Genomic DNA, 57671 nt, shown 5'->3' with positions numbered 1-57671 from the left:
AATTTTGGGGGGATGTGTAGTATGGAAGAAATAACTGAAAAGGAATTGTGGGAAACAGAGCTTACAAAACCGGAAAGCAAATACTGTCCCAAACTGGGGAATTTATCTTCTGCCTTTATTTTTCAGTACGTTCTGGTACCAAATGCAGTCAAAAAGCCTGAGTATGTCTATATCAATGAGGAATATTACGACAAAGAAAAAACAATTGAACTTGATAGTTTTATATCTCAGTGGAATTTGACATGGGAAATGGGACAAATACGAAACTTATTTTTTGAAAAGGATATTCCTGAAAATCTACAGTGGTTAAGGCGTTTTCAAAAGGAGAATGTTTACTTAATTCCGGAGCTCAAAAGGAACAGATACTATGCGTACTCATCGTTATATCATCTACTGCCAGCTCGAATCTTACTTGCTTTTGGTTTACCGCTCTTAAAATCCGGTATATGGCCTCATTCGCTACGGAATTGGATAATCGAGAGAAACCTTCCAATAGATTTTGATCTACGGTTATCTAAAGCTTTCGCTTATTATATATGGCCAATACTTAATGCTCGTACTAAAATGGAGTACTTTAGTGAAGACGAGCCAATTAAAGTGTTGGCTCATAATCTGGATTTCTGGCTTCCTTATGTAAATATGGTTATTGAGGATCGTCTGAAGCAATATCCTCGAGTGGAAGTCGAGAATCAGAAACAAGCATTAGTTTTGGAAAAAGCTAGAAACAACATTCCTGAGAACATTTCAGTTTACCGACCACTCATGGGAGGATCTATCTGGGAAGGTGAGGATGAAGCCTGGGAAGTATTAAATGAGGTAGTTGAACGTGCCGATTCGCGAGGAGTACTTAGATCCTTGATTGATGATGTGAAGTCAAATCGTGTACAAGAGGATTTCTCAAATAAGTGGTCGTACGAACGTGAAGATTTTGAGCGAAAGCTCTATAAAAAAAGATCCAAATATAAAGTGAAATTTGTTGAGCTTTCGGATACAATTCCTGTCATAGGCCCATACAGTGAGGTCGAAGATAAGATGTTTTGGCAGGATCTCATGACTATCTTAGATCATAAAGAAAAGCAGGTTGTGGTCTTGCTTCGCAATGGGACCACGAATTTATCAGAGATTGGAAGAGAACTTGGCTATGCAAATCACAGTCCAATTTCAAAGGCATTACGTAAAATCCAAAAAAAAATGCAAGATCTTGAACAGATATAGGACCGATTTGACTTGGAATATCTTAGGACAAGACATATATTAGATGCTATAATCATAAACAAGGACAAAGTGCGGTGGAGCGATCACGGCGTAACCTCTCGTAAAGGGGGTGATCCCATGATCGCCCTTGTGGAGCTGCTCGATATTCTTAAAGGTATTGCAGCCACTCTGAGTATTGTGCTCAGTGTTCGGAAGCTGTATCGCTGGATGCGTCGAAAGCTAAGCAAGCAAAAACCCACCATATAATAGGTTGACGGCCTTCGGTGGGTTTTCTGCTTAAATAATTATTTTGTTGTCCTGCACGCCGTGAGGTTTCACAGCCTTTGATCCTGTTAGAGTCTTCACCGCGCCAACGGTGGAGGCTCTATTTTTTTATTATAGTTAGTAATTCCTGAAATATACCTTTGTTTCCCTTAGTGACACTTATTTTCCTTGTTTAAATATAAAATACCACATAAGATACTACCTTGTTTAAATATACAATACCACATAAGATACTACCTTGTTTAAATATACAATACCACATATGATACTACTTCGAAAGGTTAACTATCTGGAAAAAGCGGAAGAAAATTTGTATTACATCGATTTGCTTACACCAAAGTGCCCTTTTAAGGCGGTATTCAGCAATTGAGAGGAAACATACACTTATATAGCATAATTCCGCCCTACTCGTTACCTTTTACTCCGAACCGTTCACTTTGTATACCGGACGCTTCCTGGTGTTGAGGATCTGGATGCGGTCGTGGAGTAGGAATATTTAAACATGGGAAGTTGAATTCGTTGAAATATTCGTTTTTCTGTGTGAAGTGCAATGATTATTTTTCAGATGTTATTTAAAAAGCTAGAGAGAATAAAATAATGAATACATAGATGTTTGGATGATGATCAATGTCTTAGGTATTGATAATTTTACGAAGTGTTCATTTTTCTTTGAAGTACATTTGCGCAAAAGTCGTGTTTTGTACGTATGTCGAAGAACTTGTGCTGATAAAACAAAAAGCCGCTATTTTATTTAGCGACTTTCTATGGGACCATGTTCTTGTCCCTAGACAGGCGGTCATAGGCAGCCCATTGATGACGGCTTTCATCTCTCATAACCATGCGATGTCTTTATTAGTGAATGATTGTAATTATATTAAAACCTTAATTAAGTTAATCACGGCTAGTAAAAAAGGTCGCATGGATATCTTGTCTATAAGTCCGTATTCCTCTTCTGTGCATCAAAATACACTCCATCAATTTCTCCCGTTTCTAAGTTGAAAGAAAGATCGTCAATTTTGAATACCTCTGGGATATCGGAGGTGTCTCTAATTTTTTCAATGTTTTCATCGGGTATCCTTTTTATTTCTTCGTTTGAGCAAGCAGTTGCAATGGTCAGGAGTAAGAGTAACGCAGTTAATTCAAAGTCTTATACTTCCAAAATAATCTGATGATTGAGACGAAAAATAAGCACATCAGATGAATTCTTGCTGTGCAGTTCAGTTTGATCCGCTGGATCCCCAGTCCACTGATATGTCCCAGATATCCACTTTTTCTTTTGGGATCGGATTTGTATGGTGCAGCCTGACGTTAGTCGCTGTTCCTGCACATAGTGCGCCCATGAGCCGGTATCTGTCTCCTTCTGCAAGGTTATTGGTCCCTTTACTTGAATAGGTGCTGTTTCTATAGTGAAATGCACCTGTTCCGGCATATCTTTCCAGAAATCAATTAAGGCGTCACGGTACCGATCTATAGTAGTATCAGGAATTGATAAAGCAATCTCATTGAGCGTGCTACTATACAGGTCCATAATCAATGTGCCGCTAACATCCCGAAAATAATCAGGTTGAATTTTTTTTAACTGTTCAGCTGCCGTTCCATCCCCATGTTTAATCACATTTTGAACCAATCGGAGCTCATTAATCATATCCCAGGATAATGCAGATTCTGGTGGCCAATCGCTTTCTGAAAAAAGTCTCTTTATATGTCCAAAATCGGTGCAAAAATCTTTAAATTGCACTTCCTTGCCTTTACTATACAGTTTATGATAACGAGTAATTTCCCGGAAAGACAACTCACGAATCTGCTGTTTCCATACCTGATATAGCGTGGCTAATGTCATCATATAGGTGTTACACTTCATCAGATTTAAAGTTTGCCAGTAACCAATACCGAAGTCGCGTGCCTTTTCCACGAAATCAGCTTGATCATGCCGATCTGGATCGAAATAAGCACCTATTTCATTAAAATTCTCCCAAGGCTTTCGGTTTTTTAGTTTCAAAAAAGAAGGGCCTAGGGGTCCTTCTTTTTTTGCTTTCTTTTTTCTGACATTTGTCATAACCGGCTTGTGACAACCCACACTAATTGATTCTCGCGCTTTTTCAATATAATGAGGACATCAAGTAACGAAAGAAGAAATTAGCGGAGGTTAGGACAAAATGACAAAGGCGATTGAATGTATAAATCTAGTAAAGAAATTCGGCGATTACTGCGCCGTTGATCATATGAATCTATCATTTGAGAAAGGTCAAATAACAGCATTGCTCGGACCGAATGGTGCAGGCAAGACAACAACCATTTCCATGATACTCGGAATGATCAAGCCAACATCAGGAGAAGTCAGGGTCTTGGGGATGCCATCCGGCACAAAAGAATTACGGCAGCGCGTCGGAGCGCTTTTGCAGGATGTTAAAGCAGCAGATGGACTTACGGTGAAAGAAGTGCTTCAATTGTTCCGCAGTTATTATCGTAATCCGATGTCGCTAGAGCGATTGTTAGACATTTCGGGTCTCCACGCGGATCAGAAACGACGCGCATCCTCGCTGTCTGGAGGACAACGCCGTAGATTAGCCTTCGCCCAAAGCTTGGCGGGAAATCCAGAGCTTCTCCTGCTTGATGAACCAACTGTCGGAATGGATATCGAGGCTCGTGGCCGCTTTTGGGACACCATCCAAGCGCTGGCAAGTGACGGACGTACGGTGCTCTTAACTACACATCATTTAGATGAAGCTGATGCTGTCGCAGATCATATCGCAGTCATCGCCAGTGGACAGGTTGTTGCGGAAGGGACTCCAGAACGTTTAAAGGCTCAAACAGCACTTAGAACCGTTTCATTTCGAGCGGCGAACGCGCCAGCGGAGCAGGAATGGCTCACATTACCTGGTGTAGAAAAGGCAGAATGCAACGGCGAACGAATTCGTCTGTATGCTCAAGAGACCGATGTATTGTTATTTACACTGATGCAGTCTGAATGGGGAATTTCAGATATTGATATACAATCTGCGAGCTTAGAAGATACATTCCTAAGTCTTACAGGTACACATAAACCAACGATTATACGATAATAAAACATTTTTAGGAGGAAAATAGCCATGTTACATATGTTTGTTGCCCAGACCAAAGCAGAAAGTATACGAATTGTCCGCAGTCCATTTTTCTTACTTTTCTCCATTGCGATGCCGCTTGCTTTTTACTTCTTATTTGCGAGTATGAATGGAGTAGATCAATCGATTCAATCGACAACTTGGGGTGTCTTTTCATTGATGTCGATGACGGCATTCAGTTTGATTGGTACGGCCGTATCCCAATTCGGTATCCGTCTATCGTTCGAGCATCAAGACGGGTGGGTACGCTTGTTGAAGCTGACTCCACTATCCCCTGCAGTCTGGATTGGCAGCAAAATTGTATCGCAAATGGCTGTTCACTTGATCGTCATTGTTGTTATATTTTTATCGGCTGGCCTTGTTCATGATATACAATTGACAGCCGGGCAATGGATTTTATGCGGATTATGGTTATGGATCGGGAGCATATCTTTTCTGGCGCTTGGTGCCTTGTTAGGAACGCTTAAAAATGCGAATACCTCCGTTGCCATCGGAAATGTATTACAGATGGGGCTTGCCATTGTGGGGGGGCTTTGGATGCCGCTTAGTACTTTGCCAAGTTGGATGGGCTCGGTCGGGGAATGGCTTCCATCTCACCGTTACGCCAATGGGGCATGGAATATGATCGCCGGAAAAAATCCAGCAAGTATCGATTTCATAATTTTGACAGGATGCGGTCTCCTCTTTATGCTACTATCAATCTATATATATAATCGACGGGATGCGGTCTAATTGAATAGAGAAAAGTGGCGTCTCTTTCCAAAATCGGAAGGAGTCGCTCCTTATATTTTGTTAACAAATTTAATGATACCCATGTACTTTTTACTCTATGAGCCATCAAGTATACAGTGGCTTGGCTTTGTTCTGTTAGGCATATTCGTTCTATTGTTTCGACAATCCTACTTTTATGTAAAGTGGGCCACGCCGATATTGATCGTTCAGGTGGGTATACTTTTAATTTTAGCAGCTGTATTTCACCCTATGTATACGTTTATGGGTTTTATGATAGCTGCTCCGCTGAGCAAACAAAAGCTGCCGATATTACTCTCTATAACGATCGTTTTTACGGTAGCTATGGGATTTATCGCTGTTCCTTACTTGGATCGGATGGGCAGCCTAGTATGGATAGGGCTGGTGCCTATGTTTGGCATCTGTATTCTGCCGTATATTATTCGAACTTCGACCAGGTTTCAACAGAAGTCCGCGCGGCTGCGGGCAGAAACAGCTGAACGAATGGCACAGCAGGAGGAGCGCGAGCGGATCGCACGTGAATTGCATGATACGTTGGGACATACGCTGTCATTAATCGCACTAAAAGGGGAGGTCGTTGAGAAATTGGTCAATCGTCATCCCGAAAGAGCGATAGCAGAGGCTCGTGAAATACGAGAAACGGCACGCGCAGCTTTGAAACAAATGCGTGAATTGGTTACGGAGATGAAAGTTACATATCTCGCTGACGAATATAAGCATGCTGTATCGTTATGTTCAGCTGCGGGCATACCGCTTTTTTTTCAATATCAATCGATTTCAGATCCCAGACCTTCTAATGTAGGGACGGAAGACGCTTTAGTGAACAATCAGCTTCCGTTAACACCCTTGCAGGAAACGATTTTGGCGATGTGTTTTCGCGAGACGATTACGAATGTGGTTCGACATAGTCGAGCAACAAAATGCAACGTTCTTCTAGACATTCAGGAAGGGGAAGTTCGTGTATCGGTAAGTGATGACGGTATTGGGGCAGATACGGAACAATTCTATACTAGCAGTAATGGCCTCGCCGGATTGCGGCAACGGTTGGTTATGATCGATGGTCGTATGTCGCTGTCTTCGTCCCCAGGCAAGGGGACGGAAGTCACCTTACATATACCTAGGGTAATACGAAATGAAAAGGTGGGTAGCGCTTAGATGATTCGTATTGTTTTGGCAGAAGATCAAAAGTTATTAAGGGGAGCACTGGCAACGTTACTCTCGTTAGAAGATGATATTGAAGTCGTCGGTCAAGCTGAAAATGGGGAAGAAGTGATGTCCATGATTCAGCAATATGAACCCGATGTAGCTGTTCTGGATATTGAGATGCCGCTGAAAACGGGGTTAGATATTGCGGAATGGGTTCAAAAAAATAAGTTGGCTTGTCGTGTCATCATCTTGACGACATTCGCGCGTCCTGGATATTTCCAGCGGGCGATGCAGGCAGGAGTTTATGGATATCTTCTTAAAGATACGGGCAGCGAGGAACTGGCTGATGCGATTCGTCGGGTCTATGATGGGAAACGTGTCATCAATTCAGAATTATCGCTCGCAGTATGGGATGATCCATGTCCATTATCACCCAGGGAGCGTGAAGTCATGAAGTTGGCCGCTCAAGGTTTAGTTCTTCAAGATATTGGAGCACAGCTGTTTCTATCCTACGGAACGGTACGGAACTATATGTCGGAGGCGATTGGGAAGCTCGGGGCGAATACACGGATCGAGGCGATCGATATCGCACGTAGCAAGGGATGGTTGGATTAAGTAGAACTCCGAGGTATGGAGGTAAGCGGATCACCCCACTCAAGGGATGATGCAGCCAGCCCATAGAGAGCTTTAGAAGCTCTCATTTTTTATGATCCGCTACTTAGCGTACCGTAACCTAATCAATACACCCGGCGAATTGTGAATTTGCCAAGCCACGGTTCGCCTCCATACATAAACCCCGCTCATTGAGCGGGGTTTTTACTTTTATAGCTGAAACAAAGTATTGAGTTTTAGATCTCCGAACTAGATTGATGCATCAGCTCTTTGATTTCAAGAAATTGTGAATTCGTTATTTGTTGGGATTGATGAAGGGCGTTCAGCTTATCTTCTATTCTTTCCATTCGAAGTTGTGTTTCTTTTTGGAGTTTCTCGGTCTCCTTTTGTGTTTTAGAGTTATCCATGACGACTAAGATGGTCAGACCTGCACTAAAGATCGTTAACCCTCTAGCGATTTGATTTAAATCGATTGAATTCATGGCAATCAGGCAATCGGCAAATCCTGCTCCTATAAGTAGGCCGCCGATCGTGACAATCCCAGTTCTTTTCCATTGGTCTGGGATGATACTTAATGACTGTTTCATGTAGAGATCTCCTTCAGTTAGGTAGTAAACGTGAATAGGATAGCTTAATTCTATATTTAATAAAACACAGATTCTAGAATAATAAAAGGGAATACATGGGGCTTATTGCGCGAACTTTACTTCAATAAGTTCATCAGAGCCAGGTCAGTCCCTAGTCTAAAGTCTAGGTTCAGATACCCCCTAAGACGGTTATGTCAGCCTAATAAGGCGGATATAATGGATTTATAACTCGGAGCGTGACGTATGAAGCTATAAGGGGTGTTTGAATATGAAGGCAACAGAAGCGACTGGAATGGCGCGGGCAGGCAAGGTGAATTGGGTGCTTTTTAATCCGAAAACCTATGCAACGATCCTCTATTTCTTGCTATCTCTCCCGTTAGGGATTATTTATTTTACAGTAGCGATAACGGGACTTGTACTATCCATCGGTTTGACTCCAATATTTATCGGAATACCGCTGTTTTTTGGAGTAGCCAAGCTGTTGAATGGGATTGTCAATTTTGAACAAAGCATGATTAGACAAATTTTAGGTTTACCTACTCCTTCTGTATCGTATCCCTACAATCAACAATCTGAAGCTGGGGAGAACTGGTTGAAGCGAATGGTGAGAGGTTTTGACGGAGCGCTATTTATTCGAAACCTGCTGCTCGTATTACTAAGATTTGTTACTGGCATCGTATTCTTTGTTATTATGGTAACGGTGATTTCACTGGGACTCGGGTTGATTGCTCTTCCGGTCGTGCATATCATTTTGATGAATGAACTGCAGCTTGATATTTTGGAGAATAGCTTGTTTAGTTATTTTCATATAGATTGGACCTATAATCAGCAATACCTGCTGTACGTAGGCGTTGGCCTTATCCTGTACTGGGTTGCGCTGCGCGTTGTGAATGGGCTTATGCAAATTCTGCGTAGAATCATGTATGTGGATGAGGCCTATCAGCAGCCGTCAGTGCCACCGATGGAAGCACAAATCCATGCGCCCGTTCAGCCGCAATATTACGAGTACTCAGAGGATCACCCTAGTCAAGGGATGATGCAGCCAGCCCATAGAGAGCTTTAGAAGCTATCTATTTTTGAAAATCTACTACTTGGTCCGTATCGTCTACATTGCTTCAACAATCGAATTGGATAGACAAGTATGAAAGGTAACGAATGGAATACTCGGCGGTGTATAGTGGTTTTACACAGCCGTGGTTCGCCACCATACACAGAACCCGCTCACTACAGCGGGTTTTCTTCATTTTTGAAAAGGCGAATGAACCCGTCGGTTGAAGGTTCATTTGCCTATTTATGTTGAATGGAATAAATGTTTCTTTACCCATCGTTTGTGCTCAGGTGATCACGGTGTTCGGTTTAAGCAAAAAGGGGTGCTCCATAGGTCCATAGATCGGAGTGGTACCTTTCTATATTTCGGACTCGACGCTTTGGCTTGGCGGCCTTCCGTAATTTTCTTGAATACCTTGGGAAAATATTTGCTGTCCGAGAAGCCCAGTTGATAGGACAAACGCCCTGCTATATGCTAAAATTCGCCCATTAAGAAGATCATGAGGACAGAGGATCCGTTATTTTACGGGAATCGGCCATTATGGAGTTTACGCGGACAGAGGATCCGCTATTGTATCATAATCACGGATTAATCCACGATAAATCCCGCAATAGCGGATCTCTTGTCCGCTTATTGCTGCGAAATCGGTGAAAATAAGGAAATAGCGGAACCAGTGTCCTCAAATAACGCAAATCGATGGACTTCAACAATGCTGGATGGCGGTATCATAATGAGAGAATCTGTACGCTATTAATCGCTGCCGAACTGAATAACAGAGTAATACAAAAAGCTTACGCCGTTACATAATGGGTAAGCTTTAATGCGGCATGCCGTACATCCTGCCAAGCTACACGGTTCGCCTCCATAAAATCTATGCGATGCAGCCAGCCCATAGAGAGCTTTAGAAACTCTCTCCAAAGCGACCTTAACCGGTCGCTTTTTTGTTTGCGTCCGGACGACAAGCCTGAAAGCCCAATCTACGTCTTGTATCTGCAGCTTTCAGCCGTTCAAGACCATCCCGGATGGATGTTGTCCAAGAGGAAGTGTCATTTCCCTGACTTATAATCATTAACTCAGAATATCGCGGAATGCGCAGGTTATAACAAAATGATTGTTTCGGAACTGCTTTCACAGCTGATATGCTGTGGGTGGAATTCCAAAATTTGTTGATTTAAACAAGGACATTTTTTGACAGACAGGGTCCATAAAGCGAGGAGGCTGATAAGAAAGCTCTAATTTATTGCAAGCGATTACAATAGCACAAGTGAATAAAAAAAGGAGGAGATGAAATGAAGAACAGCGTTGCAAAGGTAACCGGCATGGTGTTGTTGTTTTCTCTGGCGCTAGCTCTCATAGCGGGGGGATGGGTGAATAAGACAACGGTCCATGCTGCCGGTCTTTCGATCATCGGCGGTGGGGGCTGGAATGAAACGGCGTATATAGAATGGTCCCCCGTGAGTAATGCGGAGGGATACAATGTATATGTTAAACACGCAGGCGCCCCGGATTCCAGTTATCAACAAATGGATAATGAGCTGATCCGACAATACCCTTCCTATTGGAGAGCGGATGCCGTTGGACTTTCGGCCGGAAATTATATAATGAAGGTTGAAGCCAGGCTGACGGACGGTTCAACGGTAAGTGTCGTTTCGAATAACCTATCCGTAGCGCCGCATGATCGATCTGGATTTGCTTTTTCCTCAGACTCGCCATACGAGACAGGCTCGGGTGCCTACAATGATGACGGAACACTTAAGGATGGTGCACAAGTTATTTATGTGACCTCCGAAACGGCACGAACCGTCACCCTTGATGTGAAAATCAATAGCTCAGGCGGAATTCAAACGGGCGTGGGGATCGGCGAGATTTTGACGCTAAGACAAAAAGGATATGATACAACCCCTCTTGCGATTCGATTTATTGGAAAAGTTACAGATGACGACATGAGCGGACAACTGAATAGCAGCGGCTACCTTCAAGTAAAAGGCAAAAATGAATATTCGGAAATGAATATGACGATCGAAGGGATCGGAGACGACGCTTACGCTTATGGGTGGGGAGTGCTCCTTAGATATGTCGGGAATGTGGAAGTGAGAAACCTGGGGCTCATGTTGTTCCCTGATGACGGGATTTCCATGGATACAGGAAACGTCAACGTGTGGGTGCATAATAACGATCTGTTTTATGGAACTGCAGGAGGAGATGCCGACCAGGCCAAGGGCGATGGTTCAACGGACCTGAAAAAAGGATCAACCTATATTACCATCTCTTACAATCACTACTGGGATTCGGGAAAAGCGGCTTTGGTCGGTTTGAGTGAATCGGAGGAATTCTTTGTCACCTTCCACCATAACTGGTTTGATCACTCGGACTCCCGCCATCCACGAATCCGATTGGCATCGGTTCACATCTATAATAACTTCTATGACGGAGTCTCAAAATATGGGGTCGGTGTGACAACGGGAGCTTCGGCCTTTGTGGAATCCAATTACTTTAGACATGCCAAATACCCGATGTTGAGCTCCTTGCAAGGTACGGATGCTCTAGGTGAAGGGACATTCTCGGGCGAAGACGGAGGCGTGATTAAGGCCTTTAACAATAGGATCGTAGATGCGGATAGTCTGATTTATGCCAATTCCAATACCGGAACAGCTCCGGCAAATGCAACCTCATTCGATGCATACTTGGCTTCGTCAAGAAATGAAATCGTACCAAGCTCATACAAAGCATTCGTGGGAGGAACGGCTTATAATAACTTCGATACAACCGTCGATACGGGTGTAAATAGCGCCGACATTGATAACGTAAGCGATGTGGAACAGATCGTTACCGCACAAGCCGGACGCCTGAATAACGGGGACTTCACCTGGGAATTCAATGATGCCGTTGACGACACATCCTATGCCCTCAATACAGCTCTTATGGCTAAAATAAGCAGCTACACCACTCAACTTGTATCCGTAGGCGGGAATTCAACCGGGGCGGAGCCGGAACCAGAACCAGAGCCGTCCACCGGAGAACAAGTTCACAACTTCACAACGTCCGGAGTGGAAAGCGATTTCTTTAATGTTGTAGGGAATCTCTCCACAACCAAGGGAACTGTGGTGTATAACGGCTTAACGCTAACCCAATGTTTGAAAATCGAGAGTTCAACCCGTATTACCTTTACCTCTACGGAAACCGCTACATTAACATTAGTGTTTAATTCGGCAGACGGAACCAAGATCAAGATTGATGGAACGAGTTATCCCATGACGAATGGTATTGTTAGTGTGTCACTTGCTCCAGGAGCGCATACGATTACAAAAGATCATACGACGAATCTCTTTTATATGGAGTTGGACTAGAGAGACTTCGGTTAAAAAGTGGAGCGACCGTGATTCGGTCGCTTTTATATTTGGCCACTTTTCTTTCCGTTACAACCATCCTCTTTCATATTTGGTAACTTATCGTTCCATTAACTGCGGGATTCGATATAGTATCCCATAGTCACCCCCACCATGTTCCTGTACAATAAAGTGAAAATAAACGGGACTGGCGGAAGGGGTGTGGCCAGCATGTCTTTCAGGTTCAAACCACTTAAATCCTGGAGTCTTCGTGCTAAAATTTTGCTGATCTTCCTGCTGCTCATTTCGATTCCGCTCAGCATGCAGGGCGTGGCTACCTACGTGGATTTTTCCAACTCCGTTGAACGAAGAACCTCCGATTATACCGCTCAATTGGTGGACCAGATCAACCGGAATTTGGACAGGACCCTGATGGAGATGCAGAGATTGACGTTGATGCCTTTATACGATTCGGGGGTATTGTCCATCTTGCGCAAGTACAGGGAGGAGGATAGTCTGCATCAGCAGCCTACGGTGGAAGAACGCTCCAAAATGCAGCTTTATATCGCCAGCATGACTTTCGACAGGCCAGAGATTGACAGTATCCAGATTTTCGCCGGAAGCGGTTACACCTTCTCGAGCCTGGCTCCTAGCGCGATCGCTGCATATACGGACGTGGAGCAGCAGCCTTGGTACCCTGGCGTGGTAGAAGCGAGAGGGGCTTGGGTGCTGCTTCCGCCGCATCGGCCTTCTTACTATCTGGACGGCAATCAAAGTTATTTTTCCGTAGCCAGGCTGATCCGTGAGCCCAATACCAACCGGACGCTCGGGTTAGTCAAAATCGATTTGAAGCAGACCTTGTTCAAACAGCTTGTCGAAAATGTCAGGCTGGAAGAGAACGGCGGCATCGTCGTGCAAAATAGCCGGGAAGAACTTTTCTACATGGCGACCGCAGATGGGGATACGGAGGCGTCCAAGCTGCTTCCGGACCGGATCCTCGAGCTTTCAGGGCGTTCGGAAACGGCAAGCCAGATTCTGCATATGGAGGGCAGCAAGTATTTGGTTGTCTCCAACTATTCCCGATATTCCGATATCCATATCGTCAGCTATATTCCGGTGGCGTCCCTGCTTGTGGAGACCAAGGAACTTCGCAACTTTACGCTGCTAGCTGGCCTGGTATGTCTCGTTATGGCAGGGGCTTTAGCCATCTACTTCTCTTATCGGCTGACCCAACCCCTCGGGACGCTGGTACGAAAAATGCGACTTGTGGAGCTCGGCGATTTCAAGCAGAGCGTGCCGGTAACTGAGGATGAAATCGGCCGGCTCGGTTCCGGCTTCAACCGGATGGTAGAGGAAATCGACCGGCTCGTCCATGAAGTATACGTGCTTGGCATGAGGGAAAGAGAGGCGGAGCTAGCCGCACTGCAAAGCCAGATCCAACCCCATTTTATATATAATACACTGGAGTCGATCAGCATGCTTGCCCGGCAGCGCAATAATGAGGACGTCTCGGAAATGGCCACGGCTTTGGGACGATTGATACGCAGTGCAGTGGAGCAGGACCGAAGCCTCATCCGGCTTGGCGAGGAGCTTGAGACGGCGGAGTCCTATTTTCGTATCCAAAAAATGCGCCATGGTTCCAGGCTGCAGGCTATGTTCGATATCGAAGAAGGGTTGGAAGATTGCCTGGTCCCGAAGCTGCTGCTTCAGCCGCTCATTGAGAATGCGATTATGCACGGGATTGGAGACCGCGAGCAAGGGGGAACGGTATACGTTACGGTGGCGCGATTTGAGGAAGAAGTGCTGTTGACCATTCGGGATGACGGGCGGGGTTTGTCGGAGGATGAATTGGCGGCTTTGCAAGCTTCTTTGGAAGAGGCCGGGGATGATGTGGCAGCAAAAACTCCGGCGATGCCATTACGCGGTCATGGCGTGGCGCTAAAAAATATTAAACAGCGTTTGCGGTTGATTTACGGCGGGGACTGTGACTTCGAAATCGATGGAAGCTTGGGACAAGGTGCGGCTTTTACCGTGACGCTGCCGTTCGCGAAACAAGAAAAGTAGGAGGTCATCAATGATCAAGCTCATGTTGGTGGAGGATGAGGATATTATCCGTAAAGGCATCCGCGATCTGATCGGCCGTGTGGCTCCTGATTTTGAGGTCGTATACGAAGCCGCTCACGGTAAGGAAGCGCTGACTTATCTGGAACGCAATGTGGTGGATGTGCTCATTACGGATATTCGTATGCGGGAGATGGACGGGCTTCAGATGGTCGAAAAGCTGCGGACCGCGGGCCATGGGATGCCGATTGTCATTATCAGCGGCTATGGAGATTTTGTATATGCTAAAAAAGCGCTGCAATTCGGAATCGCCGATTACCTGCTGAAGCCCATAGACCGTAAGGATTTTACGGTTGCTTTGGACAAGATTCGGCTGACCTTGAATTCTTTAAATCGATATGCGGGTGGGGCTGAGCCGCAAAGCGAGGCGGACGGGGGGCCGCCATCCAGCGAGGGGCACAGGATAATCCGGAAGCTGAAGGCGTATATCGCTGAAAACCCCGACGGTGATTTGCGTCTGCAGACGTTAGCGGAGATGGTGCATTTAAATCCTTCCTATCTAAGCCAGCTTTTTAAGCAGGAAGGGGGCGGCAATTTGTCCGATTATATCGCCGAAACGCGGGTCCGGCGAGCCTGCAAGCTGCTGGAGACGACGAACCTGAAGGTTTACGATATCGCCCGTCTATCAGGGTATCAAAGTCCGAAGCATTTTATGCTGGTATTTAAACAGCATACCGGAATGACGCCGGGAACCTATCGAGAGCAATACGGTGTGTAACACTACATAACAAATTATGTTATGTAGTTTTTTTTTATGGGCGAAAACGGAAATGTTCTAAAAAAATCGTACCTTTTCTGAACGTTTAGTGATTTTTTATATGACCATATGTAAATATAATTAACCTCATCACAACCTTAACTTGAACAATATAGAGGGGGAAGCGGTATATGAAAAAATGGTTGACCGGTTTGTTGGCATTAACACTTGGTGTGGGGCTCATTGGCTGCGCCGGAAAAGAACAGCCGAAGAATACGCCAGGCGAAGCCAGTGGCGAGAAGGTACTGCTCAAATTTGCGACCTGGGGAAATCCGGCGCAGCTTGAGCTGTACAAAGGGCTGACCGACGCTTTCACGCAGGAGCATCCGAATATTGAGGTGCAAATTGACACGATCCCGTTTGCGGACTATCAGCAAAAAATGTCCGTACTGGCGGCAGGCCAGGAGCTGCCCGACATTGCCTGGGTATCAGAGCGGATGGTACCGCAATTTATGGCCAACGACATTCTGGCCGATGTCACGGATATTGTTCAGGATGAAGCTTTTGACATCGATGACATTATACCTTCGACGCTAGAACTGTTTCGCCAGGACGACAAGCTATACGGACTGCCGTTTTCCACTCCGCCCAGCGTGGTGTTCTACAACGAAGATTTGTTCAAGCAAGCGGGCTTAAGTACGCCAAATGAGCTTGCGGAAAAAGGAGAATGGACGTGGGAAAAGTTCGAAGAAGCCGCAAAAACGATCAAGACGAGCGCTGCTTCACCGAACGTTTACGGGGCTAACTTTTTCCGTGACTGGAAGACATGGATTATTCTCGCTTCGTATTCTTGGTCAAACGGGAGCGGACCCTTTAATCCAGAGATGACGGAATACACTTGGAATGATCAATACGGGGTTGAAACTTTGGACATGCTGAAGCGCATGATGTTTACAGAAGGCTCACACCCGAAGGCGGGAGAGCAGGTTAATTTTGAATCCGGGCAAATCGGCATGATTTTCGACAACTATAGCTTTGTATCCAAAGCCAGGGAGATCCAAAATTTCAAATGGAGCATTGCGCCAATGCCATCAGGCTCGAAAGGCAGCGTTCCAATGATGGGTCAGGCGGGTTACGTGCTATTTAAAGAGGGAAAACATCCGGAGGAAGCCAAGGAACTGTTGAAATTCCTTGCCGGCAAAGAGGGTGTCCAAAAAACTTCGGCCTTCTTTGTGCCGCCGCGCCAATCGGTGTTGAACTCGGATGAGTTCCTGAGCGTGGAGGGCAATCCGGATGCCGGGCACATCAAACAGGCGGTCATCGATGAAATGCCTAAAGCAGTTGTGCAGCCGGGACATATCCGCTGGCAAAACATTGACACGGAGATTTTGACAGGCTTTGACGAGTTATTTGCCGGGCGGGGTGAACCGCAGCAAATTCAGGACGAGGTAAAAAGCAAGGTGGATGCTCTGCTGAGCAAATAGTGGAAGCTACATTAGGAGGAACGGGCATGAATCGTTTGGATAAAGCATTAAACGAAGCGCCGGGGCTGCAACTGTTCGTCAGCCTCCCGGCCAATGACATCAAGCTTGCAGAGGCAGCCTTGGCTTCGGGCGCCGACGGTTTGAAAGTTCATATCAATGTAGGGCACCGGGCCAGCGGCAATCGCTTCGGCACGCTGGGCAGCTATGCCGACATTTTCAAGGACATTCGCTCCCGCTTTAGCGGCCCCCTTGGAATTGTGCCCGGAGGCTCGGTGGAAGAGGTAAACGCGGAGGAAATTACCCGGCTCCCTGAACTTGGCGTCGATTTCTACTCGATTTATGCCTTTCATCATCCTGCTTTTCTGCTGCAGGCCCCGGGATTGGCAAGAACGTTTGCGATCGATAGCGAGTTCGACCGGGACATCGTGGAAGGAGGCCGGACCTTCGGCATCAGCGCGCTTGAGGCTTCCGTCGTTCCCGGCCATGAATATGGTACCAGGCTTACCCTTGCCGATCTGCTTCATTACCGCTGGCTTGCGGCACACGGCGGTTTGCCGGTCATTGTGCCAACCCAGCGTAAAATCGGGCCGGAGGATATCCCGGCCTTGGCCGACAGCGGCGTCAAGGTGCTGTTGGTCGGAGCGGTGGTCACGGGCAATGAAGCGGAAGGCATCCGCAAGAAGGTTGCCGCTTTACGGAATGCGATCGATCGTCTGTAGAGGTGCCCCACAAGGAGGAAAGCGACATGACCACACTTGAAACGATAAAATCTGAAGGGCCCGGTCGTCCATTTCGAAGGAAGGCAAGGAAGAACAGGCCTTTAAACCGCGGAGACCATTTGGCGGGCTGGCTGTTTGTGCTGCCGATGGTGCTGGGGTTCGTTCTGCTGCTGCTTGTCCCGCTCATTATGGCGCTTTATATGAGTTTTACGGATTGGCCGCTGCTGGGTGAGGCCAAGCTCATCGGATTTGAGAATTACCGCACGATTGCGGGGGACGCGGAATTTTGGCGCGTGCTGGGCAATACGCTTTATTTTGCCGTCGGACTTGTTCCGCTGAACATTATTTTGGCATTGCTGCTTGCAATCCCGTTATCAAAAAATATTCGCGGAGCCGGCTTTTTCCGGACATTGATCTTTATTCCGGTCATGACCTCGCTGGTGGTCTGGTCGATTGTCTGGAAGTATATGTTTGCTACGGATTCCGGGTTCATTAACCAGCTGCTGCGTATGATCGGCATTACCGGACCGGCCTGGCTGTACGATACCCGGCTTGCCATGCCCGTTGTTATCGTGACCAGTCTTCTGAAAAATGTCGGTTTGAATATGGTTTTGTTCATTGCGGCGCTGCAGCAGGTTCCGGCGCAGCTCTACGAGGCGGCCAGAATCGATGGCGCAGGGAGAATGCGGATTTTTTTCCGAATTACCGTACCCATGATCACGCCGACGATTTTTTTGACCCTGATGATGACCATTATCGGTTCGCTGAAGGTGTTCGGACAAATTTACGTGATGACACAAGGGGGGCCTTCTGGAAGCACGAAGGTGCTCGTCTACAACATTTGGGAACGAGCCTTTAAGCTGTTCGAGTTCGGATATGCTTCTGCGCTGGCGTATGTGCTGTTTGTCATCACCCTGCTGCTTACGCTGGCACAATGGCAGATGAGAAAAAGGTGGGTTCTGAATGAAAGCTAGTCTATTTGCTAAAAGGGGCAACCCGGCAGGCGGGAACCTGTTCCATTATCTGCTGCTGCTTGCCGTTTCGGTGGTCATGATGACCCCGTTTGTGTGGATGGTCTCTACTTCGCTCAAACAGCCAGCTGATGTGTTTGTTTTTCCGCCGCAGCTGATTCCGTCGCCGATACGATGGGCGAATTATGCGGAAGTGCTGGAGACGATCCCGTTCCATCTATTTTATGGCAACAGCGTATATATCGCCCTTCTGGTTACCGTGGGCACTGTGCTTTTCTCTTCCATGGCGGGGTATTCCTTCGCACGAATTCCTTTTTGGGGGAGAAGCCTGGTGTTTCTGCTGCTGCTGAGCACGATGATGATTCCGAATGAGGTCATTGCCATTCCGATGTTTCTGTTTATGCGTGAGCTGGGTTGGATTAATACGCATTTACCGCTGATCATTTTGCCTATATTCGGCGCAGGCGGTGTGTTCGGGGTGTTTGTGATGCGGCAATTTTTTCTGGGGATTCCGAAGGAGCTGGAGGAGGCGGCGATGATTGATGGCTGTTCGAGGCTGCGGATTTATTCCACAATCATGATGCCGTTAGCCAAACCTGCAATCGCCACGCTGATCATTTTCACGTTTTTGACGAGCTGGAACGATTTTTTTGATCCGCTGATCTTTATTAATGACCGTAAGCTGATGACTTTGCCGCTGGGATTATCGCTGTTTACCGACGAGTCGGGGACATCGTGGCATCTGCTGATGAGCGCTTCGGTAATGGCGACATTACCACTGCTCATTGTGTTTTTCTTTGCGCAGAAGCAGTTTGTCGAAGGGGTATCCATGACGGGTCTCAAGGAATAGCGTAAATAACGCTTAAAAGGAGGAGTAAAAAGAGATGGACAGCAGGACACGGATCATGGAGGCGGACGTGGTAGTTATAGGTGCGGGGCCGGCGGGCATTGCCGCCGCCATTGCCGCCGGCAGGCAGGGGGCAAGCGTCATCTTGATTGAACGGTACGGGTTTGTCGGCGGGATGTCTACGGCTGCCGGAGTTTATCCTTGGATGACGTTTCATACACAGCAAGGGGAACGGGTCATCGGCGGCATTGCACAGGAGATTGTGGAGCGCCTGATGGAACGCGGGGGCTCGCCCGGCCATCTTCGCGATACCGTCGGTTTCGTGAATACGCTGACGCCGTACCATCCAGAGATATATAAGGTGCTTGCCGTCGATATGCTGCGCGAATCGGGGGTGAAGCTCGTCTCGCACAGCTTCGTTGACGAAGTCGGACGTGAAGGCGAATACATCCAGTCCGTGACCCTTACTGGAAAATCGGGGCGAATCAAGGTGGACGGGAAGATGTTCGTCGACGCGTCCGGGGATGCGGATGTCGCTTATCTGTCGGGAGCACCGACGCTTCAGGGGCGCGAAAGCGACGGGCTGTCGCAGCCGATGACGATGAAATTTCGGATGCGGGGTGTTGACGTCGAGGCGATTCGGAAGGCGATGCTTGCTGATCCCGACAATTTTTATCACAAGACGCCGTTTGCCGAACTAGAGAATGAGCGTATTCCGCTCACGGGGGTTTCCGGCTTTTATAAGGAGTGGAAGGCTGCCGAGGTCCCGATCAACCGCGACCAGGTTCTGTTGTTTATCGGACCGGAGAAGGATGAGGTGCTGATTAACTGTACGCGGGTACAAGGCTTAAGCGCGACCGATGTCGAGGAACTGACTTTGGCGGAGGAGGAAGGGCGCAAGCAGGTGCTGATGATGGCGCAATTTTTGAAATCGCGGGTGCCCGGATTTGCCGAGGCCTCCATTTCCTCGGTTGCCCCCCAGATCGGAATTAGGGAGTCGCGCCGAATCGACGGTCTGTATCGGTTAACGATGGAGGACGTGGTGACGGGACGGCATTTTGAAGACGGCATTGCGAGGAGCGGTTATCCGGTTGACTTGCATGATCCCTCAGGCAAAGGGATCATGGAGGCTACCATCGAGAATGACGGTTCCTACAGCATTCCTTACCGCTGCCTGGTGGCCCGAGGGCCAGTAAATCTGCTCGCGGCGGGGCGTTGCATTTCCACCACGCATGAAGCACTGGCGACCACGCGCTTGACGCCAAGCTGCATGGCTACGGGAGAAGCGGCGGGCACGGCGGCGGCCCTGGCCTGCAAGGCGGGAATCACTGCGGCGGAAGTCAATGCATCGCAGCTCAGGGAGATGCTGTACGCCCAAGGGGCGATTGTGTAAAGAGACGCGGGCTAGCCCCGCTCCGGTATAAACCTGGGGCGGCTCCGTATTTTTGTAGTGTGTTTGAGGCGGACTGCTTTTTTGCATCTCCTTAAAGCTCGTTTGTAGGTTTCCTTGTTGATTCAGACGAAGAAATTCAAAAGAGCATTAAAGGGGTTTGACCCCTTCCATACATATAATGAAGAAGCGTCCGTAACCGGTCGCTTTTTGTGTATCAGCTCAATACAGTTCGGTATTACTTACTTTGTTCAATGAACTTCATTACCTTTATGCTTTTAATTACAAGTCGTAGAGCATGAGAATGCTAGTTTAGAGAAGTAAACAGAATAGAACTTCATCTTTATATATTGAAACCTCCATATCCATGCCAAAAACACCGCTCATTGAGCAGTTTTTTTCTCGTTGCAACCATGGTTCTGACGAATAACTCTAAAGATGAACGTCTTACATTAAGCGTTTTTTATGATGTGAAATAATAGATTATGAGGAAAAATATCTCATTCTAATCAGAATGGTGTAAACTAAAAAAAAGAATATGGCCCATATTATGGTATGATATAAGGGGTAGAGTAGGGGGTGTTTACACAGGAGGTGCTGAGTTGATGCCCAACAAAGTCGGCGGACTTAAGCTACTGTTCATCTGTGCAGGTCTTGGATTGATTCTGCTTGGCGCCGGGTGCACTCCGAAGACAGAAGAAGACGCGAATCCGGAGGTTGTTAACGTACCTGCGGAAGAAATGATCGCCATACCTTGGAATAAAGGATGGTCACCGGCTATCAGCGTCACTCGGGGCATTCCGTTGGAACTGAACGGCAGCGATGAAATCGTGTATGACATATCAGGCGATACCGACTACTTATGCGTGGAAATAGAGGGCAGGCTTGAAAGCATGAGTAAGACGGGATCCTCAAGGAAAGCAGGAGAGCATTTTTACTGGAGCCCCCTCTGCGGGGAACTTCCTGCTGATCTCGCCGAAGTTGGGACCTCGTGGATCACCGTCGTTCGAAAACAGGATGGGTATCTAACCGGAATGGTTCTGGTCAGGATCTCGCCAGAGCAAGACAACGGGAATGGAGGGTCGACGTTCAAGGCAGACATCATCGCGAGCTTGTCTTTTCCCCAACAAGACGGGGCTTACCAAGACATTTCCGACGAGGATTTAAAGGAACTTGAAGCCACCTACAAAAATTGAACAGACAGAGGGCTCCATCCCCAGATCATTTATAGTCATTCATCAAATTCAAAAATTATGAGCTGATTCAATAGTTTGAATAGTTCATAAAATCAATGTAATAGTCACCAGCCCGCGTTTGGGTTGGTGGCTCTTTAATTATGTTATAATAAGCTTTAACAGGCGTTGATGTGCACAAGATAAATAGATTAGCTGAAGATGGCCAGTGAATGTGAATTAGCAAAAAATTCTGCTTGGTTGTACAGTATCCTCTGAAAAGTGCAAAAGGCAGCCAGCGTGATGACTCATTAAGGGGTGTTACTGATTTTTCACTACATGGGTTTGAATCCCCTCCATACATTTAATAAAGAAGCGACCGGTCATGGTCGCTTTTTGTTTACCGGTTCCGATGCAATTCGGTATCCTATGTATCGTGAAGGCAAGAGGACTATTCAAATAATTTCAGAAAGGCGTTAATTCATGAACGCGATATCTTATCGGAAATCCGTGGCATGGGGCAAAACACTTGGCAGTTTACTGTTTGTGCTGGCCTGCCTGTTTCTGCTGTACGCGGCTTTTTTTATGGATACTTCCTTTATTCGTAAGTTCTTTTGTATCACATCAGCCATAATAGGGATTCCATTTTTTGGAGGATATTTGGTTGTCAGCTTGCCAAAGGCACTGAAATCAGACACGCAGCTCCTCACCTACGATCAAAATTCCATTTCAGATGGTACGCGGACCGTAGCCTGGACGGAGATTACAAGCATCAGCTACAGCGGCCCCTCCATTCGGGAGTGGCTGCTTCCGAAATTTCCTGTGCTGATTTTTCATTTGAAAAACAGAGAGACCTGGACCGTGAATACGTATTATTTGTTAACCGATACCGAAATTCAGTCTGTCATGAAGCGCCTGCGGGGGCTAATCAGCCGTAACGGAAAGGAAACGTAATGAGCGAGCATACCTATATATTTTCATTAGAAGAGCTGGGCTACGCCTTCGGCCTATCGAATCAGACTAAAAGAGCACCGAATCGGTGTTCTTTTTCGTTTTTCTTACAGACTTACCAAGCATCTTCCAAATCAACCCAGCGATGTCTTATCTTGAACTTTGCGTAGTACTAGAATCTCCTCTATAATAATAGGCTAATCTTAAACTGCATTCAGGAGGAAACAATGGACTTTATCAAAAATCAACTAGACGGATATGGCATGAGCGAACAAACCATTGGATATCTCTCGAATATGATCATGGTTGTATTTATCGCGGTGATCTCCATGCTGGCTAATTTCATAGCCAAAAAAATCGTGCTGAAGACGATTATTCATATTGTCAACAACAATCGGTACACGTGGGACAATATCATCGTAGAGAAAAAAGTGTTCCACAAGCTGTCGCATCTCGTACCGGCAATCATTATTTATTTTTCGGCGTCCATCTTTCCGGCTTATCAAGTTTTGATTGAAAAAGCTGCAGCAACGTATATGATTATCGTCACCATCACGGTGTTGAATGCGCTGCTTAATGCTTTTGATGACATTTATCGTTCGTTTGAGGTCTCCAAGATCAGACCGATTAAGGGATACATTCAGGTGGTGAAGATCGTTCTCTTCATCATCGGAGGCATTGTGGTCATCTCGAACCTCATCGGTCAGAACCCTTTGATCATTCTCAGCGGGCTTGGTGCTTTATCGGCTGTTCTGATGTTGGTTTTCAAGGACTCCATATTGGGCCTGGTAGCAGGCGTTCAATTATCATCGAATGATATGGTGCGCGTTGGCGACTGGATTGAGATGCCGAAATATCATGCGGACGGCGACGTCATCGATATTACATTGAATACGGTAAAAGTAATGAATTTTGATAAAACGATCACGATGATTCCAAGCTACGCCCTCATCTCGGACTCGTTCAAGAATTGGAGAGGCATGCAGGTATCCGGCGGCAGAAGAATTAAGCGAAGCTTCTATGTCGATACGAGCAGTATCTGCTTTTGCACCAGGGAAATGATTGAGGAATTTCAGAAGATTCACTATCTTACCGATTATGTCACGACAAGAGTAAATGAAATTAACGCCTACAACATCGAACACCAGATTAATACGGAAAGTAAAGTGAACGGCAGACAGCTTACGAATGTGGGCGTATTCAGGGAATATATCCATCAATATCTGCGGAATCATCCGAAAATTCATAAGGATATGACGCTGATTGTCAGACAATTAGCGCCGGGAGATAACGGACTTCCATTGGAAATCTACGCTTTCAGCAATGACACCAACTGGGGAGTATATGAATCGATTCAAGCAGATATTTTTGATCATATCTTTGCCGTTGCTCCAACCTTCGGGCTTCGTGCCTTCCAGAATCCAACCGGCCATGATATCGTCCATCTCAAAGAAAGCCCGGAGTATTCGCGAGGGTATTAGATCAGCTTTAAGGAATGTATATTACAAATAGGTACCCGTAGTCCGCACCTTTTAAAGTGTTCAGACCATGGGTACCTTTCTAATAAGAGTACCCTCAGATCAAGTCGTGAAGTCTGCTCGTGTCGACTACTTGAGCAAAGGTATCTTGTAGCGATGCCATAAATGTATCATGGACGGTTTTTGCAGGAATTACTGTATCATTCCATACTAAATCTCGGGTGGTGCACGCATCACTGAGCAATAGAACTTCATAGCCGAGGCGACTTGCCGTTCTCACGGTCGAATCGATACAGATGTGGCTCATCATGCCGCCAATGACCAACCGCGTGACTTTAATGGATTCGAGATATTCTTGCAGTTCCGTTTGAAAAAAGCTGTCTGGCGTGTGCTTAACGATGACTTGTTCGTTGGATTGGGGTTGTACGCCTTCATGAATGTTGATCCCTTCGGTATCGGGGAGAAAAAATGCAGCGTTATCCTCCAGAAGAATACACTGAATGTGGACAATAGGTAAATTCTTTTCCCGGAATAGCGACAATGCTTCTTGAGCATGGGTTAACGCTTGATCGGGATGGAATAATTCATTTCTACCTCCTGGAAAGTAATCATTCTGAATGTCTACTAATAGTAACGCAGTATTCATGGTTCATGGCTCCTTTACTCGTAGTAAAATCGGTTTCTACAAGTATTATAATTTTGGACCCGTAAACGGTGAATTACCCACTTTTTTGTGGGTATGGTGATCATGATTTCATAACTTATAACGAATGCCTTTGCGGTCGAGAAGCTCGGTTTGACCCCGCTCCACCATATATTCAATGCCGATCTCTTGCATAATCAGTACCGCCTCTAACAGCTTCCTCCCGCGTTCCGTAAGATAGTATTCTACGTGTAACGGATACCCTTCCGTTTTGATTTTATCAACGATCCCGCAGGATATAAGTTCTCTTAAATGCTGTAGCAACATCTTTTGGGTGATCTGGTCAATATCTCGCTCCAGTTGGGCTAAGGACGTGTTCCCATTTTTCAATTGATATATGATCATGGTTTTCCATTTGCCTTTTATTATGTCATGAGCAATCTCCAATGGGCAGGTACATATCTCTCGAATTATCATCGAACTCACCTCTATGACATCATAACAAAAGTTATAAAATCGTGACACTTGAACATAAAAAAAGTAGCATGTACACCATAAGAAAAGCGACCGCTAAGGGTCGCTTTTTTACGTTTTCTCAAGGAATGAGGCTAGTCACTGACGCTCCTAATGATAGTTCTTGGATTCATTTTCTTTGTATTTGTCATCGCTGTTATGCAGCGCTTGTTTCCGGCGATCGTTGCGGGCTTGTTGCTGTTGCTGGGCCTCTTGACTGTTTACAGGTGTTTCTGCCAGTTGTTCCACCGTGTTGACCAGGTTCTTGTCCGGTTCGTTCGTGTCAAAGTGGGGCTGAAATCGGGTTTTTATGAGATGAACCTGTTTTATGGTGTGAAGGGCGTGCATGCCTGGAATATAACGGCGAGGAAGAGCTAGCGCGAATATCGGAATACGTACAACAAACGTTTGACAAAGAGCTGCTGGACGTATTTTTCACAGCTATTGAGTGCATGCCGCTGGACGACTAAATCGTGCTTGATACATACACCTCCACACGAGGCTTTGACTTGTTGATGAGCTGTGGAATAGTGAAATGATCCCCAAACGACAGGTTTGGGGATTCTTAATAGAGGGGACATATGGTATCGAGGGTGTCTGAGGGCTGAAGGATATGATTCAAGAAAAGACTCATGAAGTTCATGTGTTTATTCACTTATGGCATCTACAACCATGGCCGTTAGCTCGTGCACGGTATGTTCGTTTAATGGACGCTGAATCTGGTACATAGCCATACTCCCGGACATACGCGCTGTGATGTCAAAATGCCACTTCGTTAATCCGCTGCCGGATAAAAGTTGGTTTCGATAGGTATGACGATGCAGCAGCGGCAGCTTCTCTAATTTATCAATCTCACGTATATGTAGTTGACTGCAATCCGTCTTCACGAGCTCAAAAATGCCAGCCAGCGGCAGGGGATTATTGGAGAATTGGGATGTGACGGGGACGGCGTACTTGGTTTCACGCTCGAACAAAGGCCGGAATTGCCTGGAATCCATACCGAAGACTTCAAGGCTTTCCTGCCAAAGCTTTTGTTGAGGATAAGCTGGCGTTGCGTAAGGAATATTTTGTTGGTCCAGCGTCACAGCGATAATGTCATCCGTTAATAATTGGTATCCTTTCTGCAGAAAGGCAGAGGCCAGCGTCGACTTCCCGTGTCCGGAATGGCCGATGAAGGCATAGGCTTTATGGTCAATGACTACCGCACTGCCGTGCAGGGGGAGTATTCTACGCTGCAATAGAAGGGCACCCATACAAGATCCCAGCACGTACAGCCGGATTTTATCCTCCGCTGCCCCCTTCTCTGGAGAGACAGAGATGGTCGACCCGTTCTCTATTGCAAAAACAGCGAGTTCAGGTACTCTGAACATGACCATATCTTCAGTACATACCCATGTTTTATTCGATGTATCAGATCTTCCAAGCCATCTTTCGGTCAGATCAGCATAACGGATGACAATATCGGCATAATCATCCGGGAGGACGACGGGCTGTAACTCAGGCAGGGGAATGTCACTATGAATGGAAAACCCGAAGGCCTTATATGCGGTTGGCTTAAACGTTTGAAGCATGGTCCTCACTCCAATGATTAATATGCGAATACAAAAAGATAGCCCTTATACCCGATCAGGCGTATAGGGGCTCTTTTTATCAGAAAAAATGATGACTTTATATGTTAGCTGGTGTGAACCATTTCGTCCGGATCCGGTTGCACTCCATCCGGAATTGCACTACCAGGACCAGCCATGGTCATTTTGATGTCAAGAACCTCCAAAGCAGGTACGCTCCATTCCTTTTTCATATAGATTCACCTCCTTTCAAAAGTTTTTTTGAAGAAATCGGTACAGAATGAGGCTGCGCATGAGCAGTTTGATCGAGGAATTATAGGCTTGATTCGGGCTAATTCCCTGGTGGGCTTCCGCTAAGGCCTCGTGTATGACAGGCATGTTAATGATCTGCTGCATTCGGGAATCTCGGTATACATGATCCAGTTCGTTTAAAAACAAAGGCCAGTCATTTAGCATTCGATGGATGGAATCTGCCGCTTGGATTCCTCTCGTTCGATGATTAAGACGGATGGAATCAGGGAGCCAGCCTTTTGTGGAACGGCGGATTAACGCACGGTCCATCCCTTTCTGAACGAATTGTTCCATTGGTGTTGATAGGCAGAAACGAATGACCCTTAGATCATTGGAGGGATCATGGCTCCACAGGGAGTAGCGAAGAGAGAGTTTACAATTACTTGTGCCGGTTGCGCTCCACATGTTGACTCTTTCGTAATGCACTCTTCTCGCTTCTAACGGGTCATCAGGTAAATCGTCAGTAGAACCGATTCCAGTAAATGCAGGGTCATTGAGCTTTTCATAAATACCCACTCGTTTAGCGTAGTCGGAATTAATTAATTGTGGGAAATCGTAGGAAGCGATTGGGGAACCGAACCGTTTCAGTAACGGAATGGCTTTACGGCTGACAATGGAATATAACCGTCTGCGACTCACTCCAACGTTCCTGCTGTATCGTTTGATTTCCTGACTCAATTGAAGCCAATTAAGGTTTTTCATGAGTTTGGTGTAATGTTCGACCGCAGGACCCCAAGAGATGCTGTAATTTCCTCGGGCGCCATTGAGCAGAATACCGATATCTCGTTGTTCAGCATGTTCGTAAATGCCTCGAAGCCAGAACGAATTGTCAAAAAACTTATATGGAGACTCCAGAATGTTTAGCCAATCATCAATTTCCGTAAAAGCACTTCTCCCGGAGAAGTCCAAGTAGTGGTCGTTAATATTCCCGACGAATTGAACCGTCTGTTTAATAAGTGGTCTCTCATCCGCAAGTCTGTGCTTCGGCGTCCAATCCACAAATCCGGTTTCTGGCACGTAACTGAAGGTGTGGAGCGGACGGTTTTCGTTCTGCAACGCTCTGGCGGCAAAACTAACTACCGAACCTGAATCCAATCCTCCGCTAAGATGAGCTCCGACATTTCGATTCGTTCGCCGAAGCCGTGCGGTAACGGCTTTGTTAAATACTTCCCGAAAAGCCTCCTCATACTCTTCTGATGATGCTAACTTCAAAGGAATTACATCCGTGAGGCTATGATATCGGTTAACGGATACTTTATCATGGTAAATGGTGATCTTATGAGATGGCGGGAGCTGATGGATGTCATTGTAAATCGTAGTGGATACATCCGGCGGTTCAAAAACACCATGGATTGCCAGAAACTCAGCCAGCCATGTTTCGTTGATTTCTTTATGTATAGAAGGTAATGAAAATAGAGGATTGATGGCCGTACAGAAGCAGATCTGCTTCTCATTATGATGGTAATAGAGTGTCCTCGCGCCTGAGAAGTCTCTAGCTCCGAAAAGAAGCTGCTTTTTCTCGTCCCAAATGATGAAAGCAAAGTCTCCGACCAGCCGTTCCGGCATTCGTTCGGACCATTTCTCATAAGCAAGGAGCAGAACTTCACTGTCTGTCATATGTTCCCTAGAGTGATACGGCACTTGCAATTGATCCATTAACTCATCTCGATTGTCAATAATGGCGTCAGCCGTTATGGCAAGCCCTCGATTCGAGTCGTAGGAAGGTAAACGTTCTTGGACGGATTGATCCGTTATCCACTGCGCATGACAACCAAGCATGATATGATTTTTGTTCCACCACATGCTTTGGTTGGCCGGATATTGCCTCAATGCCTCCATGATGAGTCCGCCGTACTCCGACTGGACTTTTTCCCCGTTAAAGCGATAAATACCGGCAATAGCACTCATTTGATTTTCCTCCAATTGGACCAGAACAATCACTACTTGATACCTATTGTATCGTAGTCATTATATAACACGATACAAATCGTATCAATGTTTTTTTTCTCCTTGTTTTGGATGATTTGAATTGGTTGAAATAACAAGATTAACGCTTCGTCTCCTCCTAGAGCTCTTACGGAACAGGATGAGACAGCAAAAATAAGCCAGGAGAACACCGAAGGAGTCATTGATCACATCATAGATCCGGCCACCCCGAAAAAAGAAGAGCTGGAGGGTCTCTGTTAAGGCAGCGTAAATGATAGATAAATAAAAAGCCGATTTATATTTCCCGAAATTTGAAGCGAGCAAGGCAAGAATAAAGAAACCGATGAAATGGCCTATTTTCCGCAAAACCCAGTCGTGGCTATCCCATTGGAAATCAAGCTTTAGCAATTCCGACCAATTGGGATTTGGATTGAGCTGAAAATCAATAATATGATATTGGATCAGAAGATTGAAGTTAACTGAGCATGTGAATATAAATAGGACAATTGCCCAGATAACCATAAGAACGATACGCATAGGATAGCCCCTTTTCTTGATATTGCTTCAATTACTATTACATTTTTGTTAAACACAGGAACATGTACGATCGTTGATACATAATGTATCTAATTAAGTTTGTATATTATAGCAGCCACAGATTTATTTCAAGGTTAACCCATAGCTGGTTTTGTATTCGGTGAGTGTTTTCTTCTAAAGGTATCCTAGTTTTAGCGTTACGGAATGGATTCTACGATAGCAGCTAGGAGGAGTTTATCATGGCTACACAGCGGACGGATTATATGAAGATGAATACATGGTCGCCCACAGATCCAATACTTCCGGAAGAACTCAGCTCTAACTTTGTTATGTTAGATGAGGAAATGAAAAACCATGGGATCAATGTTAAATGGTTTGGCGCTGTCGGTGACGGCAAAACAGATGATACCGCAGCTTTCCAGGCAGCAATGAGCATGTGTGACAAGCGTTATAAAATGTTTGTACCAGCAGGTACTTATCGCATCAGGCAAACCATAGAGAATAACAGTCGCGGGATATTCGGCATAGCTCCTTATGTGGACAGCGGAGAGATGGGAACCCATATCATTTGGGATCCGGTAGATGTTTCAAGCGACCTGCTACCTTGCATTAGAATCCGTAATTCTGGCGACAAAGCAATTTTTGAGGACTTTACGGTTACCGGTATTGCCGACTACAATTCCAGGAACCTTTCGACTTGGATTGATAAAGAAAGCTTTGATCAAAGCAGCTACAGCATGTTTGCTGTGGGAACAGCGGCAATCGAAGTGACAGGTAAAGCTACGCCCATATTCAGAAATATCAGAACTTCGGGCGTAAAAGTCGGCCAGCTGCTTAACAGCACGAATGGTCATGTTTATTCGTACGATTCTAGCTGGAACGGTTTAATCGGTGTATACTGCCGGATTAATTCAGGGGATTATTTCTATCAAGGCGGAGGAATATCAGGCGCGTTCTGCGGGGTAATGCTGGGTACCCTGTTGAATGCAGGTCATCGCGGCGGATTTGATGCCCACTTGCACCGGACGCATCTAGGGTTCTCTCCTTATGCCATCTATCAATGCATAGACAGCAAAATGGATGAGTATAATCAGGCCTCCACGGTTCGGGGATTAAGCGGGATGTACACGAGCGCTCAGTTTGAACAATGCGGAGAGGCAGCCATCAAATTGCTGAGCAAATCAGCAACCTCCAATTTAAGGATGTTTGGTTTCGGATTCTCTTGGTCGGTGCCCACCTATTCCGGAAATACGGGGACCTGGGAGTTTCCGCTACCGGATGAAATAAAACCCCTTAGTGAGAAGCAGCAGTTTGCGGCTTGGTTCGGAACGATTACGGCCCCAGTCACATTTAATGATGATCTTGGAACATTAAGGAAATCCTCAGCTCCCGGGGCAATGGGCTCAGCATATATCGATATCTTGACTGGTGACAAGGAATCCGATCTTTGCGGTTTGGTAATTCCAGATACGGTAATCCGAAGGAAAGTTACCCCGTTATATAAAACGGTTGATTTACGAGCTCGAATGGAAGAGAGGGAACATCGTGCGCTTATGCCAGTTTCGGCGCCGAATCTGCTCTCAAATCCGGAAAATCTATCCAATTGGACGATCTCCAACGGCGGCTCTCTCAGCCTCGTCACCGTGGATCAGATACCCATTCCCATTACGAATGAAATGAAACAAGTGCTTGGTAATCAGCCTGTCATATTGAAGGTAACACCTGACGGAGTCCATTCACCGAGTATAAGAATCAAATTCAGTGGCTCGACCTTACCTTATCAAGGGGATGCCAATCGAAATCTTGCCATGCAATATTTTATTTTGGAAACGGAGTTTGAAGGTGGTTCTTCATATAAATCGATAGGACGTATTTCAGCACAGAACGCAGAGTATATTTTTAATGATGCGATGACATGGAAGACTAAGGACTGGAAGCATATTCGTGGAAGGGAGATGGCAAGCAAAACGGGGTTGCTTTATGATTTTAGCATAGGGTTTATTCCGAAATCTGGCGAGACTTATATTGCAGGATTAATGGTGACGTGGGATCATATCGGTTCCTATTCCCCTTATTCTCATAGCTATATGACGGATTCACTTGAAATCGGCGGATCCGGTAATGGTATCTTCTTAACAGATTCCGTAACAGATGTTAGATACCGAATCACGATTGCCAATGGCAGTTTGCAAATCACTCAAGCATGACGGCAAGATTCAATTTCAAAAAAATCCAGGGAACGGCTCGTTGATAGTCACATATCAACGAGCCAATTTTTATTTTGTGAAGACAACACTACTTCAAAGGGAAATCATGAAATTCTTAATGAATAGTAAGCGCTAACAATAGAATGTTCGTTTTTGTTTTGATACGAATTGTGTCATTTTTTATGAAATGAAATGAAAATTAACCTTGACATGATACAAACTGTATCGTAAATTATGGGATATAAATTGTATACGTATTGTATTGTTCAAGGATGAAGACAAGGATATCTTCGTATCCTCAACGGTTTCAAAAACAGCATCAATCAATAATCTATACCAGAATTCAACAGGGGGCTGCAATAGCATGGAACTCAAACAATATTTTCGAGTTGTTCGAAAAAGATGGTGGTTAATCGCAGTCATTGTAATCATTGCAATGGCAGCAGCCGGCGTGAAAAGCTTCCTATTTACGACACCTATCTATGCTGCAAACGCCAAGCTTATCGTTAACCAATCATCAGGGGATGGGGCAGCGACGTTAAATGCCAGCACAATCCAGACCAGTATATTTCTCATTAATTCTTATAAGGAAATTATCAAGTCATCGGCCGTCATGAACAAGGTTGTCGAGAAATACCCGGAATTGGGAGAGAGTCCTGCTCAATTGGCAGCGAAGATTTCCGTGACTTCGGCAAATAATTCGCAAGTCATGAACTTGCTGTACCAGGATACTTCCTATGCGAAGGCCGCGAAGGTCGTTAATGGGGTCTCTACCGTGTTCAAGGAGCAAATTCCGAACATCATGAATGTGGATAATATCACGATATTAAGTGAAGCCGATGCGGCAATTACTCCGGCCCCCATAAATCTCAATCCGCTTATGAACATACTGATCAGTTTCGTCGTTTCGCTCATTCTCGCGATCGGATTCGTCTTTCTCTTGGATTATCTTGACGATACGCTCGAGACCGAAGCTGACATTATTGAGATTATGAACGTTCCGGTACTAGCCGTGGTCGGTAAGATTAGCAAAAGCGACCTAAGGAAGTCGGCGAGAGTGAAGGCAATCGAAAAACAAAAAGTAGGTGAGAATCAATATGCGACGCTCAACCAATGACATTAATCTTGTTGTTTCCCATAACCCGAAATCACAGGTTTCGGAAGTATACCGCCTCCTCCGAACGAAAATTCCATTTTTCTCCAAAGATCAGGATTTAAAGACGGTTATGGTCACATCCTCTCAGCCAGGGGAAGGCAAAACCACTACCATAAGCAATCTGGCAGTTACTTACGCACAGGAAGGCAAGAAGGTGCTCTTGATTGATGCAGATCTGCGAAAGCCCTCATTACATCGCGTGTTCTCCCAAATGAATCATCAAGGCTTGAGCACGCTGCTGACAGGTTACGTTAGTATTCAGGATGCCATTATTGAAACATCGATTGATCATTTATCGCTTCTCCCTTCAGGACCGGTTCCTGCCAATCCTTCAGAATTGATTGATTCCTCGGGGATGAGGGAGCTATTGAATCAATTAAAAGAACAATATGATGTCATCCTTGTGGATACTCCGTCGGTTCTCTCTGTGTCGGACAGTGTAATTGTAAGTTCCTTTTGTGACGGCGTTATCCTGGTCGCTGCTGCCGGCAAGGTAAAAAAGGATCATCTTAAGAAGGCGAAAGAACAGTTGGATCATGTGAATGCCCGCATGCTAGGTATCGTATTGAATCGGGTAATTTAAGCTCTGTTCACTCCTTGGTTACAAGAAGTTAAATGAGAATTAAAAAGGTAATGTCTACTGCACCTTTATCACTGTAGACACTCGGTCACGCTGTGGGTCTTGTAGGTTAGGAGACCTTAGACATCATTGTCGAGGGTGTGATGTGAGGATGGGTTTAATGCCCTTTTTTTGGAAGTATTAGTTATGTCCTTTTCATCTTTCGAAGAGGGCATAGCTAAGCCCTTCTGCTAAAAAGTCACTGTTTCAGGGATTTTTAAACATATTACAAATAAAGTTGGAGAGTGAATGGATGATGAGGAAAGTGAAAAAGGCAATTATCCCTGCAGCAGGGCTGGGTACGAGGTTCTTGCCTGCAACCAAGGCAATGCCGAAAGAAATGCTACCGATTGTAGATAAGCCTACTATTCAATACATCGTCGAAGAAGCGGTAGCTTCGGGGATCGAAGACATTATTATTGTGACGGGTAAAGGAAAACGCTCCATTGAAGACCATTTTGACCATGCATTCGAACTTGAGCATAATTTATTCAGCAAAGGCAAATTTGATTTACTTGACGAAGTACGTAGATCCTCTAATGTCGATATTCATTACATACGCCAGAAAGAAGCTCGCGGACTCGGACACGCGGTATGGTGCGCCCGCAATTTTATCGGTAACGAGCCGTTCGCCGTGCTGCTTGGGGATGATATTGTTCAATCCAAAACACCTTGTATCCAACAGTTGGCACAGCAGTTTGAACAGATACAGAAATCCGTGATCGGGGTTCAAAACGTTCCTTATGAACAGACGAATCGTTATGGCATTGTAGCACCTCTGGAGAGAATAGACCGATTATATGAAGTAGATTACTTTGTCGAGAAGCCACCAGTTGGTCAAGCGCCATCCCGCCTTGCTATTATGGGAAGGTATATATTGACACCCGAAATCTTTGGTTTTCTTGAGGATCAAGAGGAGGGTGCCGGCGGAGAAATTCAGCTGACCGATGCAATACAAAGACTGAACGAGACTCAAGGCGTATATGCTTACGATTTTGAAGGAATACGATATGATGTTGGCGAGAAACTTGGTTTTATTATGACAACGCTTGACTTTGCTTTGCAAAATGATGAGCTTCGCAAACCGTTGCTGCAAGGTATGGAGGCGATTCTCGAGAGAGCACTCGAGCAAAATAAATCACTAATGAGGTGAACGACAGATGTACCCCAGTCCGCAACGGAACGAAGCAGATGTTGTTTTCGAAGGAGCTTCAAATTATGCGAAATATGCCTTGGAAGACCAAAAATCCAAGTTCCTTTATCTGACGGTCAAGAGAGGGATGGACTTGTTGTTCGCACTTTTAGGACTTATTTTGCTATCGCCACTCTTTTTAATCGTATCTATACTCATTAAGCTTGAGGACCCCAAGGGGTCTGTTTTTTTTTATCAGACCCGTATTGGAAAGAACGAACGACCGTTTCGAATGTACAAATTCCGCTCCATGGTTTCAAACGCAGAGGAATTGCTGGATAAGCTCCTTGAACAGAATGAAATCAGCGGTGCCATGTTTAAGATGAAGGAAGATCCTCGCATCACGAAGATTGGAAGGTTTATTCGCAAGACCAGTATCGACGAGCTGCCGCAGTTATGGAATGTCGTTCGTGGCGAGATGTCACTTGTTGGCCCAAGGCCGGCGTTGCCCAGAGAAGTTTTGCAGTACAGCAGCTACGATAAGCTGCGATTGAAGGTGAGCCCCGGCTGTACCGGTTTATGGCAAGTGAGCGGACGGAACAATTTAAGCTTTCAAGAAATGCTCGCTTTGGATTTGGAATATATCGAACGAAGAGGAATTTGGCTGGATGTGAAAGTTATGTTCCGAACAGTAAAAATTATGATATTCCCTAACTCAGCCTATTAAATGATGGAGTGTGCGTTTAGAGAATGAACATGACGATAAGCATTATCATTCCAACTTATAAACGAGTTGAAGCTCTTCATAAATGTCTAGAGGGGATCCGGCTGCAGACAAGAGCCCCTAACGAGATCATTCTTATTGTAAGAAACACGGACCATCAGACATTGCAGCACCTTTCCTTGATGAATATAACGAACACCAAAATAGTGCTGATTGAACAAAGCGGCGTAATTGCTGCATTGAATGAGGGAATCCAACAATGTGGTGGCTCAATCGTCGTACTCACTGACGATGATACCGTTCCCCATGTCGACTGGCTTGAAAAGCTGGAACGTCATTATTTGTCGAAGCCTGATATAGGAGGTGTCGGTGGCAGGGACATCGTGCATTTCCGAGGAGTCCCCATTCCGGCGGGGAAGAGGCAGGTTGGCGTTATTAAGCCTTACGGGCGCATTATCGGAAATCATCATATTGGATTAGGAGACGCCCGTGAGGTCGATATCCTGAAGGGCGCTAATATGAGCTTTCGGAGAGAGGCTATTAAAGGCTTGAAATTTGACGGAAAATTGAAAGGAACAGGTGCTCAAGTCCATAACGAGCTAGAGTTCAGTTTGGCTGTTAAGAGTAAGGGATGGAAATTGATATACGATCCCAAAGTATGTGTGGATCATTATCCTGCTGAACGTTTTGATGAGGATCAGCGAAACAACTTTAATGAAACCGCCTTTATCAATGCTGTGCATAATGAAACCTATTCGGTGTTAAAGCATGTCACTGCGATTAACCGGGCGCTGTATCTATGCTGGGTGGTTGCCGTAGGGAGCAAGGCCACTCCTGGCTTTGTTCAATGTATACGATTGTTACCCTTACAAAGGGGCATAGCAATGAAAAAGGTGAGGTTGGCCTTAAGGGGCAGATGGGATGGTTGGAGAACATGGAGAGAATCTTTGGAATAAGCGGTACGCAAAGCGCTGTGGGACGGTGGATTCATCGCTTCATAGTACTGGCGTGTGTCATTATTCTTGGAGTCATGGTCGGAATTGTCGGATCAAATGGCTCGCTCCATGTAAGGCTCTTGGAATGCACACTCCTCCTTCTTAGCATGATGATGGCGCTTCACATCTATTTTAAATGTCCTCATATATTGATCCCTTACTCGCTATTCATGTGGGTTATGAGTCCAGAAATGAGGCGGCTGCTAGATTGGTCATTTCAAACGTATACGAACACCTCCATGATCTCTATGATACCTTATTGCGTAAGCCTGACCATGTTAATCCCGATTATCAAGAATATTAAACAACTGGATCGAAGAATCGGTCTCCTGTTGAAAATAATGGGAGTAGCTTTGATTTATGGGTTTAGCATCGGAATCCTTAAATATGGGTTATCTTCCGTTTTTGATTTGCTCAATTATGTTGTTCCATTCATGGTCTTGGCTTACGTGAACGTAAGCCGCTTCGACCAAGATGTCCGTGATAAGTGGATGAAGAGCTTTGGATATCTCGCTGTAATCGTTGCGGCATATGGGATCTATCAATATTTGGCTCTTCCTCCTTGGGATAAGTTTTGGATGATCAGCTCCGAGATGAAATCAATTGGCCTTCCTGAACCACAAAAATTTCGCGTGTTTTCATTGTTGAATTCGCCCGGTCCAGCTGGTGTGTTTCTTGCTTTGGCGCTTGCCATCATGACGGTTCAAAAAAAATGGAGAGCGTTTGGCGTGGTCGGGATCATGATCGTGGCATTCGCTCTCCTGCTGACGCTGGTTCGAGTAGGTTGGATTGCTTATGCTGTCATGATCTTTGCTTACTTTATCCGTTCCCAGCTAAAGAGCAAAATGCAACTGCTGATGTTGGGAATCGTCATTGTGCTCGCATATCAGTTCTTACTACCCGTTCTGCCAGGATCAAGCCAAGTGACTTCCCGAATCGATACGTTTGGGTCTCTTGAAGAGGATCATTCCTTTAATGAGCGGCTCCATTTTTCAACTCATATATTCTCTGCAGTTATCGCTAATCCGGTAGGAATGGGACTCGGGAGCTCGGGACTTGGGGCGAAACTAACTCAAAATTCAGACACACTGGTGGCGTTTGATAACGGGTACTTAAACTTATTTTATACCTTCGGATTACCTTTGGGATTAGCTGTTATTATCCTGTTGGGCTATCTATTTGTTTATCTCTATAAATCGAGTAGGACCGAAAAGGTCTATTCCCCGATTTCCTTTGCAGCAATCTGTGCAATTTTATTTCTATTAATGGCAAGCAATATTTTGAGTGGATTTAGCGGGTTTGTTTTGCTGCTGATCATTTCGCTCGTATATGTACCAACGTCCTCAAGTAGGGAGGGGATATGACGTGTTAATCGTATTTTTGGGTGATTCTATTACACAAGGTCTCGGCGTGAGCAAATCCGGGATGACTTATGCAAACCTATTGCACAAGAAATTGCAGCCCTTGAGTTCCCAACCGATAGAAATCATGAATTTTGGAGCTAGCGCCATGCAGGTTCACGAAACCAGAATGAAATACGAAAAAAAAATAATGGAATTGCAACCCGATATTATCGTGTTTGCGCACGGGATTACGGAATCCATCGTGAGGGAGCGCAAACAGTATCTTAGGTTCATGCCGAAGAGATGGAGAAAGCCCGGCTGGATGGATCCAAGACCATACTATTCGACGCGAAAGCCTAGAAGATGGTTGGAAATGCTGGAGTCTGGATTAAGGTGGAGAGTAAAAGTTGTCCTAATTAAAGCCATGGGCGGAAAGCCATGGATGCGTCTAGACGTATTCAAACAGCACACAACGGAATTAATTCAAAACATACTTAATCACAATAAACAAACCAAGATCATAATCCTCGCACCGGGAGATATCGAAGAGAGGTTCTTTCCGGGATCTCCCGAATCCATGGCAAAATATCGACTTGTCTTAGAAGATATTTATGAAAATAGCCGATCGACAAAACGAGTTTTTATGTGTGACTCCTCAAGACATTTACATCGCTGGAACGATTACTTTGAAGATCGCTTCCACCCGAACGAGACAGGTCATGACAAAATTGCCAAGGCAATAATGGACACCATCGTTCAAAACTCGCTATTGGGATATAACCATGTTTTGAAAGAGGTAAGCCGATGAAAATATGTTTCGTTACACACAAGGTGAAGAAAGGAGACGGGCAGGGAAGGGTTAATTATGAGGTCATTACGGAAGCCATAAAGCAAGGACATGACGTTACCATCATATCTTCAGAGCTAGCGGAGGAGCTTGGAGTCCACCCACAAATTACGTGGATAAAGATCGGCTCAAAGAAGATCCCAACTATGCTGCTCAAGTATCAATGGTTCGCTTTGATGTCTGCAATTTGGATATGGACGAACCGGAGAGGCATAGATTTGGTCGTTGTAAACGGCTTTATAACGTACTCGAATTCCGACATTAACTGCGTTCACTTTGTTCACAGCGCATGGATAAAGTCCAAGTATCATCCGTTCCGGGAGCAAAAAAATGCAAGAAGCTTCTATCAATTGGTGTACAGCGGCCTGAATTCATTCTTGGAACGCCATGCATTGAAGCGGACCCGACAAATTGTAGCGGTATCGGAACAGGTCAAGCAAGAACTGATGCAGGATGCCCGCGTTCAGGATCACCGAATATCAGTGGTTTCCAATGGGGTTGATTTGAACGAATTCTACCCACGATCGGTGAACCGTGCCGACTTTAACCTGGCTGATGATCGAACCTACGCATTATTTGCCGGAGACCTGAAATCCAAACGCAAAAATCTGGATAGCGTGCTGTTGGCATTGGCTAAAGTCGAGCATGTCGATCTCGTAGTGCTCGGATATACCGAGAAAAGCCCATATCCCAAATTAGCTGAGCAATTAGGGATCAGCCACCGCATACATTTTTTTGGATATCGGCGGGATGTAGCAGAGATTATGTCTCTTGCTGACATATTTATTTTCCCTTCCAGGTATGAGCCGTTCTCTCTCGTTATTTTGGAGGCGATGGCCTCGGGTCTGCCGGTAATCACTAGCAATCGCTGCGGTGCCGTTGAGCTTCTGTCCAATCAATCGGCCGTCATTATCGAGGATCCGGACGATACCTTTGCTTTAATTCAGGCGCTTAGGGAGCTGTGTTCCAACCGGGAGCGGCTGGAATTGATGGCACGGAAGGCAAGGGAGGATGCACTAGGTAACTCCTGGGAGCATATGTCCGGCAAATACCTGCAACTGTTCCATCAAGCTTCGAATATAAAATTTAAGACCGGTAACTAGGCCTGAAGGGATACTATTAATGGCGATCACTAATTTAATAAAGCACAGAAGGAATTGGGGCAGTCTAGGAAACGTCGTTCAAATATTTGCATCCAATGTATTCATCCTTGGATTAAATGTGTTAACTGGCATTATTATTGCGCGGTTCTTAGGGCCGGAAGGACGAGGGGAACAAGCTGCCATGATTATGTGGCCCAGATTTTTGGCTTATTCCTTAACATTAGGGATTCCGGCCGCGTTGGTGTATTACATGAAGAAAAAGGATGGAAATCAGGGCTCTCTATATGTAACGTCGTTATATATGTGCGTATTGCTCGGGTGTGCCGCTATGGCAATCGGTGCAGTCATCATCCCATTCTGGATGAAAGGATATTCCGATCAGGTCATTGAATTTGCCGTCTGGGCACTGGTTATGTCGCCCATTGCCATGATCGGCACGGTCAATACGGCCGCCCTGCAATCCAGAGAAGAGTATCACCTCTACAATTTCATGAGATACATTCCGGTACTTGGGACGTTAATCCTGCTGTGCGTTCTTGTCGTGACAGGACATGTTACGCCGTTCCTCACATCGGTGGCATACCTCCTTCCAGCAATCCCGATTGCCATATGGACGACGTTTAAACTGGTTTCCCATTATAAGATGAAGCAGAAGAATAAAATCGAGACCGGAAAGAAACTTCTAGGATACGGAATCAGGTCGTACGGGACGGATGTAGCGGGAACCTTCTCCGGATATATCGACCAGATTTTAGTCGTCGGCTTATTGTCTCCGAGCGCTCTGGGCTTATATGTCGTGTCCTTGAACCTTGCGAAAATGTTGAATACGATTCAAGGTGCCATTACCTCGGTCTTGTTCCCTAAGGCCTCGGGGCTCCAGCAGGCGGAGGCTCTCCGGTTGACCTTTAAGGTAACTCGAATCAGCGCAGTTGTCACCTTTTTTGTAGGTACAGCAGTTTACATGGTTGCCCCTTATCTCCTGATCCTCTTGTACGGCAAATCGTTCGTGGAGGCAGTTTCGGTATTCCGGATCTTGATCTTTCAAACAGCGATTACGAGCATTTCATGGATTCTGGCTCAAGGCTTTATGGCCATCGGCAAACCTGGATCCGTGACAATCATTCGCATTTCCACGCTGGGAATGAACATTATTTTAATGAATATATTCATTCCTCTTCTGGGCATTCAAGGTGCGGCGATTTCCTTATTGGCCACGTCACTGGTAGAAATAACGGTTATTTTTCTGATCTATACCTTAAAGCATCACGTTATGTTCCAACAATGGGTCATTTCGAAAGGTGATATTCTATGGCTGTTGGAGCGTATACGTCGTCAAAAAGAACGCAGCAAAGAATCGATGTTATAGCGATGGAAGCACGGAAGATCATGAAGAAGAGGTGATCATTTGAATATTCTGCATATTGCCAATCATGTTAAGCAGTCCGGGAATGGCATTGTCAATGTCATGATTGACGTGGCATGCGAGCAAGCTATGCTGGGACACAAAGTTGCGGTGGCATCAGAGGGAGGCGAGTATTCAGCATTGTTGCGGCAACATAACATAGAGCATTATAAGCTGGATCAGACGAGAAGGCCGCTGCAAATCATGCAGGCTTTTTTTCGTTTCCGGGACATCGTCAAACGTTTCCAGCCGGATGTTATTCATGCGCACATGATGACAGGCGCCTTGCTCTCCCGGTATTTAAAAGGATTCAGTAAATATAAGATCGTTACCCATGTTCATAACGAGTTCCAGAAGAGCGCCGACTACATGAAGGTAGGGGATACGGTTATTGTGGTAAGTCACGCGGTAGCAAAATCGATGGCCAAGCGGGGAGTCGATTCACAGAAGCTCCGCGTTGTTCTGAACGGAACAATTGGAAGCAGGAGAAATGAGCATGCGGCAGGCATCCCGCTCAAGGGACGTTCCATCGTTACCGTTGCCGGGTTAAATGAACGAAAAGGCATAGCTGATCTTATTGAGGCATTTAGTATCGTCTCTGAGCAATGTCCGGATTCTGAGCTGTATATTGTGGGGGACGGTCCAGAGAGAGAGAGCTTTAAGATAATGGCCTCCCAATCGTCGAACCATCATAGAATTCATTTTGAAGGATTCCAAACAAACCCCCAAAAATACATGGGTTCGTCCGAAGTATTTGTGTTAGCTTCGCACAAAGATCCGTTTCCGTTAGTGCTGCTTGAGGCCAGGGAATCAGGCTGTGCCATTGTCGCTACCGATGTGGATGGCATACCAGAGGCGTTGGATTTCGGCAAATCGGGCATGCTGGTACCGCCTAAGGCACCGGAAAAGTTGGCAGAGGCTATCTTGAACATGTTGAATGACGAAGAACTCCGTGAAAAATACAAGAGATCTGCCGGGCAGGGGCTGGATTTTTATAAAGTGGAGCGTGTTGCGAAAGAGACAATTGAGATCTATGAGGATCTTCTGAACGGTAAATACCGAATGAGCCGGAGAGAAGAATTGAATGGAATGGAATAAAATCGATTGAATAATTGGAGTGAATCCCGTGAAAGTAGCCATGATTGCAAATTCTAATCATAATATGAACTCCGGTGTATCAGGAACCAGGTTGGCGATTGCGGAATCCTTAAGGAATCTAGGCGTACACGTAGATACTTATTTCATGGACGACTTAAAAGTATTTAACGGCGGAATCCTGGACAAAATGATCTTTCCATGGAAGCTAGCATCGAAATTATCGAGCTGGAAAGATTACGACCTTCTGGATATCGCCTCCGGGGACAGTTGGGTATTGTCATACTTCAAAAAGCGCCCTGTTATCGTCTCAAGCAGTCATGGACTTGAACACTTGGCGCATAAAGAAATACTGGAAGAGAATCGGTTGGGCAATTTATCACTTAGCAAAAAGTATTTTATCTACTGGGGTGGCTACCGGATTTGGGAAGTATCGGAATCTTTCAAAAGATCGGACTTTTCGATTGTCCTTAACTCCGAAGATAAAGATTTCGTGCAGGATCAGCTGGGGAAAGAAACATTCAAAATTAGCGCTATTTTTAACGGGATACCAAGTTATCTATTAAATCTGCCACTTGAGGATATAGAACTTGAGAATATGCCGGTGATTCGAATTGCGCAGGTAGGAAGTTACATTCATAGGAAGGGCATTACATACAGCACTCAAGCTCTAAATGCCATTCTCGGAAAGTTTCCACATGTTGAGGTGGCCTTTATGGGAACCGGTTGTGAGAAGGAAAGAGTGATATCCGATTTCGACCCGGAGGTAAGGGAGCGGGTTACGGTAATCCCGTCATATCAACACAGTGAATTACCTCGCATGTTAAAAGGGTATCACATTAAATTGTTTCCAACGCTCTCCGAGGGATTCGGAAAAACGTTGGTCGAATGCATGGCATGCGGCCTTGCTCCGATAACAACGGATACGGCAGGTCCGGCCGATATTGTGACGGATGGCGTGGATGCCCTCGTCATACCAAAGCGTGACATTGACAAAATGGTTCAGGCTCTAGCGAACCTGATAGAGGATCCGGTATTGTTGCGGCAGCTTCGCCACAATGCTTACCGCAGGGCACAAACATTTACTTGGGACAATGCAGCGAGAAACCGGTTAGACTGCTACAAGAGAGCGATTCAACATTTACGGAGATAAGGTAATGGGTCATGATGAGCGAAACTATCCGCTTGTAATTAATTTTAAGAAAAGAGAGATACCATGAATGTGCTTTCAACCGGAATGGGATGGATCGATATCCAGCATGGAGGTTTAAACCGTTACTTTGCGGATTACACCAAAGCTATGAAAGAATTTGGTCATTCTGAATTGGGTTTTGTAGTTGCGCCTAAAGGAGCGGAGCTGCCTACAGACCAGAATATCAATAACGCGACTCAAGAAATAAGAATCAATCATTTTCTTCCCCGCATGAGATCGGTTCAAAGGCATGCAGTAGAAGCTGTAAGAAGCTTTCGTCCGGATGTATTTAATCCACATTTTGCGTTTTACACAACCATGGTTACAAGAAACCATATCCCAGCGCATATTCCAATTGTCACCCACTTCCATGGACCATGGGCAATGGAATCCAGAGTAGAAGAGAAGTCAACTGCGGGTGCAATAAAAAATACAAAGTATTGGATCAAAAAGCAAGTAGAGCAATTGACCTACCGCCGTTCCGACAGTTTTATCGTACTTAGTGAGTATTTCCGTGATGTATTGACCGAAACCTACGGCGTAGATGAGCGGAAAATACATATCATACCCGGTGCAGTGGATCATAATCGCTTCCGGCCGCATCCAGATCGTAATGAATTGAGACTGCAATTAGGCATCTCCTCCTATCAACCTTTACTCTTCTGTATCAGAAGATTGGTACGCAGGATGGGGATCGACCGACTGATTCATGCCATGGTGGATGTGGTTCGAGTATTCCCTGAGGTCCGATTGTTCATCGGCGGAGACGGGCCGATGCGGGCGGAGTATGAAGCGCTGATCCTTCGCCTTGGACTTTCTCCCAATGTGAAACTGCTTGGCAGAATATCCAATGAGGAGCTTGTTGAGTACTATCAGGCTGCGGATATCAGTTTGGTGCCGACACTGACTTTGGAGGGATTCGGCCTTATAACTATTGAGTCGCTCGCTTGTGGCACGCCGGTACTAGGAACTCCTTACGGGGGAACAAAAGAAATCCTTCATCAGATATCGGATGATTTGATGTTTAAAGACGGTACTGCTGAATCGATTAGCAAAAAAATTATTGATGTTCTGAATAAAGATTCATTCCTTCCTTCGCGGGAAGCGTGCAGGGATCATGTATTGAATCGGTATACATGGAGTCGAGTGGCAGAATCGGTGACCGAAGTATTTACCGAAGAAGTCGAGAAAAGAAAGGTGTTCAGAACATGAAAATCGCCTTTTATAACCATACAAGCACGGTAAGCGGGGCGGAAATCAGTCTCCTGTTGACCGCAAAATATTTAACGGAGGCGTATCCGATTATATTTGCCCCGGAAGGGGAGCTGCTGCAGAAGGCACGCCATACAGGGATCGAGGTTGTTGCTCTGCCAAGCTATCGGGCGAGAATGACCAGAAATCCATTTCTGCTTATTGTCTATATGATAGGGATGCTGTGGGCAGGATGGAAGCTTGCTCTTCTCATGAAAAAAAGCCGAGTGGATCTCATCCATGCAAATTCCATAAGAGCAGGTATCATGGCCGGACTATTCAGATGGTACCATCGACTACCCGTTGTATGGCACATTCGAGACATGCCTCCCAAAGGTAATATTGGCAAGCTTATCAAAAGGTTTGCAGGGAGTACGGCTAAAGCGCTGATCTGTATTTCAGAATCTGTCTTACAAAGTATGGAGCATCCTTCCGTAGCTGGGCGTTGTCGCCTTGTGCATAACGGTGTGGAGCTGAAGATTTTTCATAAAGAAGAGAAACAAAGGATTAAAAACCGAATCCGTTCGGAATTACAAACTTCCCAAGAAGCACGAGTGTTGGCCATTATCGGTCAAATTGCTCCATGGAAGAGGCAAGAAGATGCCATAGAAGCATTCGCCAGTCTTATTCATGAAGAACGGGATGCAGTTTTATGGATCGTCGGGGAAGCCAAGTTCAGGCATGAGAACGAACGTTATCTGGAAAGATTGCAAGAGATGGTTAAGGATTTTGGTCTTGAAGACAAAATCATATTTACCGGGTTCCGGGAAGATGTATTGGAGATCTGCTGTGCTGCGGATCTCCTTTTATTATGTTCGGATCATGAACCTTTCGGCAGAGTCATCATTGAAGCCATGTCACAAGGTACTCCTGTTGTGGGAACCAGAGGCGGCGGTGTGCCTGAGATCATTGAACATGGGATGAGCGGGTTCATGTACGAAATCGGAAACATAGATGAACTCGGTCATTATATCCGTCAAGTACTCGATGATCAGGTCATATGGTCTTTATTTAGTCAAAATGGGCAGGAAAGAGCAAGGGAGATGTTTTCCATTAAGCAGACATCTCATAAAGTTCAACAGATTTATAAGGAGCTCTTGGCGAGACCCGGCGTCGAGTTTATAGAACGCCAGCAGGCGAAGGAGATTGTATAATGCGGAATTTGAAAGTGGCTATCGTACATGATTACCTCAATCAGATGGGAGGAGCCGAACGGGTTGTGGCTGTATTCCACAAGATGTTTCCCGATGCTCCAATTTATACGACGATCGTCGATCAGAATAAACTGCTTCCCGAATTGAAAGACGCTGTGATTCATACCACGTGGATGCAGCGCATACCTGGGATATTGAGCAAATTCAAACTCTTCTTCTGGCTGTATCCTTTCGCGGTTCGATCTATGAACATAAAAGATTACGATCTTATTCTAAGCTCCAGCAGTGCTTATGCTAAAGGCGTGAGGAAGGGAAATCAGAGTGTGCACGTTTGTTATTGCCATGCTCCCATGCGCTTTGCGTGGAATTTTGAAGCCTATATGGACAGTGTGCAAGTGCCGAATCTTGTGAAGCGAATTGCCAAATGGTTTACCTACCCCCTTCAGGCATGGGATAAGAACAACTCCAAGCAGGTGGATTACCTCATTGCCAACTCCACCATCGTTAAACAGAGGATCAGGCAATGGTATGGATTAAATGCGTCCATTATATTTCCTCCTGTAGAAGTTAGCCGGTTTAGCATCAATGAAGAGAAGCCGGAAGATTATTTCCTGGTTGTTTCCAGACTAGTATCTTACAAAAGAATTGACCTCGCCGTAGAGGCCTGTACCCGGTTGGGCAGACGGCTGCTCGTGGTTGGGGATGGACCGGATCGACAGAGGCTTGAGCAGTTAGCAGGTGATAACATCACTTTTCTCGGCAGAAAAAGTGATGCAGAGGTTGTCCGCTATATGCAGCGTTGCCAAGCGCTCATTTTTCCGGGGATTGAGGATTTCGGGATTACACCGCTTGAAGTGAATGCATGCGGTCGCCCGATCATTGCTTACCATGAGGGTGGAGCTTTGGACACGGTTGTAGCGGAGAAGACGGGGCTGTTTTTCAATGAACAGTCGATAGACTCGCTTTCCGAAATAATTAGACGCTTTGATCAATATGATTGGAATCCGGAATGGATTCGGCAGCATGCTGAGAAATTTAGCGAGGATGTATTCGTCAAACGGCTGCAGTCCAGCATCGACGGCCTGATCAGAGCAAGAGAGATTAACGCTAAGCTTATGGAAGTTGAAGGGAGCTATTAATCATGCATATTGTTCTATTGTCTGGGGGCAGCGGCAACCGATTATGGCCGTTATCCAATGAGACACGTTCCAAGCAGTTTCTGAAAATATTGGACGGGGAGTCGGGACGACGCCAGTCGATGGTTCAGAGAGTATGGAGTCAGTTAGGACAAATGGACCTTCAACAATCCGCGGTTGTGGCAACGGGAAAATCGCAGGTAGAGCTGCTCCAAAATCAGCTCGGTTATGAAGTGGAAATTATCGTTGAACCGGAACGGAGGGATACTTTTCCGGCAATCGCTTTATCGGCGGGCTATTTGTATTCCGTTAAAGGTATCAGTCTTAATGAGGTTGTCGTCGTACTTCCGGTAGATCCGTTCGTTGAGGATCATTTCTTCGAGAAGGTGAAGGCATTAGAAGCGTTAATGCTGGAAACAGATGCTGATCTAGGGCTGATGGGGGTTTCACCTGATCATCCATCTTCCAAGTTTGGTTATATTGTACCTCAATCAGCATCGATTTTAGAGGATGTTACGGAGTTCTACAAGGTAAGCCATTTTGTAGAGAAGCCTAACGCAGAACATGCGCTTCAGCTATTAGAGCAGAAGGCGCTTTGGAACTGTGGCGTGTTTGCTTTTCGGCTGGAATTTCTCATTCATTATTTAATGGACCATTCGCTTCCTATTCAATACGATGAACTTCTTCATCAATATCGACGCATCGAAAAAACAAGCTTTGATTACGCCGTGGTTGAGAAAGCGAAGGACATTGTTGTTATGCCTTATAAAGGAATGTGGAAGGATTTGGGCACTTGGGATGCGTTGACCGAAGAAATTCATACCCCTTTGATTGGAAAAGGAACCTTAACCGATGATTCCTCCAATACCCATGTCATAAATGAGCTGGATATTCCCATAACGGTCATAGGTGCGCCTAATTTGATTGTTGCCGCTAGTCCCGATGGTATTCTGGTCTCTGAGAAGAGCGCCAGTATGCGAATAAAGGAAGTGCTCCAATTCGGAGAACAACGGCCTATGTATGAAGAGCGCCGCTGGGGACGATATCGCGTACTTGATTATATCAAGTATCCAAACGGTAACGAAGTATTGACAAAACGGATATGCGTTTTAGAAGGGAAGAATTTAAGTTATCAGTATCATTTGCTGCGCAGTGAGGTGTGGACGGTCATTTCCGGTCATGGCGAAATGGTATTAGATGGTAACGTTCGAATGATCGCAAAGGGGGATGTTATCGTCATCTCGGCTGAAGCAAGGCATAGTTTACGCGCGATCACGGATATTGAAATCATTGAAGTACAAACAGGTAGCGAATTGATTGAGGACGATATTGTAAGACTGGCGATGAATTGGGATGAGATCAAGATTAGTGTTTTGAATTAGCATGTAAAATTAAAATTAATGAAATCCACTCTTAGAGGAGTGAAATAGGATGAAAATCACAGTCATTGGCACTGGGTACGTTGGGCTGGTATCAGGCGTATGCTTTTCAGAGCTTGGAAACGAGGTCATCTGCGTAGATAAAATTGAGGCTAAGATAGAACAGCTTCAGCGGGGAGAGATTCCCATTTACGAGCCTGGCCTCCAGTCATTATTAACGGTTAATATGGAAGCAGGCAATTTAAGTTTTACCACCGATATGACTGCTTCAGTAAAGCAATCAGACATTATCATTATAGCTGTAGGTACACCATCCATGCCGAACGGGCAAGCGAATTTGAGTTATATCGAGATGGCAGCCCAAGAGATCGGGCAGGCGATGAATAGCTATAAAATTATTGTAACGAAGAGTACGGTTCCAGTTGGAACGAATGAGAAAATCAGAGAAATCATTGCACAGCATACGGATGAAATCTTTGATATTGCTTCGGTGCCTGAGTTCCTGCGGGAAGGTACGGCGGTTCAAGACACCATGAATCCTGACCGAATCATTATTGGAACGGACAGCAAGAGAGCAGAGGAGCAGCTTATTGAGTTGCACAAACCTTTGACGGAAAATATGATCATAACGGACGTTCGCAGTGCTGAAATGATTAAATATGCCTCTAATGCTTTTCTTGCTACAAAGATTTCCTTTATCAATGAAATTGCGAATATATGTGAGCGAGTCGGAGCCGATGTGACGAAAGTAGCCCATGGCATGGGTTATGACAAGCGCATTGGCTCTTCTTTTCTGAGAGCGGGTATCGGATACGGCGGTTCCTGCTTCCCTAAGGACACGCAAGCCCTTATTCAAATTGCCGGACAGATGGATTATGATTTTAAGCTTTTGAAATCCGTCGTTGAAGTCAATCGAGACCAACGCCTTAACATTATTCGCAAATTGGTGTCCTTGATGGGTGATCTGGCGAACAGAACGATTGGAATTTGGGGATTGGCTTTTAAGCCTGAAACCGATGATGTCCGTGATTCGCCGGCATACGAAATTATTACGGAACTAATGGAGCGAGGAGCAAAGGTGAAGGTATACGATCCTGTTGCCACTGATAATTTCAAGAGAAATTATGATATCGACGGGATTACTTACTGCCGAAATGCCCGGGAAGCGGTTTGGCAAGCGGATGCTCTTTGTATTTTAACGGAATGGAATGAATTTCAGAAGGTTTCGTTATCCGATATCGAGAGTTGGCTGAAATCGCCGTACCTGATCGACGGCCGCAATATATATAATGAAGAACAATTGGCTAGAACGAAGCTTGTCTATTACTCGATCGGTCGGCCAGGCATGAATAAAGGTGTGAGAGAGCAAGTGCCTGCACTCTTGCTATGATCAATTATTTTGGAGTGAGTGACTTGAATCTTCAAGAGGACGTTAAGCTGGACCTGAGCGATATCTCAAAGGAACTATCTTTTTTACTCTATCTTCTCCGCAATAACGCCTATGATGAAATACTCGTTAAGCAATATGCATCGGATATCGATTGGAAAATGTTCATGAGACTCGCGCTGCACCACCGCGTTTATCCGCTTGTATATCTGCAACTTAAAGGGATGGATGCATCACTAATTCCTCCGGAGATTATGGCATCCCTCCAGCAGCATTATCATAACAACGTGATGAAAATGCTGCATTTAAGCAGGGAAATGAGTCAGCTTTGTGAGGCGCTCAAGGATCATGGGGTGCGTACACTTCTGCTTAAGGGCCCTATACTAGCTACGCAGCTCTACGGGGACTTGGCACACAGGACTTCGAAGGATTTGGATATCTTGGTGGATGCGGATGACGTGGAGAAGGTGGAGCGGGTATTGGTACAGCTTGGGTACGAATTGCAGGATGAACGTATCTTGGAAAATTGGAAAAAAACAAGCCATCACTTGTCCTATGAGCATAAAAACCATTCGACACAGATCGAAGTTCACTGGCGATTAAATCCTCATTATGACAAGTCATTTTCTTTTGATTTATTGTGGGAGCGCAGGAATGATGTAATGCTGTCGCATCAGATTTATCATTATCTGGGCAATGAGGATTTGCTAAGCTATCTGGCCGACCATGGTGCCAGGCATGGTTGGTTCCGGCTGCGTTGGCTGATGGATATTGCAAGGCTGCTTCCGATCATAAGCAGCAACGATATGAGAGCTCACTTTGAGCGATATGGGGGACAGCAATATGTAGGGCAGGCTTTCGTTCTCTTGTCGCGATTGTTCTCAGTTGACATTCCGCACGATCTGACTGTGTTGACTATGAACTCAAAGGCCCATCGTCTTGCAGAAAGCGCACTCTACTTTATTAAAAGAATCGTGAAATTGAACCCGGTACCAGAGAAAAGCGTGGCATGGCGCTATAACCGTTACCTTTTCTCATTAATGACGGGTAAACAGAAAGCCCTGTATATATTGAATAAGTTTCTGCCCAATTCGCGGGATGCTTCAGTGCTGCCATTACCCAAATCACTGCATTTTCTGTATTTTCCGCTTCGGCCATTTCTCTGGTTCTGGCGGCGTATGAAACAACCTTCGATTTAAGGGTGCATTATCGCTTTTATCATTGGATCGCAGTCCATTTCGTAAAAGCGGGTATCATCAGAATATTTCTCAAACCAGCTTATATAGCTGAAAAAAGGGGGGTTCTATCCATGAGTACGGAATTAATCACGACGGACGCGCTCGTTGTGCAATCCGAAGGTTTCCTGGTCAGTGATATGGATGGCGAGAAGGTGATGCTGAGCATCGAAAACGGTAAGTATTATAATCTGGGGCGGATTGGCGGGCGGATATGGGAACTTATTTCGTCTCCCGTTACGATCTCCAATATGGTGGATCAATTGGTGATGGAGTATGAAATCGAGCCGGAGCTCTGTGAGCAGCAGGTCCGATTATTTCTCAAGCAGTTAGCCACGGAAGGCCTTGTTCAGGTGGATAAATAGCAATGAGCCTTTACCGGAAAGCTCGCCGATTCATGTCTTATCCTGTTAGCATGAAGCTGATGTTGGCAGAAGCTTATGTTTATCTGGCCTGGGGGAGAGTGTTTAAGCTGTTTCCTTTTCAAAAGGTATCTCCGTCTCTGGGAGAACATATGAAGGAGACGCCGTATGTTGGCTATACGGAGCAGGAGCTTTCGCTTGTCCGCCAAATCTCAAGAGCCGTCCATACCATGAGCCGTGTCACATGGTGGGAAAGCCAGTGCCTGGTTAAAGCCGTCGCGGCGATGAAGATGCTGGAGCGAAGAGGGATTCCGAGTACGCTATATCTGGGGAGCGGTCGGGACGATAAAGGAATGATGGTGGCTCATGCTTGGCTCCGCTGCGGCTCTTATATTGTAACGGGGAGAGAAGGGCACGAACGATATGCCGTCGTCGGGATATTCGGTAAGGATACGAGGGCCGGAGATTTGAACTTGAAGCGGTCATCCGATAAGGAGTTTTTACATTGAAGGATCTCTTTTATTTTATCCGTAAAATGCGCGGGATGGCTGGGTTTAAGCTCTACCTCAATATGGGTATGATTCTGGTCATCAGTGTTCTGGATGGCATCGGCATCTATTTGATCGTCCCGCTTCTCGGTGTCATAGGCGTATTCGAGACCGATTTGAGCGGGGTGCCGCTCGTCTCAACCTTGATGGACTTTGCGGGTTCATGGTCATTGCAGCTCAATCTACCGATGGTGCTGGCCCTCTATGTTGTGATTGTGGGCGGGCAGGCCTTGCTGCAGCGCAGCCAGAACCTGTTAAATGCAAAAATCCTGCAGCGATTCATTCGCAAACTGCGTATGGAAACGTATCAAGGGCTGCTGCATGCCAAATGGGGATTTTTCCTGCGGCACCGCAGGTCGGATTTCAACCATGTCATGACTAATGAGCTCGGGCGCGTGAATCAGGGCACGTTCCTGTTCTTGCAGATGGTCTCGTCTTTCTTGTTCACGGTTATTCAGATCGGCCTTGCCCTATGGCTGGCTCCGCTGCTGACTCTCATCGTCCTGTTGAGCGGAGGGCTCCTTGCCCTGTTCGGACGCAGATTCATCCGGCGATCGAAGCGGATCGGCGAGCAGACGACAGAGCTGTCGAAATATTATTTTGCTGGCATCAGCGAACATTTCAATGGCATTAAGGATATTAAGAGTAACCGGCTGGAGCCGGTTCACATGGACTGGTTTGATCGACTGTCGCGAAGGATGGAGCACAACTTTATCCAATTCGGCAAAATCAATTCCTTGTCCCAGCTGATTTATAGGCTTTCATCGGTATTGCTGGTTGCCGGATTCGTATATTTGGCACTGGAAGTGCTGCGTACGCCTGCTGAGCAGCTGCTGATGATCGTTCTTATCTTTTCGCGCCTATGGCCTAGATTTATCAGCATTCAATCGAGCACCGAGCAGCTCGTGTCCAATTTCCCGGCCTTCCGGGCGATACGTGAGCTGCAAGCGGAATACGAGGCAGACCGAGAGATCGTCGGATCGATTCCAGTTGCAGACGGCGAGCGACTTCAGCTGCAGCATGGAATCGATTGTCATCATGTGGACTACCGGTACGATGCCTCTAGCCCCGCCTATGCTTTACGAGATATCAACCTACATATTCCGGCCAATCGCATGACGGCCATCGTCGGCAAATCAGGCGCTGGCAAGAGCACGCTAATCGATCTTCTTATGGGACTGATCCAACCGGAGAGCGGGCAAGTTCTTGTGGACGGCGTGTCTATGGAGGACAAACGTCAGCTGATGTCGCTCCGAGGGGGGATCGGATATGTGGCGCAGGATCCTTTTCTGTTCAATGAGAGCATTCGGGATAACCTGAAGTTGGTGGCTCCCGATGCCTCGGATAACGAGCTGTGGGAAGCGCTGAGGTTTTCAGCCTCCGATGAATTCGTGCACGGGCTTCCGCTAGGCCTCGATACCGTCATCGGTGACCGAGGTATCCGCCTGTCAGGGGGGGAACGTCAGCGGATTGTGCTGGCGAGAGCTATCCTGAAAAAGCCTTCGATTCTGGTATTGGACGAAGCGACAAGCGCGCTCGACAGTGAGAATGAGCAGCGGATTCAGGAAGCGTTGGAACAGCTGAAAGGGAGCATGACGATTATCGTGATTGCTCACCGGCTGTCCACCATTCGCCATGCGGACCAGGTCATCGTGATGGAGCAGGGGGGGGTTATCCAGCAGGGAGGTTATCAGCAGCTGTCCCAGGATCATAAAGGCACTTTCCGGCAGCTGCTCAGTTATCAGACAGGTGCTCAGATGTAACCCCTGATGGGAGCACATAACACGGCTGTATTCGCGAGACATTTTAAAGCTGTAGCCTTGGGCCATTTCCCGGTATTCTGCCGGGGAATGGCCTTTTTTTGCGTCGACATGTCTCTAGCTAGCAGATTAAACTGACTACCGGCCTTCTCATCAATCTCCCCATTAGCGGGCAGGCGTTTAAATATATTTTATCCATGTCTTTTTTTGGATTGCGCCGTTAGAATAAGACGTTTGCTATTTTAGATCGGTTGGGGTATAATAAGTTTATTGGGATTTTGACCTGAGATTCACATATTGCAGAGGGTTATTATTTTGATTAGGAACCTTGTGCAATATGTGAATTTTTTGTTTTTTAACCAAAAATGAGAAAATCATATAAATTTAGGAGGTGTTTCTATGCAAACAGGAACAGTAAAATGGTTTAACGCAGAAAAAGGCTTTGGTTTCATCGAGGTTGAAGGTGGCGAAGACGTATTCGTACACTTTAGTGCAATCACTGGTGACGGCTTCAAGTCGCTTGATGAAGGACAACGTGTTGAATTTAACGTAGTTCAAGGCAACCGCGGACAGCAAGCTGAGAACGTTGTAAAACTGTAGATTCATGAAAAGATCCCCAAACGTACCGTTTGGGGTTTTTTTTATAATAGAGCTCAAGCAGCATGAAGGCGTTAAAAATGTAGCTAAAGGGGGAAGTTCATTGTCTTATTCTTGGAATAAACCACTGGAAAATCTGCCGGAAGAGATGACCGCGATCTGGTCTTGTACGAAGGAAGGGTGTAACGGTTGGATTCGAGATAGCTTCTCGTTCAAGGAAGTTCCCATTTGTTCACAGTGCGCGTCGTCCATGGTCAGCAGCAATAAAATTCTACCGATCCTTGTTTCGTCGGATCAGCAGATCAAGCTTTATCGTAAGAATCAGCGCAAGGATACCAAATCGTAGGGAGCAGCTCTTACGGCTCCTTAACCATTTTGTTTTATTCGTTGCGTTAAAGAAAGGTTGAGATCTCATGCAGGTGTTCGAAGATTGGAATTTAAAGGTGAAAAAAACGTTTAATGCAACCAGTAATGAAGAAGTATTAACCGTTTCTGAGGCAGGTCAATTATTAGGTTTGTCCAAAGATCAAATGAAAAGCTATGTCGATCAGAATAAGCTGACCAAAGTTCCAATCATGAGAAGCGTGCATCGATACCTTTTGTTGAAAAGTGAAATCGATCATATTGTGAATAAACGGTAACCTCAGCTGTTTGCTGGTCTTGCAAAAGACGGTGTCGAGGCACTTTCATGACGTATCGACTTTCCTCAGTCTCCCATATATATAATGTGAAGGCACCCCTTAGGGTGCCTTTTTCATGACCCCATGATTCGCCAAAATCCGGGATGCTTGATGCCGGTAGAAACAATACAGTCTAAAGGTCAAAAAAGGTCAAATCGAAAGATCGAAACCCATTCATTCAAAAAATCGGCTGAAAATACGCTATTTTAGTCCTGATTTCTTCATAATCGGTTTTGGCATTAATGCGTGCAAGGCATATAATAAAGGCGTAAGGTCAAACAAGGTCAAATAAGAAAGGGGAAATCTATGATGTTTGATTTGATGCCATTTGGAAAGCGCAGAGAGGATGCCTTCGGACAGTTGGTGAAGTCATTTCACGATGTCTTTCACGATGCGTTTCAAGATGAGGTGTTTGCACCGTTCAAAGGTTCGATGATGTCTTTCAAAACAGACGTTAAAGAGACGGAGCGCGCTTATCTGGTTGAGGCGGAGCTTCCAGGCTTTCAAAAAGACGACATCGAAATCAGCTACGCTGACCCTTACTTAACGATCAAAGCCGTTCGCAAGGAAGATCACAGCGTAGAGGATACGAAGCAGCAGATCGTCCGGAAGGAACGCCGTTATGGCGAGTATGTGCGCAGATTTTACGTGCAGAACATAGCCGAGGACCAAATTGCTGCTTCCCTGAAGGATGGAGTCCTTAAGCTTGACATACCGAAACAGCCGAATCCCGGTAAGAAGCGTATCCAGATTCGGGATGATATCTAAAATATACACCCTCCGATCATTGGGTCGGAGGGTGTTTTTTTTTGTTAGACATAGCAATAAATTTACATATATTCCATCGAATTTCGGCAATTGAAACCTTTTGTCGGTATATAGGGTATTATAGTTTAAATGTAAACTTTTCGAGGGGGACACTCATGGTGGGAATCTTATCGAGGTTTAAGGATGTTATGAAGGTGAATGTGATTGCGCTGTTGGATCGGACGGAAGATCCGGAGAAAACAGTTGATACTTATATGCGCAGCTTGAATACGGACTTGGGTAAGGTGAAAGCGGAGACGGCTTCCGTGCTCTCGGATGAGCGAAGAGCGAAGCGGGCGCTTGATGAGTGCAGTAGCGAGATCAAGAAGCTGCAGCGATATGCGGAGAAGGCCGTGGAAGCGGGAAATGAAGGCGATGCCCTGAGGTTCCTGGAGCGAAAAGCGGCTCAGGCCGAGAAGCTGAGCGAACTGCAGGCAGCCTACGAATCGGCTTCCGCAAACGCCGTCAGGATGAAACAAATGCAGGATAAACTGATGTCGGACATGAGTCAGCTGGAAGCTCGTTATGTGGAGTTGAAAGGGAAGATGGCGGCTGCCAAAACCCAGCAGGAGCTGAATTCCGGCCGTTCTTCCTTGGGCGGTGCCAATGCGGCATTCCATATCATGGAGGAGAGAGCGAACCGTGCTTTGGATGAAGCGGAGGCCCTGGCTGAGCTGCGCGCAGGAGCGAAGGAAGATGACCTGGACGATTTGATCGCTGAATTGGAGAAGAATATGAAGAAGGACGGAGCTGCTCCAATGGAGACTCCCTCTGCCCAGGATGAACTGGAAGCAATCAAAGACAAGCTGAAAAAGAAGGAATAATCATTTCATTGTTATCGAGGTGAAGAAATGCCGGTTATCGAATACAAATGCCCGAACTGCGGCAGCAGCATGGTTTTTGACGGCGATACAGGAATGTTGTCTTGCTCGAGCTGCGGAAGAAAAGATAATATCGAGGAAATTCCCGACCCGCTGAAAAAGCAGGTTTTTGTCGAGAACGAAGTGAAGGAGTATCACTGCAACAGCTGCGGGGCCGTCATCGTGACAGAGCCCGAAACCAGCGCCACGACCTGCAGCTTCTGCGGATCCGCCGTTGTACTCAGCGACCGGCTGAGCGGCGAGTTGGCTCCGGTCATGGTCATCCCGTTTTCGATTACCAAGGAAGAAGCGATGAAGGCTTTCAAGAAATGGTGCAGGAATGGCCTTCTAACACCAAGCGGATTTATGACAGCGAATCGGATCAAGGAGATTACCGGGATCTATGTACCCTTTTGGCTATATGAGTTACATAATCGGGTTGAAGTTCATGGCCACGGCACCAAGGTGAGAACCTACACGCAGGGAGATTACCAGTACACGGAGACCCAGCATTTCGATATCTACCGGAAGATTCGCTTGAACTATGTGAAGGTGCCGATCGATGCTTCGGAGAAAATGAACGATAAACTGATGGATAAGCTGGAGCCTTTCCCCTATCAGCAGCTGAAGGAATTCAAGACGCCTTATCTCGCCGGGTATATTGCCGAAAAATACAGCCATGATGAAGAGCAGCTTCTTCCGCGGGCCAAGGATAAGATCAGCTCCTACATTGATTCGTATATTTCGTCCGCGGTGTCAGGATACACAACCGTGAATTATACCAACAAGCGAATCGATACCACCTTGAAACAGGCCGATTATGTCCTTCTTCCGGTATGGATGGTGCACTATGATTACAATAAATCGGAGCATACCTTTGCCATGAATGGCCAGACGGGAAAAGTGGTCGGCAAACCACCGATTAGCAAAGCAAAAGTGGCTGCGTGGTTTGCAGGCATTTCGGGTGTGTCGTTACTGTCATTGAAGCTGATCTCCTGGGCGATGGGAGGAGGTTTCCTGTGAGAAGACGATATGCGTTATGGACGGTCTTATTTTTACTGGCTGTACATCTGGCGGTTCCCTCCGGGATCGCTAGAGCTGCGGATGATAAGCCATTGATCTTTGATGAAGCCAATCTGCTCAGTCCGGAAGAACGGGATGAGCTGAATGCGATGGCGAATGAGTACGGTGGCGAACGCGAAACAGACTTTATGATCCTTACGGTTGACCGTGTCGAGAATGACGATTATGAGACATGGACGGAAAATTTTTACGATGAGTATGCACCCGGGTATGACAGACGGCACGGCAATACCGTCATTTTGACCATAGTAATGAGTGCG

The 57671-nt window shown here is 45.9% G+C and carries 54 protein-coding genes (1 of these 54 running past the window's edge); 46 read left to right on the top strand and 8 right to left on the bottom strand.

The genetic code is table 11. The features are described from left to right. Positions 1–21: 21 nt before the first annotated feature. Positions 22–1215 (top strand): hypothetical protein, encoded by a 1194-nt coding sequence (locus tag AK95_RS07100; RefSeq protein ID WP_083397550.1) that lies wholly within the window; start codon positions 22–24, stop codon positions 1213–1215. Positions 1216–1332: 117 nt separating this feature from the next. Beyond that, complete coding sequence (locus AK95_RS35120; protein WP_268801958.1) at positions 1333–1461, top strand: hypothetical protein; 129 nt, start codon at positions 1333–1335, stop codon at positions 1459–1461. Between the two features lie 1165 nt (positions 1462–2626). Here the strand turns inward: AK95_RS35120 and AK95_RS07095 are convergent. Continuing rightward, positions 2627–3535: a hypothetical protein gene (locus tag AK95_RS07095; protein ID WP_071219276.1), complete on the bottom strand. Its 909-nt coding sequence runs from the start codon at positions 3533–3535 to the stop codon at positions 2627–2629. Positions 3536–3635: 100 nt separating this feature from the next. Here AK95_RS07095 and AK95_RS07090 point away from each other — a divergent pair, with 100 nt between their 5' ends. From AK95_RS07090 to AK95_RS07075, 4 genes are read left to right on the top strand one after another with little or no spacing between them, the layout of a single operon-like run. Beyond that, entirely contained in the window at positions 3636–4541 is a 906-nt protein-coding gene (locus AK95_RS07090; protein WP_071219275.1) for an ABC transporter ATP-binding protein, read from the top strand. A gap of 27 nt (positions 4542–4568) precedes the next feature. Further along, a complete protein-coding gene (locus AK95_RS07085) occupies positions 4569–5312 on the top strand; it encodes an ABC transporter permease (RefSeq protein ID WP_071219274.1) in 744 nt (247 codons plus the stop codon). Continuing rightward, the gene (locus tag AK95_RS07080; RefSeq protein ID WP_071219273.1) at positions 5313–6485 is read left to right on the top strand and encodes a sensor histidine kinase; all 1173 of its coding nucleotides are present in this window, start codon (positions 5313–5315) and stop codon (positions 6483–6485) included. It begins immediately after the preceding gene. Then, positions 6486–7091, top strand: a complete 606-nt coding sequence (locus AK95_RS07075) for a response regulator transcription factor (RefSeq protein WP_071219272.1) — start codon at positions 6486–6488, stop codon at positions 7089–7091. It abuts the gene before it with no gap. Between the two features lie 233 nt (positions 7092–7324). On the opposite strand, the gene AK95_RS07070 is transcribed toward AK95_RS07075, so the two are convergent. Continuing rightward, positions 7325–7675 (bottom strand): hypothetical protein, encoded by a 351-nt coding sequence (locus tag AK95_RS07070; RefSeq protein WP_071219271.1) that lies wholly within the window; start codon positions 7673–7675, stop codon positions 7325–7327. A 268-nt stretch (positions 7676–7943) separates the two neighbouring features. On the opposite strand from AK95_RS07070, the gene AK95_RS07065 reads away from it, so the two are divergent. From AK95_RS07065 to AK95_RS07010, 12 genes are all read left to right on the top strand, one after another. Further along, positions 7944–8738 carry a sensor domain-containing protein gene (locus AK95_RS07065; RefSeq protein ID WP_071219270.1) on the top strand — a complete coding sequence of 265 codons (795 nt, stop codon included), beginning with the start codon at positions 7944–7946 and terminating at the stop codon, positions 8736–8738. A gap of 1274 nt (positions 8739–10012) precedes the next feature. Next, positions 10013–12070, top strand: a complete 2058-nt coding sequence (locus AK95_RS07060; RefSeq protein ID WP_071219269.1) for a pectate lyase family protein — start codon at positions 10013–10015, stop codon at positions 12068–12070. Positions 12071–12280: 210 nt separating this feature from the next. Next, entirely contained in the window at positions 12281–14113 is a 1833-nt protein-coding gene (locus tag AK95_RS07055) for a cache domain-containing sensor histidine kinase (protein WP_071219268.1), read from the top strand. 10 nt (positions 14114–14123) lie between these two features. Beyond that, positions 14124–14888: a response regulator transcription factor gene (locus AK95_RS07050; protein WP_071219267.1), complete on the top strand. Its 765-nt coding sequence runs from the start codon at positions 14124–14126 to the stop codon at positions 14886–14888. A gap of 170 nt (positions 14889–15058) precedes the next feature. Beyond that, the gene (locus AK95_RS07045) at positions 15059–16351 is read left to right on the top strand and encodes an ABC transporter substrate-binding protein (protein ID WP_071219266.1); all 1293 of its coding nucleotides are present in this window, start codon (positions 15059–15061) and stop codon (positions 16349–16351) included. 26 nt (positions 16352–16377) lie between these two features. After that, entirely contained in the window at positions 16378–17070 is a 693-nt protein-coding gene (locus tag AK95_RS07040; protein WP_071219265.1) for a hypothetical protein, read from the top strand. A 26-nt stretch (positions 17071–17096) separates the two neighbouring features. After that, positions 17097–18044 (top strand): carbohydrate ABC transporter permease, encoded by a 948-nt coding sequence (locus tag AK95_RS07035; protein ID WP_071219264.1) that lies wholly within the window; start codon positions 17097–17099, stop codon positions 18042–18044. After that, positions 18034–18891 (top strand): carbohydrate ABC transporter permease, encoded by an 858-nt coding sequence (locus AK95_RS07030; RefSeq protein ID WP_071219263.1) that lies wholly within the window; start codon positions 18034–18036, stop codon positions 18889–18891. The genes AK95_RS07035 and AK95_RS07030 overlap by 11 nt, the downstream gene beginning before the upstream one ends. 34 nt (positions 18892–18925) lie before the next feature. Then, a complete protein-coding gene (locus AK95_RS07025; RefSeq protein ID WP_071219262.1) occupies positions 18926–20281 on the top strand; it encodes an FAD-dependent oxidoreductase in 1356 nt (451 codons plus the stop codon). A 602-nt stretch (positions 20282–20883) separates the two neighbouring features. After that, positions 20884–21474, top strand: coding sequence for a hypothetical protein (locus AK95_RS07020; RefSeq protein WP_071219261.1), 591 nt, complete (start codon positions 20884–20886; stop codon positions 21472–21474). Positions 21475–21933: 459 nt separating this feature from the next. Further along, on the top strand, positions 21934–22404 hold the full coding sequence (locus AK95_RS07015; protein ID WP_071219260.1) for a DUF5381 family protein: 471 nt from the start codon (positions 21934–21936) through the stop codon (positions 22402–22404). 224 nt (positions 22405–22628) lie between these two features. Continuing rightward, the gene (locus AK95_RS07010) at positions 22629–23882 is read left to right on the top strand and encodes a mechanosensitive ion channel family protein (RefSeq protein WP_071219259.1); all 1254 of its coding nucleotides are present in this window, start codon (positions 22629–22631) and stop codon (positions 23880–23882) included. Positions 23883–23976: 94 nt separating this feature from the next. Here AK95_RS07010 and AK95_RS07005 read toward each other — a convergent pair whose 3' ends face one another. From AK95_RS07005 to AK95_RS06980, 6 genes are all read right to left on the bottom strand, one after another. Continuing rightward, a complete protein-coding gene (locus AK95_RS07005; RefSeq protein ID WP_071219258.1) occupies positions 23977–24525 on the bottom strand; it encodes a cysteine hydrolase family protein in 549 nt (182 codons plus the stop codon). Positions 24526–24633: 108 nt separating this feature from the next. Further along, on the bottom strand, positions 24634–24999 hold the full coding sequence (locus tag AK95_RS07000) for a winged helix-turn-helix transcriptional regulator (RefSeq protein WP_071219257.1): 366 nt from the start codon (positions 24997–24999) through the stop codon (positions 24634–24636). 683 nt (positions 25000–25682) lie between these two features. Beyond that, positions 25683–26606: an aldolase gene (locus tag AK95_RS06990; RefSeq protein ID WP_071219255.1), complete on the bottom strand. Its 924-nt coding sequence runs from the start codon at positions 26604–26606 to the stop codon at positions 25683–25685. Between the two features lie 104 nt (positions 26607–26710). Further along, positions 26711–26836: a paeninodin family lasso peptide gene (locus tag AK95_RS34080; RefSeq protein ID WP_106426994.1), complete on the bottom strand. Its 126-nt coding sequence runs from the start codon at positions 26834–26836 to the stop codon at positions 26711–26713. Positions 26837–26852: 16 nt separating this feature from the next. Continuing rightward, positions 26853–28802, bottom strand: a complete 1950-nt coding sequence (locus AK95_RS06985) for an asparagine synthase-related protein (protein ID WP_071219254.1) — start codon at positions 28800–28802, stop codon at positions 26853–26855. An 84-nt stretch (positions 28803–28886) separates the two neighbouring features. Then, positions 28887–29357 (bottom strand): VanZ family protein, encoded by a 471-nt coding sequence (locus AK95_RS06980; protein ID WP_071219253.1) that lies wholly within the window; start codon positions 29355–29357, stop codon positions 28887–28889. Positions 29358–29620: 263 nt separating this feature from the next. On the opposite strand from AK95_RS06980, the gene AK95_RS06975 reads away from it, so the two are divergent. From AK95_RS06975 to AK95_RS06840, 28 genes are all read left to right on the top strand, one after another. After that, the gene (locus AK95_RS06975) at positions 29621–31564 is read left to right on the top strand and encodes a glycosyl hydrolase family 28-related protein (RefSeq protein ID WP_162487550.1); all 1944 of its coding nucleotides are present in this window, start codon (positions 29621–29623) and stop codon (positions 31562–31564) included. A 364-nt stretch (positions 31565–31928) separates the two neighbouring features. Next, positions 31929–32681 carry a YveK family protein gene (locus AK95_RS06970; protein ID WP_071219251.1) on the top strand — a complete coding sequence of 251 codons (753 nt, stop codon included), beginning with the start codon at positions 31929–31931 and terminating at the stop codon, positions 32679–32681. Then, complete coding sequence (locus tag AK95_RS06965) at positions 32662–33303, top strand: CpsD/CapB family tyrosine-protein kinase (RefSeq protein WP_071219250.1); 642 nt, start codon at positions 32662–32664, stop codon at positions 33301–33303. The genes AK95_RS06970 and AK95_RS06965 overlap by 20 nt, the downstream gene beginning before the upstream one ends. Before the next feature lie 289 nt (positions 33304–33592). Next, on the top strand, positions 33593–34492 hold the full coding sequence (gene galU / locus AK95_RS06960) for a UTP--glucose-1-phosphate uridylyltransferase GalU (RefSeq protein ID WP_481855819.1): 900 nt from the start codon (positions 33593–33595) through the stop codon (positions 34490–34492). A gap of 7 nt (positions 34493–34499) precedes the next feature. Then, on the top strand, positions 34500–35198 hold the full coding sequence (locus AK95_RS06955) for a sugar transferase (protein WP_071219249.1): 699 nt from the start codon (positions 34500–34502) through the stop codon (positions 35196–35198). A gap of 23 nt (positions 35199–35221) precedes the next feature. Further along, entirely contained in the window at positions 35222–36151 is a 930-nt protein-coding gene (locus AK95_RS06950) for a glycosyltransferase family 2 protein (RefSeq protein ID WP_235613035.1), read from the top strand. Next, a complete protein-coding gene (locus AK95_RS06945; protein ID WP_071219248.1) occupies positions 36130–37554 on the top strand; it encodes an O-antigen ligase family protein in 1425 nt (474 codons plus the stop codon). The genes AK95_RS06950 and AK95_RS06945 overlap by 22 nt, the downstream gene beginning before the upstream one ends. A gap of 1 nt (position 37555) precedes the next feature. Next, the gene (locus AK95_RS06940) at positions 37556–38341 is read left to right on the top strand and encodes an SGNH/GDSL hydrolase family protein (protein ID WP_071219247.1); all 786 of its coding nucleotides are present in this window, start codon (positions 37556–37558) and stop codon (positions 38339–38341) included. Beyond that, the gene (locus tag AK95_RS06935; RefSeq protein WP_071219246.1) at positions 38338–39483 is read left to right on the top strand and encodes a glycosyltransferase family 4 protein; all 1146 of its coding nucleotides are present in this window, start codon (positions 38338–38340) and stop codon (positions 39481–39483) included. The genes AK95_RS06940 and AK95_RS06935 overlap by 4 nt, the downstream gene beginning before the upstream one ends. A gap of 19 nt (positions 39484–39502) precedes the next feature. After that, positions 39503–40849, top strand: a complete 1347-nt coding sequence (locus tag AK95_RS06930) for a lipopolysaccharide biosynthesis protein (protein WP_071219245.1) — start codon at positions 39503–39505, stop codon at positions 40847–40849. A 39-nt stretch (positions 40850–40888) separates the two neighbouring features. Beyond that, positions 40889–41983 carry a glycosyltransferase family 4 protein gene (locus AK95_RS06925; protein ID WP_071219244.1) on the top strand — a complete coding sequence of 365 codons (1095 nt, stop codon included), beginning with the start codon at positions 40889–40891 and terminating at the stop codon, positions 41981–41983. Positions 41984–42011: 28 nt separating this feature from the next. Next, positions 42012–43133: a glycosyltransferase family 4 protein gene (locus AK95_RS06920; RefSeq protein WP_071219243.1), complete on the top strand. Its 1122-nt coding sequence runs from the start codon at positions 42012–42014 to the stop codon at positions 43131–43133. A gap of 63 nt (positions 43134–43196) precedes the next feature. Then, a complete protein-coding gene (locus AK95_RS06915) occupies positions 43197–44384 on the top strand; it encodes a glycosyltransferase family 4 protein (RefSeq protein WP_071219242.1) in 1188 nt (395 codons plus the stop codon). After that, the gene (locus tag AK95_RS06910) at positions 44381–45577 is read left to right on the top strand and encodes a glycosyltransferase family 4 protein (RefSeq protein WP_071219241.1); all 1197 of its coding nucleotides are present in this window, start codon (positions 44381–44383) and stop codon (positions 45575–45577) included. The genes AK95_RS06915 and AK95_RS06910 overlap by 4 nt, the downstream gene beginning before the upstream one ends. Continuing rightward, positions 45577–46716: a glycosyltransferase gene (locus tag AK95_RS06905; RefSeq protein WP_083397546.1), complete on the top strand. Its 1140-nt coding sequence runs from the start codon at positions 45577–45579 to the stop codon at positions 46714–46716. The genes AK95_RS06910 and AK95_RS06905 overlap by 1 nt, the downstream gene beginning before the upstream one ends. Positions 46717–46718: 2 nt before the next feature. Continuing rightward, a complete protein-coding gene (locus tag AK95_RS06900) occupies positions 46719–48095 on the top strand; it encodes a sugar phosphate nucleotidyltransferase (RefSeq protein ID WP_071219240.1) in 1377 nt (458 codons plus the stop codon). A 49-nt stretch (positions 48096–48144) separates the two neighbouring features. Then, complete coding sequence (locus AK95_RS06895; RefSeq protein ID WP_071219239.1) at positions 48145–49482, top strand: UDP-glucose dehydrogenase family protein; 1338 nt, start codon at positions 48145–48147, stop codon at positions 49480–49482. A 23-nt stretch (positions 49483–49505) separates the two neighbouring features. Further along, positions 49506–50678, top strand: coding sequence for a nucleotidyltransferase domain-containing protein (locus tag AK95_RS06890; protein ID WP_162487548.1), 1173 nt, complete (start codon positions 49506–49508; stop codon positions 50676–50678). 110 nt (positions 50679–50788) lie between these two features. Then, positions 50789–51079: a lasso peptide biosynthesis PqqD family chaperone gene (locus tag AK95_RS06885; RefSeq protein WP_071219237.1), complete on the top strand. Its 291-nt coding sequence runs from the start codon at positions 50789–50791 to the stop codon at positions 51077–51079. A 2-nt stretch (positions 51080–51081) separates the two neighbouring features. After that, positions 51082–51585 (top strand): lasso peptide biosynthesis B2 protein, encoded by a 504-nt coding sequence (locus tag AK95_RS06880; protein WP_071219236.1) that lies wholly within the window; start codon positions 51082–51084, stop codon positions 51583–51585. After that, positions 51582–53387 carry an ABC transporter ATP-binding protein gene (locus tag AK95_RS06875; RefSeq protein WP_071219235.1) on the top strand — a complete coding sequence of 602 codons (1806 nt, stop codon included), beginning with the start codon at positions 51582–51584 and terminating at the stop codon, positions 53385–53387. Before AK95_RS06880 ends, AK95_RS06875 begins: the two co-directional genes overlap by 4 nt. A gap of 396 nt (positions 53388–53783) precedes the next feature. Next, on the top strand, positions 53784–53984 hold the full coding sequence (locus AK95_RS06870; protein ID WP_006207692.1) for a cold-shock protein: 201 nt from the start codon (positions 53784–53786) through the stop codon (positions 53982–53984). A 100-nt stretch (positions 53985–54084) separates the two neighbouring features. Further along, positions 54085–54327, top strand: coding sequence for a cold-shock protein (locus tag AK95_RS06865; RefSeq protein ID WP_071219234.1), 243 nt, complete (start codon positions 54085–54087; stop codon positions 54325–54327). Positions 54328–54394: 67 nt separating this feature from the next. Beyond that, positions 54395–54622 (top strand): helix-turn-helix domain-containing protein, encoded by a 228-nt coding sequence (locus AK95_RS06860; RefSeq protein ID WP_071219233.1) that lies wholly within the window; start codon positions 54395–54397, stop codon positions 54620–54622. 348 nt (positions 54623–54970) lie between these two features. Then, the gene (locus tag AK95_RS06855) at positions 54971–55429 is read left to right on the top strand and encodes an Hsp20/alpha crystallin family protein (RefSeq protein ID WP_071219232.1); all 459 of its coding nucleotides are present in this window, start codon (positions 54971–54973) and stop codon (positions 55427–55429) included. 158 nt (positions 55430–55587) lie between these two features. Then, positions 55588–56292 (top strand): PspA/IM30 family protein, encoded by a 705-nt coding sequence (locus AK95_RS06850; protein ID WP_201259362.1) that lies wholly within the window; start codon positions 55588–55590, stop codon positions 56290–56292. A 27-nt stretch (positions 56293–56319) separates the two neighbouring features. Continuing rightward, entirely contained in the window at positions 56320–57351 is a 1032-nt protein-coding gene (locus tag AK95_RS06845) for a TFIIB-type zinc ribbon-containing protein (RefSeq protein ID WP_071219230.1), read from the top strand. Further along, positions 57348–57671, top strand: partial view of a TPM domain-containing protein gene (locus AK95_RS06840; protein WP_071219229.1) — the 5' portion only. Its footprint extends 477 nt past the window's final position; only the first 324 of its 801 coding nucleotides appear in the window; the start codon lies at positions 57348–57350; its stop codon lies beyond the right edge, outside the window. Before AK95_RS06845 ends, AK95_RS06840 begins: the two co-directional genes overlap by 4 nt.

The organism is Paenibacillus sp. LC231 (assembly GCF_001860525.1).
Classification (GTDB): domain Bacteria; phylum Bacillota; class Bacilli; order Paenibacillales; family Paenibacillaceae; genus Paenibacillus_AQ.
Note: the sequence above shows the minus strand (reverse complement) of the source record. Positions and strands in the feature narration are given on the sequence as shown.

Excerpts from the sequence above, each read along its gene's own strand:
- AK95_RS06915 (WP_071219242.1), top strand. The coding sequence starts at position 43,197 with ATGAATGTGCTTTCAACCGGAATGGGATGGATCGATATCCAGCATGGA.
- AK95_RS07065 (WP_071219270.1), top strand. The coding sequence starts at position 7,944 with ATGAAGGCAACAGAAGCGACTGGAATGGCGCGGGCAGGCAAGGTGAAT.
- AK95_RS07050 (WP_071219267.1), top strand. The coding sequence starts at position 14,124 with ATGATCAAGCTCATGTTGGTGGAGGATGAGGATATTATCCGTAAAGGC.
- AK95_RS07035 (WP_071219264.1), top strand. The coding sequence starts at position 17,097 with ATGACCACACTTGAAACGATAAAATCTGAAGGGCCCGGTCGTCCATTT.
- AK95_RS07040 (WP_071219265.1), top strand. The coding sequence starts at position 16,378 with ATGAATCGTTTGGATAAAGCATTAAACGAAGCGCCGGGGCTGCAACTG.
- AK95_RS06860 (WP_071219233.1), top strand. The coding sequence starts at position 54,395 with ATGCAGGTGTTCGAAGATTGGAATTTAAAGGTGAAAAAAACGTTTAAT.
- AK95_RS07020 (WP_071219261.1), top strand. The coding sequence starts at position 20,884 with ATGCCCAACAAAGTCGGCGGACTTAAGCTACTGTTCATCTGTGCAGGT.
- AK95_RS06975 (WP_162487550.1), top strand. The coding sequence starts at position 29,621 with ATGAAGATGAATACATGGTCGCCCACAGATCCAATACTTCCGGAAGAA.
- AK95_RS07030 (WP_071219263.1), top strand. The coding sequence starts at position 18,034 with ATGAAAGCTAGTCTATTTGCTAAAAGGGGCAACCCGGCAGGCGGGAAC.
- AK95_RS06970 (WP_071219251.1), top strand. The coding sequence starts at position 31,929 with ATGGAACTCAAACAATATTTTCGAGTTGTTCGAAAAAGATGGTGGTTA.
- AK95_RS06900 (WP_071219240.1), top strand. The coding sequence starts at position 46,719 with ATGCATATTGTTCTATTGTCTGGGGGCAGCGGCAACCGATTATGGCCG.
- AK95_RS07090 (WP_071219275.1), top strand. The coding sequence starts at position 3,636 with ATGACAAAGGCGATTGAATGTATAAATCTAGTAAAGAAATTCGGCGAT.
- AK95_RS06870 (WP_006207692.1), top strand. The coding sequence starts at position 53,784 with ATGCAAACAGGAACAGTAAAATGGTTTAACGCAGAAAAAGGCTTTGGT.
- AK95_RS06885 (WP_071219237.1), top strand. The coding sequence starts at position 50,789 with ATGAGTACGGAATTAATCACGACGGACGCGCTCGTTGTGCAATCCGAA.
- AK95_RS07075 (WP_071219272.1), top strand. The coding sequence starts at position 6,486 with ATGATTCGTATTGTTTTGGCAGAAGATCAAAAGTTATTAAGGGGAGCA.
- AK95_RS06905 (WP_083397546.1), top strand. The coding sequence starts at position 45,577 with ATGCGGAATTTGAAAGTGGCTATCGTACATGATTACCTCAATCAGATG.
- AK95_RS06855 (WP_071219232.1), top strand. The coding sequence starts at position 54,971 with ATGTTTGATTTGATGCCATTTGGAAAGCGCAGAGAGGATGCCTTCGGA.
- AK95_RS06845 (WP_071219230.1), top strand. The coding sequence starts at position 56,320 with ATGCCGGTTATCGAATACAAATGCCCGAACTGCGGCAGCAGCATGGTT.
- AK95_RS07015 (WP_071219260.1), top strand. The coding sequence starts at position 21,934 with ATGAACGCGATATCTTATCGGAAATCCGTGGCATGGGGCAAAACACTT.
- galU (WP_481855819.1), top strand. The coding sequence starts at position 33,593 with ATGATGAGGAAAGTGAAAAAGGCAATTATCCCTGCAGCAGGGCTGGGT.
- AK95_RS35120 (WP_268801958.1), top strand. The coding sequence starts at position 1,333 with ATGATCGCCCTTGTGGAGCTGCTCGATATTCTTAAAGGTATTGCAGCC.
- AK95_RS06965 (WP_071219250.1), top strand. The coding sequence starts at position 32,662 with ATGCGACGCTCAACCAATGACATTAATCTTGTTGTTTCCCATAACCCG.
- AK95_RS07085 (WP_071219274.1), top strand. The coding sequence starts at position 4,569 with ATGTTACATATGTTTGTTGCCCAGACCAAAGCAGAAAGTATACGAATT.
- AK95_RS06990 (WP_071219255.1), bottom strand. The coding sequence starts at position 26,606 with ATGCTTCAAACGTTTAAGCCAACCGCATATAAGGCCTTCGGGTTTTCC.
- AK95_RS06935 (WP_071219246.1), top strand. The coding sequence starts at position 38,338 with ATGAAAATATGTTTCGTTACACACAAGGTGAAGAAAGGAGACGGGCAG.
- AK95_RS06880 (WP_071219236.1), top strand. The coding sequence starts at position 51,082 with ATGAGCCTTTACCGGAAAGCTCGCCGATTCATGTCTTATCCTGTTAGC.
- AK95_RS07055 (WP_071219268.1), top strand. The coding sequence starts at position 12,281 with ATGTCTTTCAGGTTCAAACCACTTAAATCCTGGAGTCTTCGTGCTAAA.
- AK95_RS06950 (WP_235613035.1), top strand. The coding sequence starts at position 35,222 with ATGAACATGACGATAAGCATTATCATTCCAACTTATAAACGAGTTGAA.
- AK95_RS06895 (WP_071219239.1), top strand. The coding sequence starts at position 48,145 with ATGAAAATCACAGTCATTGGCACTGGGTACGTTGGGCTGGTATCAGGC.
- AK95_RS06930 (WP_071219245.1), top strand. The coding sequence starts at position 39,503 with ATGGCGATCACTAATTTAATAAAGCACAGAAGGAATTGGGGCAGTCTA.
- AK95_RS07100 (WP_083397550.1), top strand. The coding sequence starts at position 22 with ATGGAAGAAATAACTGAAAAGGAATTGTGGGAAACAGAGCTTACAAAA.
- AK95_RS07000 (WP_071219257.1), bottom strand. The coding sequence starts at position 24,999 with ATGATAATTCGAGAGATATGTACCTGCCCATTGGAGATTGCTCATGAC.
- AK95_RS06980 (WP_071219253.1), bottom strand. The coding sequence starts at position 29,357 with ATGCGTATCGTTCTTATGGTTATCTGGGCAATTGTCCTATTTATATTC.
- AK95_RS06910 (WP_071219241.1), top strand. The coding sequence starts at position 44,381 with ATGAAAATCGCCTTTTATAACCATACAAGCACGGTAAGCGGGGCGGAA.
- AK95_RS06985 (WP_071219254.1), bottom strand. The coding sequence starts at position 28,802 with ATGAGTGCTATTGCCGGTATTTATCGCTTTAACGGGGAAAAAGTCCAG.
- AK95_RS07025 (WP_071219262.1), top strand. The coding sequence starts at position 18,926 with ATGGACAGCAGGACACGGATCATGGAGGCGGACGTGGTAGTTATAGGT.
- AK95_RS07095 (WP_071219276.1), bottom strand. The coding sequence starts at position 3,535 with ATGACAAATGTCAGAAAAAAGAAAGCAAAAAAAGAAGGACCCCTAGGC.
- AK95_RS07010 (WP_071219259.1), top strand. The coding sequence starts at position 22,629 with ATGGACTTTATCAAAAATCAACTAGACGGATATGGCATGAGCGAACAA.
- AK95_RS06955 (WP_071219249.1), top strand. The coding sequence starts at position 34,500 with ATGTACCCCAGTCCGCAACGGAACGAAGCAGATGTTGTTTTCGAAGGA.
- AK95_RS06945 (WP_071219248.1), top strand. The coding sequence starts at position 36,130 with ATGGAGAGAATCTTTGGAATAAGCGGTACGCAAAGCGCTGTGGGACGG.
- AK95_RS07005 (WP_071219258.1), bottom strand. The coding sequence starts at position 24,525 with ATGAATACTGCGTTACTATTAGTAGACATTCAGAATGATTACTTTCCA.
- AK95_RS07060 (WP_071219269.1), top strand. The coding sequence starts at position 10,013 with ATGAAGAACAGCGTTGCAAAGGTAACCGGCATGGTGTTGTTGTTTTCT.
- AK95_RS07045 (WP_071219266.1), top strand. The coding sequence starts at position 15,059 with ATGAAAAAATGGTTGACCGGTTTGTTGGCATTAACACTTGGTGTGGGG.
- AK95_RS07070 (WP_071219271.1), bottom strand. The coding sequence starts at position 7,675 with ATGAAACAGTCATTAAGTATCATCCCAGACCAATGGAAAAGAACTGGG.
- AK95_RS34080 (WP_106426994.1), bottom strand. The coding sequence starts at position 26,836 with ATGAAAAAGGAATGGAGCGTACCTGCTTTGGAGGTTCTTGACATCAAA.